The sequence below is a fragment of the Ruegeria sp. CDSB022 genome (genome assembly GCF_059611145.1).
In genome coordinates this window covers 280,954-337,137 of sequence record NZ_JBXWOZ010000002.1, presented here as the reverse complement: position 1 = coordinate 337,137, position 56,184 = coordinate 280,954, and the positions used below count along the sequence as shown (strand labels likewise).

Annotated in this window: 55 protein-coding genes, 1 tRNA gene, 1 other RNA gene and 1 pseudogene (2 of these 58 cut by a window edge); 26 read left to right on the top strand and 32 right to left on the bottom strand. The window is 57.6% G+C overall.

Annotation, left to right across the window (positions count from 1 at the left end; all coding sequences use genetic code 11):
• The 7 genes from AC2FIZ_RS07080 to AC2FIZ_RS07050 all read right to left on the bottom strand — a co-directional run.
• Positions 1-1,023: the 5' portion of a PhoX family protein gene (locus AC2FIZ_RS07080; RefSeq protein ID WP_281972694.1), read on the bottom strand. It extends 867 nt beyond the left edge of the window; 1,023 of the gene's 1,890 nt are visible here — the first part of the coding sequence; the start codon lies at positions 1,021-1,023; its stop codon lies beyond the left edge, outside the window.
• 206 nt (positions 1,024-1,229) lie between these two features.
• The gene (locus AC2FIZ_RS07075) at positions 1,230-2,225 is read right to left on the bottom strand and encodes an ABC transporter ATP-binding protein (protein WP_281972695.1); all 996 of its coding nucleotides are present in this window, start codon (positions 2,223-2,225) and stop codon (positions 1,230-1,232) included.
• A complete protein-coding gene (locus AC2FIZ_RS07070; RefSeq protein ID WP_281972696.1) occupies positions 2,222-3,256 on the bottom strand; it encodes a Gfo/Idh/MocA family protein in 1,035 nt (344 codons plus the stop codon). The genes AC2FIZ_RS07075 and AC2FIZ_RS07070 overlap by 4 nt, the downstream gene beginning before the upstream one ends.
• Entirely contained in the window at positions 3,253-4,092 is an 840-nt protein-coding gene (locus AC2FIZ_RS07065) for a carbohydrate ABC transporter permease (protein ID WP_271949335.1), read from the bottom strand. Before AC2FIZ_RS07065 ends, AC2FIZ_RS07070 begins: the two co-directional genes overlap by 4 nt.
• Before the next feature lie 10 nt (positions 4,093-4,102).
• Complete coding sequence (locus AC2FIZ_RS07060; RefSeq protein ID WP_142636674.1) at positions 4,103-5,017, bottom strand: carbohydrate ABC transporter permease; 915 nt, start codon at positions 5,015-5,017, stop codon at positions 4,103-4,105.
• Positions 5,018-5,082: 65 nt separating this feature from the next.
• Positions 5,083-6,336, bottom strand: coding sequence for an ABC transporter substrate-binding protein (locus AC2FIZ_RS07055; protein ID WP_281994953.1), 1,254 nt, complete (start codon positions 6,334-6,336; stop codon positions 5,083-5,085).
• A gap of 24 nt (positions 6,337-6,360) precedes the next feature.
• Positions 6,361-7,245 carry an N-acetylmuramic acid 6-phosphate etherase gene (locus tag AC2FIZ_RS07050; RefSeq protein WP_496790809.1) on the bottom strand — a complete coding sequence of 295 codons (885 nt, stop codon included), beginning with the start codon at positions 7,243-7,245 and terminating at the stop codon, positions 6,361-6,363.
• A gap of 171 nt (positions 7,246-7,416) precedes the next feature.
• Between AC2FIZ_RS07050 and AC2FIZ_RS07045 the strand changes: the two genes are divergently transcribed.
• The 8 genes from AC2FIZ_RS07045 to AC2FIZ_RS07010 all read left to right on the top strand — a co-directional run bounded on the left by AC2FIZ_RS07045 (position 7,417) and on the right by AC2FIZ_RS07010 (position 16,348).
• Positions 7,417-8,292, top strand: coding sequence for a glucosamine kinase nucleotide-binding domain-containing protein (locus AC2FIZ_RS07045; RefSeq protein ID WP_496790807.1), 876 nt, complete (start codon positions 7,417-7,419; stop codon positions 8,290-8,292).
• Positions 8,279-9,028: a GntR family transcriptional regulator gene (locus AC2FIZ_RS07040; protein ID WP_496689637.1), complete on the top strand. Its 750-nt coding sequence runs from the start codon at positions 8,279-8,281 to the stop codon at positions 9,026-9,028. Before AC2FIZ_RS07045 ends, AC2FIZ_RS07040 begins: the two co-directional genes overlap by 14 nt.
• 19 nt (positions 9,029-9,047) lie before the next feature.
• Complete coding sequence (locus tag AC2FIZ_RS07035) at positions 9,048-10,076, top strand: SIS domain-containing protein (protein WP_271949347.1); 1,029 nt, start codon at positions 9,048-9,050, stop codon at positions 10,074-10,076.
• On the top strand, positions 10,073-11,209 hold the full coding sequence (gene nagA / locus AC2FIZ_RS07030; protein ID WP_281994951.1) for an N-acetylglucosamine-6-phosphate deacetylase: 1,137 nt from the start codon (positions 10,073-10,075) through the stop codon (positions 11,207-11,209). The genes AC2FIZ_RS07035 and nagA overlap by 4 nt, the downstream gene beginning before the upstream one ends.
• A gap of 138 nt (positions 11,210-11,347) precedes the next feature.
• A tRNA-Gly gene (locus AC2FIZ_RS07025) sits at positions 11,348-11,422 on the top strand.
• Positions 11,423-11,549: 127 nt separating this feature from the next.
• A complete protein-coding gene (locus AC2FIZ_RS07020) occupies positions 11,550-13,370 on the top strand; it encodes an ABC transporter transmembrane domain-containing protein (RefSeq protein ID WP_271949350.1) in 1,821 nt (606 codons plus the stop codon).
• 151 nt (positions 13,371-13,521) lie between these two features.
• Positions 13,522-15,411, top strand: a complete 1,890-nt coding sequence (locus tag AC2FIZ_RS07015) for an acyl-CoA synthetase (RefSeq protein ID WP_281994950.1) — start codon at positions 13,522-13,524, stop codon at positions 15,409-15,411.
• A 13-nt stretch (positions 15,412-15,424) separates the two neighbouring features.
• On the top strand, positions 15,425-16,348 hold the full coding sequence (locus AC2FIZ_RS07010; protein WP_282027562.1) for an alpha/beta hydrolase: 924 nt from the start codon (positions 15,425-15,427) through the stop codon (positions 16,346-16,348).
• 4 nt (positions 16,349-16,352) lie between these two features.
• Here AC2FIZ_RS07010 and AC2FIZ_RS07005 read toward each other — a convergent pair whose 3' ends face one another.
• The 16 genes and pseudogenes from AC2FIZ_RS07005 to AC2FIZ_RS06930 all read right to left on the bottom strand — a co-directional run.
• Complete coding sequence (locus AC2FIZ_RS07005) at positions 16,353-17,189, bottom strand: alkaline phosphatase family protein (protein WP_496790806.1); 837 nt, start codon at positions 17,187-17,189, stop codon at positions 16,353-16,355.
• A gap of 143 nt (positions 17,190-17,332) precedes the next feature.
• A complete protein-coding gene (locus AC2FIZ_RS07000; RefSeq protein WP_142636696.1) occupies positions 17,333-18,970 on the bottom strand; it encodes an ABC transporter ATP-binding protein in 1,638 nt (545 codons plus the stop codon).
• A complete protein-coding gene (locus tag AC2FIZ_RS06995) occupies positions 18,967-19,782 on the bottom strand; it encodes an ABC transporter permease (protein WP_142636698.1) in 816 nt (271 codons plus the stop codon). Before AC2FIZ_RS06995 ends, AC2FIZ_RS07000 begins: the two co-directional genes overlap by 4 nt.
• A complete protein-coding gene (locus AC2FIZ_RS06990) occupies positions 19,782-20,738 on the bottom strand; it encodes an ABC transporter permease (protein WP_142636701.1) in 957 nt (318 codons plus the stop codon). The genes AC2FIZ_RS06995 and AC2FIZ_RS06990 overlap by 1 nt, the downstream gene beginning before the upstream one ends.
• Positions 20,739-20,753: 15 nt before the next feature.
• Complete coding sequence (locus tag AC2FIZ_RS06985) at positions 20,754-22,337, bottom strand: ABC transporter substrate-binding protein (RefSeq protein WP_142636703.1); 1,584 nt, start codon at positions 22,335-22,337, stop codon at positions 20,754-20,756.
• Between the two features lie 125 nt (positions 22,338-22,462).
• Positions 22,463-24,454: a CocE/NonD family hydrolase gene (locus AC2FIZ_RS06980; RefSeq protein WP_496790805.1), complete on the bottom strand. Its 1,992-nt coding sequence runs from the start codon at positions 24,452-24,454 to the stop codon at positions 22,463-22,465.
• 51 nt (positions 24,455-24,505) lie between these two features.
• Positions 24,506-25,609, bottom strand: coding sequence for a glycerate kinase type-2 family protein (locus tag AC2FIZ_RS06975; RefSeq protein ID WP_281994946.1), 1,104 nt, complete (start codon positions 25,607-25,609; stop codon positions 24,506-24,508).
• Positions 25,609-26,046: a D-aminoacyl-tRNA deacylase gene (gene dtd, locus AC2FIZ_RS06970; protein WP_271949362.1), complete on the bottom strand. Its 438-nt coding sequence runs from the start codon at positions 26,044-26,046 to the stop codon at positions 25,609-25,611. Before dtd ends, AC2FIZ_RS06975 begins: the two co-directional genes overlap by 1 nt.
• Before the next feature lie 20 nt (positions 26,047-26,066).
• Positions 26,067-26,735, bottom strand: a complete 669-nt coding sequence (locus AC2FIZ_RS06965) for a nitroreductase (RefSeq protein WP_271949366.1) — start codon at positions 26,733-26,735, stop codon at positions 26,067-26,069.
• Positions 26,736-26,820: 85 nt separating this feature from the next.
• A complete protein-coding gene (locus tag AC2FIZ_RS06960) occupies positions 26,821-27,930 on the bottom strand; it encodes a TFIIB-type zinc finger domain-containing protein (protein WP_281972708.1) in 1,110 nt (369 codons plus the stop codon).
• 18 nt (positions 27,931-27,948) lie between these two features.
• Positions 27,949-28,440 carry a cytochrome b gene (locus AC2FIZ_RS06955; RefSeq protein WP_281994944.1) on the bottom strand — a complete coding sequence of 164 codons (492 nt, stop codon included), beginning with the start codon at positions 28,438-28,440 and terminating at the stop codon, positions 27,949-27,951.
• A 65-nt stretch (positions 28,441-28,505) separates the two neighbouring features.
• A complete protein-coding gene (locus AC2FIZ_RS06950; protein WP_281994943.1) occupies positions 28,506-29,654 on the bottom strand; it encodes an SPFH domain-containing protein in 1,149 nt (382 codons plus the stop codon).
• A gap of 22 nt (positions 29,655-29,676) precedes the next feature.
• Complete coding sequence (locus AC2FIZ_RS06945; protein WP_496790803.1) at positions 29,677-30,681, bottom strand: DUF2927 domain-containing protein; 1,005 nt, start codon at positions 30,679-30,681, stop codon at positions 29,677-29,679.
• Positions 30,650-31,840, bottom strand: coding sequence for a toxic anion resistance protein (locus tag AC2FIZ_RS06940; RefSeq protein ID WP_281994942.1), 1,191 nt, complete (start codon positions 31,838-31,840; stop codon positions 30,650-30,652). Before AC2FIZ_RS06940 ends, AC2FIZ_RS06945 begins: the two co-directional genes overlap by 32 nt.
• 31 nt (positions 31,841-31,871) lie before the next feature.
• Positions 31,872-32,786, bottom strand: coding sequence for a 5-bromo-4-chloroindolyl phosphate hydrolysis family protein (locus tag AC2FIZ_RS06935; RefSeq protein WP_281972709.1), 915 nt, complete (start codon positions 32,784-32,786; stop codon positions 31,872-31,874).
• Between the two features lie 177 nt (positions 32,787-32,963).
• Positions 32,964-33,770, bottom strand: a pseudogene (locus AC2FIZ_RS06930) (pseudouridine synthase); the annotation flags it as partial.
• Between the two features lie 61 nt (positions 33,771-33,831).
• Here AC2FIZ_RS06930 and AC2FIZ_RS06925 point away from each other — a divergent pair.
• Positions 33,832-34,287, top strand: coding sequence for a nucleoside deaminase (locus AC2FIZ_RS06925; RefSeq protein ID WP_282027560.1), 456 nt, complete (start codon positions 33,832-33,834; stop codon positions 34,285-34,287).
• 25 nt (positions 34,288-34,312) lie between these two features.
• Here AC2FIZ_RS06925 and AC2FIZ_RS06920 read toward each other — a convergent pair whose 3' ends face one another.
• Positions 34,313-35,290, bottom strand: a complete 978-nt coding sequence (locus tag AC2FIZ_RS06920; RefSeq protein WP_271949383.1) for a nuclear transport factor 2 family protein — start codon at positions 35,288-35,290, stop codon at positions 34,313-34,315.
• A 7-nt stretch (positions 35,291-35,297) separates the two neighbouring features.
• Complete coding sequence (locus AC2FIZ_RS06915; protein ID WP_142636728.1) at positions 35,298-35,990, bottom strand: metal-dependent hydrolase; 693 nt, start codon at positions 35,988-35,990, stop codon at positions 35,298-35,300.
• Between the two features lie 58 nt (positions 35,991-36,048).
• Here AC2FIZ_RS06915 and AC2FIZ_RS06910 point away from each other — a divergent pair, with 58 nt between their 5' ends.
• The gene (locus AC2FIZ_RS06910; RefSeq protein ID WP_281994939.1) at positions 36,049-36,705 is read left to right on the top strand and encodes a ceramidase domain-containing protein; all 657 of its coding nucleotides are present in this window, start codon (positions 36,049-36,051) and stop codon (positions 36,703-36,705) included.
• Here AC2FIZ_RS06910 and AC2FIZ_RS06905 read toward each other — a convergent pair.
• On the bottom strand, positions 36,696-37,259 hold the full coding sequence (locus AC2FIZ_RS06905) for a DUF4202 domain-containing protein (protein ID WP_281972715.1): 564 nt from the start codon (positions 37,257-37,259) through the stop codon (positions 36,696-36,698). The genes AC2FIZ_RS06910 and AC2FIZ_RS06905 overlap by 10 nt on opposite strands.
• A 135-nt stretch (positions 37,260-37,394) precedes the next feature.
• Positions 37,395-37,553 carry a hypothetical protein gene (locus AC2FIZ_RS06900; RefSeq protein WP_185956681.1) on the bottom strand — a complete coding sequence of 53 codons (159 nt, stop codon included), beginning with the start codon at positions 37,551-37,553 and terminating at the stop codon, positions 37,395-37,397.
• Between the two features lie 227 nt (positions 37,554-37,780).
• Here AC2FIZ_RS06900 and gatC point away from each other — a divergent pair, with 227 nt between their 5' ends.
• The 7 genes from gatC to AC2FIZ_RS06865 all read left to right on the top strand — a co-directional run bounded on the left by gatC (position 37,781) and on the right by AC2FIZ_RS06865 (position 42,681).
• On the top strand, positions 37,781-38,068 hold the full coding sequence (gene gatC / locus AC2FIZ_RS06895) for an Asp-tRNA(Asn)/Glu-tRNA(Gln) amidotransferase subunit GatC (protein WP_039536649.1): 288 nt from the start codon (positions 37,781-37,783) through the stop codon (positions 38,066-38,068).
• 3 nt (positions 38,069-38,071) lie between these two features.
• A complete protein-coding gene (gatA, locus tag AC2FIZ_RS06890; protein WP_281972716.1) occupies positions 38,072-39,559 on the top strand; it encodes an Asp-tRNA(Asn)/Glu-tRNA(Gln) amidotransferase subunit GatA in 1,488 nt (495 codons plus the stop codon).
• A 39-nt stretch (positions 39,560-39,598) separates the two neighbouring features.
• Positions 39,599-40,291: a hypothetical protein gene (locus AC2FIZ_RS06885; protein ID WP_281972717.1), complete on the top strand. Its 693-nt coding sequence runs from the start codon at positions 39,599-39,601 to the stop codon at positions 40,289-40,291.
• Positions 40,242-40,958 (top strand): N-acetylmuramoyl-L-alanine amidase, encoded by a 717-nt coding sequence (locus AC2FIZ_RS06880; RefSeq protein WP_281972835.1) that lies wholly within the window; start codon positions 40,242-40,244, stop codon positions 40,956-40,958. Before AC2FIZ_RS06885 ends, AC2FIZ_RS06880 begins: the two co-directional genes overlap by 50 nt.
• A 123-nt stretch (positions 40,959-41,081) precedes the next feature.
• Positions 41,082-41,497, top strand: an RNA gene (rnpB, locus tag AC2FIZ_RS06875) — RNase P RNA component class A.
• Between the two features lie 281 nt (positions 41,498-41,778).
• The gene (rpmG, locus tag AC2FIZ_RS06870) at positions 41,779-41,946 is read left to right on the top strand and encodes a 50S ribosomal protein L33 (protein WP_007799108.1); all 168 of its coding nucleotides are present in this window, start codon (positions 41,779-41,781) and stop codon (positions 41,944-41,946) included.
• A gap of 228 nt (positions 41,947-42,174) precedes the next feature.
• Positions 42,175-42,681, top strand: a complete 507-nt coding sequence (locus AC2FIZ_RS06865; protein ID WP_185956682.1) for a hypothetical protein — start codon at positions 42,175-42,177, stop codon at positions 42,679-42,681.
• 166 nt (positions 42,682-42,847) lie between these two features.
• Here AC2FIZ_RS06865 and AC2FIZ_RS06860 read toward each other — a convergent pair whose 3' ends face one another.
• Positions 42,848-43,627: a Bax inhibitor-1/YccA family protein gene (locus AC2FIZ_RS06860; RefSeq protein WP_142636741.1), complete on the bottom strand. Its 780-nt coding sequence runs from the start codon at positions 43,625-43,627 to the stop codon at positions 42,848-42,850.
• 181 nt (positions 43,628-43,808) lie between these two features.
• Positions 43,809-44,018 carry a DUF1127 domain-containing protein gene (locus AC2FIZ_RS06855; RefSeq protein ID WP_142636743.1) on the bottom strand — a complete coding sequence of 70 codons (210 nt, stop codon included), beginning with the start codon at positions 44,016-44,018 and terminating at the stop codon, positions 43,809-43,811.
• A 125-nt stretch (positions 44,019-44,143) separates the two neighbouring features.
• Here AC2FIZ_RS06855 and AC2FIZ_RS06850 point away from each other — a divergent pair, with 125 nt between their 5' ends.
• Positions 44,144-45,025 carry a LysR family transcriptional regulator gene (locus AC2FIZ_RS06850; RefSeq protein WP_142636745.1) on the top strand — a complete coding sequence of 294 codons (882 nt, stop codon included), beginning with the start codon at positions 44,144-44,146 and terminating at the stop codon, positions 45,023-45,025.
• Between the two features lie 7 nt (positions 45,026-45,032).
• Here AC2FIZ_RS06850 and AC2FIZ_RS06845 read toward each other — a convergent pair whose 3' ends face one another.
• A complete protein-coding gene (locus AC2FIZ_RS06845; protein WP_496790802.1) occupies positions 45,033-45,989 on the bottom strand; it encodes an NADPH:quinone oxidoreductase family protein in 957 nt (318 codons plus the stop codon).
• A gap of 339 nt (positions 45,990-46,328) precedes the next feature.
• Between AC2FIZ_RS06845 and AC2FIZ_RS06840 the strand changes: the two genes are divergently transcribed.
• From AC2FIZ_RS06840 to AC2FIZ_RS06830, 3 genes are all read left to right on the top strand, one after another.
• Positions 46,329-46,700: a helix-turn-helix domain-containing protein gene (locus tag AC2FIZ_RS06840; protein WP_142636749.1), complete on the top strand. Its 372-nt coding sequence runs from the start codon at positions 46,329-46,331 to the stop codon at positions 46,698-46,700.
• Between the two features lie 44 nt (positions 46,701-46,744).
• Positions 46,745-47,536 (top strand): histidinol-phosphatase, encoded by a 792-nt coding sequence (gene hisN / locus AC2FIZ_RS06835; protein WP_496790800.1) that lies wholly within the window; start codon positions 46,745-46,747, stop codon positions 47,534-47,536.
• A gap of 114 nt (positions 47,537-47,650) precedes the next feature.
• Positions 47,651-48,985 (top strand): 8-oxoguanine deaminase, encoded by a 1,335-nt coding sequence (locus AC2FIZ_RS06830; RefSeq protein ID WP_496728960.1) that lies wholly within the window; start codon positions 47,651-47,653, stop codon positions 48,983-48,985.
• Here AC2FIZ_RS06830 and guaD read toward each other — a convergent pair.
• Positions 48,982-50,271, bottom strand: coding sequence for a guanine deaminase (guaD, locus tag AC2FIZ_RS06825; RefSeq protein WP_282027586.1), 1,290 nt, complete (start codon positions 50,269-50,271; stop codon positions 48,982-48,984). The two genes, AC2FIZ_RS06830 and guaD, sit on opposite strands and share 4 nt — an antisense overlap.
• 140 nt (positions 50,272-50,411) lie before the next feature.
• Here guaD and mgtE point away from each other — a divergent pair, with 140 nt between their 5' ends.
• Together mgtE and AC2FIZ_RS06815 are read left to right on the top strand one after the other, a co-directional pair.
• Positions 50,412-51,806 carry a magnesium transporter gene (gene mgtE, locus AC2FIZ_RS06820; RefSeq protein ID WP_281994935.1) on the top strand — a complete coding sequence of 465 codons (1,395 nt, stop codon included), beginning with the start codon at positions 50,412-50,414 and terminating at the stop codon, positions 51,804-51,806.
• Positions 51,803-52,360 carry a 5-formyltetrahydrofolate cyclo-ligase gene (locus tag AC2FIZ_RS06815; RefSeq protein ID WP_281994934.1) on the top strand — a complete coding sequence of 186 codons (558 nt, stop codon included), beginning with the start codon at positions 51,803-51,805 and terminating at the stop codon, positions 52,358-52,360. The genes mgtE and AC2FIZ_RS06815 overlap by 4 nt, the downstream gene beginning before the upstream one ends.
• A gap of 8 nt (positions 52,361-52,368) precedes the next feature.
• Here the strand turns inward: AC2FIZ_RS06815 and AC2FIZ_RS06810 are convergent, their stop codons facing one another.
• Positions 52,369-52,602 (bottom strand): putative hemolysin, encoded by a 234-nt coding sequence (locus AC2FIZ_RS06810; RefSeq protein ID WP_142636759.1) that lies wholly within the window; start codon positions 52,600-52,602, stop codon positions 52,369-52,371.
• Positions 52,603-52,689: 87 nt separating this feature from the next.
• Here AC2FIZ_RS06810 and AC2FIZ_RS06805 point away from each other — a divergent pair, with 87 nt between their 5' ends.
• The 3 genes from AC2FIZ_RS06805 to AC2FIZ_RS06795 form a co-directional block, all read left to right on the top strand.
• Entirely contained in the window at positions 52,690-53,505 is an 816-nt protein-coding gene (locus AC2FIZ_RS06805; RefSeq protein ID WP_142636761.1) for a TIGR00282 family metallophosphoesterase, read from the top strand.
• A 90-nt stretch (positions 53,506-53,595) separates the two neighbouring features.
• Entirely contained in the window at positions 53,596-55,374 is a 1,779-nt protein-coding gene (locus AC2FIZ_RS06800) for an SLC13 family permease (protein ID WP_281994932.1), read from the top strand.
• 96 nt (positions 55,375-55,470) lie between these two features.
• Positions 55,471-56,184 carry the 5' portion of a YbaY family lipoprotein gene (locus AC2FIZ_RS06795; protein WP_281994931.1) on the top strand. 33 nt of this gene lie beyond the right edge of the window, so the window shows 714 of its 747 coding nt (coding positions 1-714); its start codon is at positions 55,471-55,473; its stop codon lies beyond the right edge, outside the window.

Sequence of the window (56,184 nt, the reverse complement as noted above, 5' to 3'; positions counted from 1 at the left end):
AGTCACCTCGGCATTCTCATGCTTGAAACGGCCAAGACCGGTGTGTTTGACCGGGGTGCTGTCCGGTTTGGTCGGGTCGATTTCGACGATCCAGCCCACCCGGTGCGGCTCGTTTGGGTTTTTGGAGGTGTCGAACCGCGGATCGAACAGTTCGTAGCCATTCCAGCTTTCGGCTTTGACGCCATAGCGCTTGAAGCCGTCCGCGACCTTTTGATAGTAGCTGGCGTTTTTGTCGCTGGACCCGAAATAGCCGTTAAAGTTCTCTTCGCAGGTCAGATACGTGCCCCAGGGCGTCTTGCCTGCACCACAGTTGTTCATGGTGCCCAGCGAGGTTGTGCCGGTCGGGTCGGCCTCGGTCTTCAGCAGGTCGTGGCCGGCAGCGGGGCCGACGATGTTCATCTCAGTGTTGTGGTGGATGCGCCGGTTGAACGGGCTGTCCTTGACTACCGACCAACCTTCGGGGCCTTCGGTGATTTCCATTACGGTCACGCCTTGCAGGTTCTGCAGTTTGCGCACGTCGTCAGCACTGGCCGGAACACCTTCCTGCGCGGCTGGCAGGTTGATTTTACCGTTCGGATATTCGTGATTGATCGCAATCAGCTCATGACCCTGGAAGGTAAAGGTCTCCATGCCGTCGGTATTCTCGCCAAAGATGCGGTCCGAGTTCTCGACCGGGCCGCCCTCGGCGAGGTCATAGCCATCGGCATCCGAAAACAGCGGATCGCCCCAGCGCATCAAGATCTTCCACTCAAACCCTTCAGGCACATGGACGGTGCCATCAGTTTGTGCGGCAATCGGGGTGAAAGCGAACCGGGATGCTGCTTGTGCCTGCGCCGAGGTCGAGCCAAGCAGGCCGGTTCCCAACGCAGCCGCGCCAGAGCCGAAGGCCACGACGCCGGACAGAAATCCACGGCGGGAAATGGCGCTTTCGACGACACGGTCAAAGTCGTTTTCTTCAGGGCGGGGGAAATGCAGCTCGTCCCAGTCGTCGGCGGAAAGTGTGGTAGGGTCAACGTCTTTCATGGATTGCTCCTGGCTGTCGGTGAAAAGTCGATGAAACGCATTTAGGGGGCATTTGTGACAGGGTAATAACAGCACCATTAACGATGGCGCCGGGATACTCAGGAAACAGATAAACTTTGGATGCGTTAGGATACGCCGATTGGATCAGTCCGTCAAAACGGGCTGATGACATCTTGTTTTTATTGGTTTTTTGCCAGGAAAAGCGGTCAGGTAAGGCGCTCACCGTCCGCAGTGAACCGATAGGCCTTGTCCGGAGAATAGGCGAAACGCAATTCCTGCCCTTCGGATATCGCATGCTGGCCAAACAGCCGGGCGGTTATGGCGTGTTCATTGATCTGCGCGATGACATTTGTGTCTCCGCCCAACTTTTCGACATGGCTGACACGCGCGGTGAGTGGTCCGTCATCTGCAACAAACAGGTCCTCGGGCCGGATGCCAATCGTGTTCTGACCGCTTTCGTTCAGCAACCCCTGCGGCAGGAAATTCATTGACGGAGAGCCGAGGAACCCTGCTACGAACTGGTTCGCGGGATTGTTATACAGTTCCATCGGGCTGCCGATCTGTTCTACCCGGCCGTCACGCAGAACAACGATCTTGTCGGCCAGGGTCATGGCTTCGGTCTGGTCGTGGGTAACATAGATCATCGAGGCGTCCAGTGCTCGGTGCAGGTTGGCGATCTCGATTCGCGTATTCATGCGAAGCGCGGCATCCAGATTGGACAGTGGCTCATCAAACAGGAACAGTTTGGGTTCGCGCACGATGGCGCGGCCAATGGCAACCCGCTGACGCTGACCGCCTGACAGTTCGGACGGGAAGCGGTCCAGATAGGGTTCCAGGTTCAGCATCCGGCTGGCTTTGGCCACGCGGCCTTCGATTTCCGATTTGGGCTGCTTTTCCTGCTTCAGTGCAAGGGTCATATTGCCCCGAACGCTGAGGTGGGGATAGAGCGCATAGCTTTGGAATACCATCGCAATGCCGCGCTTGGATGGCGGCACCAGATTGACCTGCTGCCCGCCAATGTTGATCTCACCGGACGATGCATCCTCGAGCCCCGCTATCACCCGCAACAGGGTGGATTTGCCACAGCCCGAAGGGCCGACAAAGACGACAAACTCGCCGTCTTCGACTTCAAGCGTGATGTCTTTTAGGACATGCACATTGCCGAAGGATTTATTGATTTTGTTCAGCGTCAGGGCGGTCATGTCGCTTGCTCCTCAAAGGAAACGGGCTGGCCAGTGCGGATGCTTTCATCTGCGGCCAGGCAAATGGCAAGGGATTGGACAGCGTCATTCATATGACGCGTCAGGTCTATGTCTTTGGCGATGGCGCGCAGCATATAGCCCTGTTCGGCATCGCAGAGTTCCTGGTGACCGGGTTCACCGGGCATGTCGATTGTGTGATCGCCTTGCGGTGTGTGGACTAGCAGACCGCCAACCTTTGTGTGGCCGTCGATATCCGCCGAGGCGCCCTTGTTCCCGTCGGTGATCGAGACCGAACCGTTGGGCGACACTATATCTTTCACGAAGAACGCGGTTTCCGACATCATCGGGCCCCAGCCGGCCTCATACCAGCCGACCGAGCCGTCATTGAAAACCACCTGAAACTGCCCGTAATTGTACATGTCGGGCGCGATCTCATCGGATAGGCGCAGACCCATTCCGTGGACACGGACGGGCCGGGCATCGGTGATCTGGCACATCACATCGACATAGTGAACGCCGCAATCCACGATGGGCGAGGTGGTCTGCATCAACGCTTTATGCGTCTCCCATTCCGCGCCGCTGGATTGCTGGTTCAGGTTCAGTCGGAATACATAAGGCCCACCCAGGTTGCGGGCCTCGGCAATCAGCCGCACCCACGAGGGGTGGTGGCGCAGGATGTAGCCAACAACCAGCTTGCGGTTCAGCCGGGTGGCGGTTTCGACCACGCGGCGCGCATCAGCGACATTGGTGGCCAGCGGTTTCTCTACAAAGACATGCGCCCCGGCTTCCATCGCCGCACAGGCATAATCCGCATGGCTGTCGGAATAGGTGGCGATCACGACCAGATCCGGGTTTGTTTCGGCCAGCGCGGTTTCGAAATCGGAATAGGCCGGGTATTCGGCAAGATCAGGGTACTCAACGTGCCCCGAGCGGTTCACCAACGCCACGATCTGGGCGTCGGGGTGATGGTGATGGGCCAGCGCGTGGCTGAACCCCATATTGCCAAGACCTGCGATCAGAACACGTGTCATTTGACAGCCCCTGACGTGATGCCGCGGATCAGCTGGCGTGAGAATATGACATAGAGAACCAGGACCGGCAGGATTGCCATCGACAAGGCTGACAGGACCGCGTTCCAGTCGGTGACAAATTGACCGATAAAGACCTGGCTGCCCAGCGTCAGGGTCTTGGTCTCCTCAGCCGGGGCCAGGATCAGCGGGAACCACAGATCGTTCCAGATCGGGATCATGTTGAACACGGCCACCGTCGCCATCGCTGGCCGAACCAGCGGCAGAACCAACCGAAAGAAGATCGTGTATTCCGACAGCCCGTCGATGCGCCCGGCGTTTTTCAGGTCATCACTGACCTGCCGCATGAATTCAGACAGGATAAACACCGCCAGCGGCAAACCCTGTGCCGTATAGACCAGGATCAGCGCCCAAAGTGAGTTCACCAACCCGGTCGCCACCATCATCTCAAGGATTGCGACGGTGCCGATGCGGATCGGGATCATGATCCCCAGTGCCAGATATAGGCCCATCAGCAGGTTGCCTTTGAACTGGTACTCGGACAGCGCATAAGCCGCCATGGCACCGAACAGCAGGATAAAGAACAGGGACGCCACGGTGACGATCATCGAGTTCTGAAAGTAGAGGAAGAAATCCCCCTGCTTCATCACCGTCTCATAGCCGATCAGCGAAAAACTGTCTGCGTTGGGCAGGGCCAGCGGTTCGCGAAAGATCGATCGGCGGGTTTTGAAGCTGTTGATCAGGATCACAAAGACCGGGAACAGAGCGATCAGTGTATACAGGATCAGCCCAGCGTGCATCGCTACGGTGTTGAGGGGGTTATGGCGTGCTTTGTTCATCACTTGGCCCTCACAGTTGATACCGGCGCATCCGGGTCTGGATGCCGAACAGATAGATACAGACGCCCACCAGGATGATTGCGAACATGGCCCCGGCGATGGCCGATCCCATATGCGGGTCGCCTAGTTGCAACTGGAAGCCGAAGAATGTGCGATACATGAAAGTACCTAGAATATCGGTTGAGAAATCCGGCCCCGCCAGCGCGCCTTGTGAGGCATAGATCAGGTCGAATGCGTTGAAATTGCCCACAAAGGTCAGGATCGAGATGATCCCGATCGACGGCAGGATCAGCGGTAGTTTGATCTTCCAGAAGGCCGAGGCCCCGGTGATGCCGTCGATCTCTCCGGCCTCAAGGATTTCTTCGGGGATGGTCAGCAGGGCGGCATAGATCAGCATCATCGGGATGCCTACGAACTGCCAGACCGAGATCAGCGCCAGCGTGGTCAGTGCGTATTCCTCTTTGCCCAACCACGGTGCAAAGAGGGACTTAAGCCCAACAGCATCCAGCATCGAAGGCGCAATGCCCCAGATCGGCGACAGGATCAGTTTCCAGGCAAAGCCCACGATCACAAAGCTGAGGATCGTAGGAATAAAGATCGCCGAGCGATACAGGGCGGCAAACCGTAGGCGAGGGTGGCTGAGAAGGGCGGCCAGCGCGATGCCGATCGGGTTCTGAACCAACATATGGATCAGGAAGAACCAAAAATTATTACCCAGAGCATTCCAGAATTGATCCGACCAGTTGGGATCGAAAAACAGGGTCCGGAAATTCTGCAATCCGACAAACACGCGAGCCTGATCAACCTCTGTATACAGTGCAAGGCGCAGTGTGTTGAACAGCGGGAAAATCATCACAGCGGTATAGACGAGTACGGCAGGTGCCAGAAATACAACGATATGCCAGCGGATGCGGGGGCGGGTCATGGGATTGCTTTCAATGGGGTGTCGGAGTTACCCGGGCGGTCGGCACCGCCCGGGTATAGATCAGCTTATTGATGCGGAGCGTACCAGGAGGCCAGGCCTTCCTGCAGTTCGACACCCAGTTCCTCGGGGGATTTTGCACCTTTGATGGCAGCAACAGAAGCGCCCCAGGTATCGTTTTCAAGGTTCGGCGTGCCACGCGACAGGATTTGATAGGTCGAGCGGATGGTCGATTCACACTCTTCGCGCCAGCCTACGATTTCCTTGGCCAGCGGGTCCTGCAGCTCGACCGGAGTGTTCGAGAGCGGGAAGAAGCCAGGCAGGGCGTTGCCGAAGATTTCGGCGAATTCCGGGCTTGCGACCCAGGCCAGGAACGTCTCGGCAGCTTCGGGATTCGCGGTGGCCGCATTCATACCAATGCCAATGTCGGTGTGGTCCGAGATATAGCAGGTATCGCCCGCATTCTGGACTGGCGGCTTAAAGGCGCCCATTTCGAAATCGGCCTGCGCATTGAAGCCCGAAATTTCCCAGGATCCCGCAGGGTAGACGGCTGCGCGACCCAGGGTAAAGATGTTCTGGCTGTCGGGATAAGTCTGCGCCTCATATCCGTCACCCAGATAAGCGCCCCAACGGGCCAGGGTGGCATAGGGGGCGGTCCAGGCTTCATCGGTCAGCTTTTGCTCGCCCGCGATCAGCGCTTGGCGGCCCTCTTCGCCTTTCCAATAGTTCGGACCGATGTTGTTATAGCCCATAGTGGCGGCTTCCCACTGGTCGTTGGTGCCCATCGCCATCGGGATATAAGTGCCGTCTTCCTTGATCTTGTCGAGGGCGGCAAAGAACTCGTCCTCGGTTGTGGGAACTTCGATACCCAGCTCGGCAAACGCGTCCTTGTTATAGATGAACCCGTGGATCACCGACGCCATCGGAACGCAGAAACTGGCCGAGCCGTCATCCGTTTGCCAGGCCGACTTGGCGACATCCGAGAAGTTGTTCATCGCTTCGACACCGGACAGGTCGCTCAGATGACCGGCCTCATACAGGGCCAGCGATGCGTCGAACGGGCGACAGGTGATCAGGTCACCCGCCGAACCCGCATCCAGTTTCGAATTCAGTACGGCGTTGTATTCCGCTGGGGCCGAGGGTGTGAATTGCACTTTGATGCCGGGGTGTTTGGCCTCAAACGCAGGGATGATCTGGTCCTGCCATAGGGTCAGGTCGTCATTTCGCCAGCTTTCGATGGTCAGGGTCACATCTTCCGCATAGGCAGCCGACGCCATCAGCGTCGTGCCCAGCAGAGCAAGTTTCAAGCTATTCTTGGTCATCCATATTCTCCCGATTGATGGTTATTATTCTATGGCCAGTGCGGCCGTTAGGATTCCGTCTGATGTTCGTAGGCGTTCGGTGGCTTCGGATGCCGAAACACCTTTAGCGGCGACAAGCACGGCGGGCTTCACATCACCGCGTGTTGCTTCCAGTGCGCGCTTTGCTGCGTCTGTGTCCACGTCGGCAATGCGGGTTACGATTCCGGCCGCGCGGGCGCGCAGTTTGTCATTGTCCGCGCGCAGGTTGACCATCATGCCGCCATGTACGTGGCCAAGGTCCAGCGCCATCAGCGACGACAGCATATTCAAAGCGATCTTTTGCGCCGTTCCCGCGCCCATCCGCGTTGATCCCGAAATCAGTTCGGGCGGGGTGGCTAGCAGGATCGGGATGTTGGTCTGTGTCAGCAGGGGACTGTTGGCGTTATTGGCGATGCCGATCAAGGTCGCGCCTTTTGCACGGGCGATGCCTGCGGCTGTCATCGTGTAGGGGGTCGACCCGCTTGCGGATACGGCGATCACCGTGTCCCGGGCTGACAAACTGTTCAGCGCTTCACGCAGGTCACCGTCGGCGTCTTCGGAATCACCCGGCATCTCGACACCCGTCGGAAGACCACCAGCCATATGGATTCGCAACTGGTCTGGCGTGATCGAGAATGTTCCGCCCAGCTCTTGCGCGTCAGCCGCCGCCATCAAACCGGACGAGCCTGCCGCAACATAGTGCAACATGCCGCCCGACCGGAGCGTCCTGGCCATCGCAGCGGCGCCCAATGCAATAGCCTGTGTGGCCGAGCGCACCGCCGCTGCCGCAGCGATCTGCCCCTCGGCCAGCAACAGCGCCGACCCTGTCAGGTCTTCGCGGCTCAGGCTGGTGGCGTCGCGGTGCAGTTGTTCGGTTGACGGCAGCGTCAAGAGAATCCCCTCCCAGGTTTCCCGATTACAATACCTATTTAATACCACCTGTCCAACATTTTCTTTTCAGTGAAGGTTTTGTGCTGTTCTTATAGGAAAAACTGCAATATTTGCGAGCATCGCCAAAATCTAGGCTTTTCTAAATCAAATAGGTATTGTATTGGTATTGTCATGATTGAGTCCCTGCATAATGCTGTATTGGCCGTTGATGGCGGTGGAACGCGCTGTCGTGTGGCCTGTGAGGTTGCTGGAATCGCTCACAGCGTTGAAGTTGGCGCTGCAAACGTCTCGACTGATTTTCAGGCTGGCGTTTCACAGATAAAGCTGGGGTTGGACCAGCTGTCTGGCAAGCTTGGCATCGGGGTTGAGGGCTTGTTGGCAAGTCCTGCCTATGTTGGTTTAGCTGGGATCACGGATCAGGCGATCTCAACTCGTTTGAGGGATGCGCTTGGTCTAAAGCACGCCCGGATAGAGGATGATCGTCCCGCTGCCTTGCGCGGGGCACTGGGTGCGCAGGACGGGCTGATTGCCCATTGTGGTACAGGCTCATTTCTGGCCAGACAAACTGGTAGAGACATGCGCTTTGCCGGTGGCTGGGGCTCGGTCTTGGGGGATGAAGCCTCGGCCCAGTGGGTTGGAAGGATGGCATTGTCCTTGGCATTGCGTGCGTCTGATGGAACGCAGACCCGTTCGGACCTTTTGACCACTTTGCTGTCCGAACATGACGGACCTGCCGGGATCGTTCGTTTTGCAGGGGCTGCAGACCCTGCGCAGTTTGGAGCGATTGCACCAAAAGTGACCATGGCTGCCCAAGATGACGACGTGGTTGCGCAACAAATCATGCGGGCAGGTGCTGCCTATCTGGCGGATACCGCCACGCATTTGGGGTGGAGCCCGGGAGCCGCGCTGTGTCTGACGGGCGGTATTGGTGGTCAATACGCGTCGTATCTGCCCGAAAACATGCAATCCGACCTGCGCGCGCCGTTAGGAGAACCGCTCGACGGGGCGCTCGCCTTGGCAAAGGAGGTCGAACATGAGCATTGCTGATTTTCTGCGTTCGGATTCCTGGCTGACCGCTGATAATGGGCCGCGATATGTCCAACTACGGCGAAGGCTGCAGGAGGGCATTGATACGGGTGTTCTGCCCCCCAAATCGTCGCTTCCGTCCGAGAGAGAACTTGTCGAGATCACGGACCTTTCGCGCGTCACCGTGAGAAAGGCGATTCAAGAGCTTGTCCAAGAGGGCGTGATCGAACAGCGCCAGGGCTCGGGCTCGTTCATCCGCGAGCGCATCCCACGGGTCGAACAATCGCTGACACATCTGACTTCGTTCACCGAAGACATGTCCAGCCGTGGAATGAAAACCGCGTCGAAATGGCTGGAGCGGGGGGTCTTTGCGCCGACCCAAGAAGAGATTGCCGCCTTGAGCTTGTCCGAGGGTGAGCAAATCTCTCGTATCTACCGATTGCGCGAAGCCGATGGCCGTCCATTGGCGCTGGAAAAAGCGGCGTTACCTTTGGATATCCTGCCGAACCCGATCGAGGTGACCACCTCTCTGTACGAGGTCTTGAATCGGCTGGGCCGCCGTCCTGTTCGGGCGGTTCAGAAGATCTCGGCCCTGAATTTGGCCGCGCGTGAGGCTGAACTTCTTGATGTTCCCGAGGGAGCCGCCGGGCTGAATATTGAACGTGTTTCTTTTCTCAGAAACGGACGCGTCGCCGAACTGACACGCTCGCTTTATCGCGGCGATGCGTATGATTTTGTCGCTGAATTGCGGTTGTAACCTGAAAGGACGGAACTAGATGTCCGTAGAACTCTCGAAGATGCGTCAGGAAATTCTGGAAATTCCTGATGCCGTAGACCGATTGCTAAGCAATGGGGCTGACAATATCCGCCACGCTGCCCAGTTGGCGCGCGACGCAGACCCGCGTTTTCTGGTCTCGGTGGCGCGAGGATCTTCGGATCACGCCTGCACCTATCTGAAATATGCATGCGAACTATTGCTGAACCTTCCTGTTGCCTCGGTCGGGCCCTCGGTCAACTCGATCTATGGTGCCGAGCTTCGGGCGCAGGGTGCGTTGAGCATATCGGTGTCGCAATCTGGTCAAAGCCCGGACATCGTTGGCATGACGCGCGCGCTGAAACGATCTGGTGCCGTGACGGTCGCCATTACGAACAATACGGAATCCCACCTGGCAGATGCCACGGACGCCGTCCTGCCTCTTCATGCGGGACCGGAATTGAGTGTGGCAGCAACCAAGACCTTTGTGACGTCTCTGGTGGCGGGGCTGTGGTTGCTGGCGGAAATCGCGGATGAGGCAGAGCTGAAGCAGGCCATATGGTCACTGCCCGGGTATCTTGGGAAGGCTGCCCAATGCGACTGGACCCCGGCCGCCAATGCGATTTCCGGCCGGTCCCTGTTTACCTTGGGTCGCGGTCCATCGCTGGCGATCTCGAATGAAGCGGCGCTGAAAATCAAAGAGACCTGCCAGATCCACGCCGAGAGCTATTCGACTGCAGAAGTTCTGCACGGGCCGGTCTCAATCGTTGAAGAAGGGTTTCCAACCATTGTGTTCGCTGCCAGTGATGCCGCTGAACAAACAACGGCAGAAGCGGCTGATGCGTTGGCGGCAAAAGGGGCTACCGTTTTTGCCACAACATCGGCGGTGAAACGGGCGCAGCCTCTGCCGGTCGTCAGAACGGACCATTGGCTGACCGATCCCATCAGCGCCATCACATCGTTCTACAGCATGGTTGAATCGGTCGCCTGCAATCGCGGAATTGACCCTGATGCCCCGCGTCACCTTAAGAAAGTTACGGAAACTGTATGACCTCTGAGACGGTTGTATTCAGAAACGGCGCCTATTTCGACGGCACACACCTGCTGGAGGGGCAGGCGGTTGTGTTTCGCCAAGGTAATTTGTCCGAGATCACCCCGGCAGACGGAACCAAAATCGCCGGGCAGCAGGTCGATCTGAACGGTGATATTCTCTGCCCCGGATTTGTGGACCTACAGGTCAATGGCGGCGGAAGTGTCATGTTCAACGATGACCCTTCTGTCGAGACTATCCAGCGCATTTCTCAAGCGCATAGAAAGCTTGGCGTCGCATCCTTTTTGCCCACCCTGATTACCGACACTGCGGCCAAGACCCAGCAGGCAATAGAGGCCGCGATCAAGGCTGTGGATGTCGGTGTTCTCGGTGTCGCTGGACTGCATCTGGAGGGACCGCATCTTTCGTTGGCGCGAAAAGGGGCGCATGACGCCGCGCTGATCCGCCCGATGGATGAAGAGGATCTGACCACCCTGATAGCCGCGGCCAGCCGATTGCCTTGCCTTAAAGTAACCCTGGCGCCAGAAGCTGTGTCTGAGCGACAGGTTACCTCTTTGGCTGAGGCCGGAATTCTGGTGTCTCTGGGTCATAGCGATGCGGATTTTGCGACCTGTCAACGTTATGCTGCGGCGGGCGCCCGCTGTGTCACACATCTGTTCAACGCCATGAGCCAGCTTGGAAACCGCGAGCCTGGTCTTGTGGGGGCGGCGCTGGCTAATGCGGGTTTGTCTGCGGGTCTGATTGCCGACAGTATACACGTACACCCTGAGGTCATGCGGGCGGCATGGGCGGCAAAGACCGGCCCGGCCCGGATATTTCTGGTCAGCGATGCCATGGCTGTTGCCGGAACAGAGGATGCCGAATTCAACCTTGAAGGGCGCCGTATTACCAGAACGGATGGCCGCCTGACGCTTGAAAATGGAACGCTGGCAGGGGCTGACCTGGATCTGACGACGGCTGTTCGCATCCTTGTCAAAAATGTCGGTGTCCCGCTGAAGGATGCGCTGAGCGCCGCAACGACCTATCCTGCGAAGTTGATTGGCTTGGCCGAATCTTCCAGTAAGAATCTGGCATCCATGATCCGTATTTCGGCGGATCTTGAAACTTGCGAATGGGCGAATGCCGCGCGTTGAATAAGCCGCGCGCTGCCGAAACGACCCCGGGATTACCGATGCGCCGGGGTCCGTCCCCGGGTGTCATATGATTTTGAATTTCGCGTGCGAACTGTGCTTGACGACACCTTGGGCATGGCATAAACCAGCCACCGCTGAGCGGGCGTCGTATACTGGCTATTACCTCAGCCTTCCAAGCTGATGAAGCGGGTTCGATTCCCGCCGCCCGCTCCAAATCAGCCCCAAAAGTCTGCGTCAAATAGCCTTTCGTTTGGGCCATTCGGCTGCACCGCTTGACCCGGCGGGTTGTAGACGCCAAGAAGCGGGATACCGGAATTCGAACACGATGTAAGGGCCTGACATGGCAAAACCCGTCTCAGCCAGTCCAGCAGCAAAACCCGCACCCGGTGCGGCTGAGGAACGGGCCAGGTCCAGGAAGATCGGTGTTCTGGCTTCGCTCTGGCCATTCATGAAGCCTTATCGATTGCAAATGATTGGGGCCTCTTTGGCCTTGGTTCTGACCGCCAGCATGACGCTGACATTGCCTTTGGCTGTCCGCCGTGTGGTCGACAACTTTCGGATCGAAGACGGAGAGCTACTGGATTGGTACTTTCTGGCGGCGCTGGGCATCGCCGCGATTCTGGCCGTCGGAACAGGTATCCGCTACGCGCTTGTTACGCGCCTGGGCGAACGCGTTGTCGCCGATATCCGCAAAGCCGTTTTTGATCGCGTCATCGGGATGAGCCCCGAATTCTATGAACGTATCATGACGGGTGAGGTGCTGAGCCGGATCACGACCGACACCACGCTGATTCAATCCGTGCTGGGCTCGTCAGTCTCGATCGCTCTACGCAATATGTTGATGTTTCTGGGCGGGCTTGTGCTGATGCTGCTGACCTCGGCCAAGCTGACCGGGATGGTCTTGCTGCTGATTCCGCTGGTTGTAGTTCCGATACTGGTATTGGGGCGGCGCCTGCGGGTTATTAGCCGGGAAAACCAAGACTGGATCGCAGCCTCATCGGGCAACGCCGGTGAAGCGCTGAGCGCAGTTCAAACCGTTCAGGCCTTTACCCATGAGCAGGCCAGCCGAAATCAGTTCGGTGAGATGACCGAAACGTCCTATACTGTCTCGCTGCGCCGAATTCAGACCCGGGCCGTGCTGACCGTCATCGTTATATTCCTGGTGTTTTCCGGAATCGTGGGCGTGTTGTGGATGGGGGCGAATGATGTCCGCAACGGTGTCATGACCGAGGGCGTTCTGATCCAGTTCGTGATCTATTCGATCATCATGGCCGGTTCGGTTGCGGCCCTGTCCGAAATCTGGAGCGAATTGCAGCGTGCGGCCGGTGCGACCGAGCGGTTGGTCGAGCTGTTGAATGCTCAGGACACCGTGAACGATCCCGGCCAGGCGCAAGCTTTCCCCGCGCCCGTGCGCGGCGAGATTCGGTTCGACGATGTGACTTTCCGCTACCCGGCGCGTCCGGATGTCGTGGCGTTGAATGAACTGTCGCTGACAGTCAACCCCGGGGAAACCGTCGCATTTGTCGGCCCCTCGGGGGCCGGAAAAACAACCGTGATCCAGATGATTCAGCGATTCTATGATCCTGACTCGGGACGCGTTTGTTTGGATGGTATTGACCTGCGAGATTTGGATCGTTCCAATTTCCGCCGTCATATGGCACTTGTGCCTCAGGATCCCACGATATTCGCAGCATCGGCGCGCGAAAATATCCGATTTGGGCGGCTCGATGCGACGGATGCCGAGGTTGAAGACGCAGCCCGCGCAGCTGCGGCCCACGAATTCATCTCGACGCTGCCCGAAGGCTATGACAGCTTTGTAGGAGAGCGAGGCGTCATGCTGTCCGGGGGACAAAAACAGCGGATCGCCATCGCCCGCGCCATTTTGCGCGATGCTCCGATCCTGTTGTTGGATGAGGCGACATCGGCATTGGACGCTGAAAGCGAGCGCGCTGTGCAAGGGGCTGTCGACAGGTTGCGTGCAGGGCGGACGACGCTGATTGTTGCGCACAGATTGGCAACCGTGAAAAAAGCCGACCGCATCATCGTCCTGGAGAACGGGCAGATCGTTGCGCAGGGAACGCATGACGATCTGGTATCGCAGGATGGGCTGTACGCGCGTTTGGCACGGTTGCAATTTACCGATGGTGTTGCAGCAGAGTAACCTGATGGCGAGATATTTTGTTTTGCGCCCCAGCGTCATTCTACATTCTGGGTTGTTCTGCCGTTAAGCCCTTACTTGCACATGAGCGGGTTTTACTTTCATCCTAGATGAGAGCCTGCGCGTGACGCAGTAAAAGTACAGGGAGGAACTAATGGCATTCGCGGGATTAGACGATAAGGCAAGAATAGAAAATGAAATGCCGTGGGAGGATCGAGACGTACCGGTAACCTTTCATCAGTTACTTTCTCGAACGGCGGGCAAGTTCCCCGACCACAAGGCCATTAGCTTTCAGCTGTTTTCCGGCCCAACCGATAAGGCCGAGACACTGACGTGGTCTGATCTGCTGGGTAAGGTCAATCAGGCCGCCAATCTTTTCAGATCTCTGGGTATCGGTGAAAACGATGTGGTGGCCTATGTGCTGCCCAACTGCAACGAAACTCTGGTGACCCTCATGGGAGGGGCCGTCGCAGGGATCGTGAACCCGATCAACCCGTTGTTGGAGCCCGAGCAAATCGCAGCAATTTTGCGCGAGACGAAAGCCAAGGTTGTTGTGACGCTAAAGTCATTTCCCAAAGCCGATGTTGCACAGAAGGTGGAAGAGGCCGTACGCCACGCGCCCGGTGTGAACACAATTCTGGAAATCGACCTGAATCGCTATCTGACGCCTCCGAAATCGTGGATCGTGCCCCTTGTGCGTCCCAAAATGGGCGACAAGGCTAAATTGGCTCATGCGGACTATTTGAATTTCAGCAAAGAGCTGGCGAAACAGCCCGAGACACTGACATTCGAAGACAGTAAATCAGACCGTGTTGCGTGCTATTTCCATACTGGTGGTACAACCGGCATGCCCAAGGTTGCACAACACAAATATTCCGGCCTGATCTATAATGGCTGGTGTGGTGGCACCTTGTTGTTCGACGAAAACGATGTGGTCATGTGCCCACTGCCCATGTTCCACGTCTTTGCTGTGCATGTGATCGTCATGGCTGCAGTGAGTTCGGGTGCGCATGTGGTCTTCCCGACGCCTCAAGGATATCGCGGGGATGGCGTTTTCGACAATTTCTGGAAACTGATCGAGCGTTGGAAAGTCAGCTTTATCATCACGGTTCCGACAGCGATCTCTGCCAAAATGCAGCGCCCTGTCGACGCCGATATCTCGTCAGTGAAAACGGCCTTCTCGGGCTCGGCTCCTTTGCCGGTTGAACTGTTCCGTCGCTTTGAAGAGGCCACCGGCGTCACTATAGTCGAAGGCTATGGCCTGACCGAAGCCACCTGCCTAGTGTCGTGCAACCCGGTGGATGGCGAAAAGAAGATCGGTTCGATTGGCGTTCCGTTCCCTTATACGGATGTGAAAATCCTTCAGGATGGGCCCGACGGTCCGACCGAATGTGGCACTGATCAGATTGGTGAGATCTGTATCTCGAACCCCGGCGTATTTGCGGGCAACACGTATACAGAGGTCGAAAAGAACGTGGGCCTGTTCCACTATGACAAATATCTGCGCACCGGTGATTTGGGCCGGTTTGACGATGATGGCTATTTGTGGATCACCGGTCGTGCCAAGGATTTGATCATTCGCGGCGGGCACAATATCGACCCGGCCGAGATCGAAGAGGCGCTGTTGGGGCATGAGGCCGTGGCATTTGCCGGTGCGATCGGTCAACCAGACGCCCATGCGGGCGAAGTGCCCTGTGCCTTTGTCGAATTGGTCTCTGGGGCCAGTGTGACAGAGCAGGAGCTGATGGAATACTGCAGAGTTCACGTTCACGAGCGTGCCGCGCAACCTAAGCACATGACTATTCTGGACGAACTGCCCAAAACGGCAGTGGGCAAAGTCTTTAAGCCCGAGCTACGTAAGCAGGCGATCACACGCATCTACAATGGTGCGCTTGAAGACGCAGGCGTTGCTGCGCGTGTGGTTTCGGTTCTGGATGATAAAAAGCGCGGACTTGTCGCGCAGCTTGACGCCAACGGTTCCTCGGACGACGATGTCAGCAAAGTGCTGGGATCGTTCACCCGGCCATGGGAGTGGGCTGCCTGATCGCGGAGGGGCTATGGACTATGAACGTCTGATTGATGAAGAAACCTGGGCGTTCATAAGACGAACGGCTGAAAGCTATCCTGATGACGCGGTCGAATTGTCGATCGAAGATCAGCGCGGCGTCTATGACGTAATGTGCAAGGATTTTCGCCAGCCTCGCCCAATGGGTGTTGAAACAGAAGACAGGCGCGCCGCTGGCGTGCCTGTTCGCATTTACACCGCAGGCAATCCAAGCCGGACGGTGATCTATTTCCACGGAGGCGGGTTTGTCGTCGGCGGACTGGACAGTCACGACGATGTCTGTGCCGAACTTTGTGCACAAACTGGGTATCGGGTGATTGCCGTGGATTACCGCCTGAGCCCCGAACATATTCATCCTGCCCAGTTTCACGATAGTTGGGCGGCAACCAACTGGGCGGTGCAAGAGTTCCAGGACCCTTTCGTTCTGGCGGGCGACAGCGCTGGTGGAAATCTGGCCGCCGCAGTTTCACAGCACGGACGGACGCAGTTTGACAATCTTCTTGGTCAGGTCCTCATCTATCCAGGCTTGGGCGGAGATTCGTCCCGTGGTTCCTATAAGGAACATGCCCATGCGCCTTTGCTGACGCTGGAGGATGTAAGTTTTTACGAGAAGGTGCGCTGTGGTGGAGATGTGCCGGAAAACGACCCGACATTCGCTCCATTGCATGACACGGATTTCTCGGGGCTGCCCCCAACCGTGGTGGTAACTGCAGATTGTGATCCCTTACGTGATGATGGTGCGATCTATTGCGAGCAGATCAGGGCTGCAGGTGGGCAGGCTCATTGCATCAATGAACCCGGCCTTGTGCACGGCTATCTGCGGGCGCGCACCATGGTCAAACGTGCGGCGGACAGCTTCGAGAGGATCTCGGTGGCGATAGAGGCGTTGGGCCAGCAGATCTGGCCCTACGACTGATCCCCTACTTCAAGAAGGGCTGACCGTTCATGGTTTCGGCAATCGGGGCACCCAAACGGTCCAGAATCGTGGGCGCCAGCTGTAGCTGGTCGATCACAGCATTCGCATCGGGGCCTTCGGCGTCACCGAAGTAATACAGCGCGGTTTCCTGCTGCAATGCGCCACGCCCACCGTGATGGCCACGATCGTCCTGGCCGTGATCTGCGGTGACGATGACGTCGTAACCCAACTGCCGCCAGCGCGGGATAAACGGGGCCAGCATTTCGTCCATCACGAAACAGGCATGGTCCATCTCTTCACATTCATGAAAGAACCTATGACCCATGCTGTCCAAAGTGCTGGTATGCAGCAATCCATAGTCCAAGCCATGGCGTAGGCAGAGATTGGTCAGCGTTGCGAACAGATCGACGTCACAGGGCGTCATCTGGTTGGCTTTGCCATAGCCTGTCATCGTGTGGAACCGACCATGATTGATCGTTTTGCTGTTGGGCTCGTCATATTCAACATCGCGGACATAGTCGAATGGATGGCGATTAAAGAATTGCGACCAGAAGCTGTGGGCCACAGCCCCAGTCACGCCGCCGGCTTCGCGCACTTGGCTGAAGATGTCCTTCTGACTCAGGCGGAACACGTTGCCATTGCCGGTACAGCCATGCTCCTGCGGTGTTACACCGGTATGGATCGAGGCATAGCAGCTTGCCGAGATTGACGGTAGCACAGCGCGCTTCTTCCAAACGCGCGCCTCGCCGGTGTCGACCCAGCCTTCCAGATTGCCGAACAAACGACGGAAATTGCGCCATGGAACACCGTCCAGAATGATGAGGAGAAGTTTGCGGTCCATGCTCTGACCCTTTTTCAGATTGCTTCAGCCGACCCTAAAAGATTCGGTGCGGTCTGGCTGCCTGATCCCGCCCCGAATGGCAAAATCCCGACACCTTGATCGAATGGCGCCGGGATTTCATAAACTTACGGGAAGGGCCGGGGTCAGTTCCCGGCGCTTTCCATTTTGCGGTGGGCGACGACCTCTTCCAGCCAGCCCAGATGCATTTCGGGGACAGAGCTGAGCAGTAGGTCGGTATAGTCATCAAACGGTGGGCTCAGCACCTGCGATTTGGGGCCGTAGCGGACGACTCGGCCCTGATACATCACCGCAATACTGTCGCTGATAGCGCGCACCGTTGCCAGATCGTGGGTGATGAACAGATAGGCCACATCCTCGATCTTTTGCAGGTCCAGCAGCAGTTTGAGGATACCATCCGCCACCAGAGGATCGAGCGCCGATGTCACCTCGTCACAGATGATCATCTTGGGCTTGGCCGCCAGTGAGCGTGCAATACAGACACGCTGTTTCTGGCCGCCAGACAGTTCCGCCGGGTAGCGATCCATGTACTTTTCGCCCAGTTCGATCTCATCCAACAGTTCGACGATCCGCTTGCGTTTTTCGGCACCGCGCATGTTGAAGTAGAACTCCAGCGGGCGCCCGATGATCGTGCCGACGGTCTGACGCGGGTTCATCGCCACGTCTGCCATCTGATAGATCATCTGCAACTCACGCAGGTCTTCACGGCTGCGGCCCTTCAGGTCGCCACTTAGCTTGCGTCCGGCGAAATTGATCTCGCCATCGCGCGGCGGAAGCAGCCCGGTGATCACCCGTGCCAGCGTGGACTTGCCAGAACCGGATTCGCCCACAACTGCCAGCGTCTGCCCCGGATGAAGCTCGACATTGACGTTGTGCAGGACGTCGAAATTTAGCCCCTTATAGCGCGCAGTGATCCCGTCTACTGTCAGCACTGGTTCGGATGTCGGCTTCTTTTCTTCATGTTCGATGGAGCGGACCGAGACCAGCGCCTTGGTATACTCTTCCTGCGGGTTGTTGATGATCTGATCGGTATTGCCGTACTCGACCGTGTTACCCATGCGCAGAACCATGATGTCGTCGCTGACTTGCGCAACGACTGCCAGATCGTGGGTGATATAGAGCGCGGCAACGCCGGTATCACGAATGGCTTCCTTAATGGCCATCAGAACATCGATCTGGGTGGTTACATCCAGCGCAGTTGTCGGTTCGTCGAACACCACCAGATCAGGCTCAGGACAAAGCGCCAGCGCTGTCATACACCGCTGTAGCTGACCGCCCGAAACTTGGTGCGGATAGCGATCACCAATATTGTCCGGATCGGGAAGCCCCAGCTTGGCGAACAGTTCCCGCGCGCGGGCCTCGGCCTCTTTACGCGAGAACTTCTTGTGCTCCACCGCGGCTTCGATCACCTGATCCATGATCTTCTTGGCTGGGTTGAACGATGCTGCGGCGGATTGCGAAACATATGCTACTTCGCCTCCGCGCAGATTACGGATATCGCTATGCGGGGTTTTCAGGATATCGCGCCCGTTAACCCAAACTTCTCCGCCGGTGAGTTCAACACCACCACGGCCATAGGCCATTGAGGCCAGACCAATGGTGGATTTACCGGCCCCGGATTCACCGATCAAACCCAGCACCTTGCCGCGTTCAAGGTCAAAGCTGACCCCGTGCACGATTTCGATATCATGGGGTTTTTCTCCCGGCGGGTAAACGGTCGCGCCGATTTTGAGGTCGCGGACCTTGAGAAGGGTATCACTCATCCCCGGCCTCCTTTCAGCGATGTGGTACGGTTCAGGACCCAGTCAGCAACAAGGTTGACCGAGATGGCGAGGGTCGCGATGGCAACAGCCGGATATAGCGCCGCGCCGATGCCATAGACGATACCGTCTTTGTTTTCCTTCACGATTCCACCCCAATCCGCCAGCGGCGGTTGGACGCCCAGACCCAGGAACGAGAGGGTCGAGATAAACAGAACCATAAAGATGAACCGCAATCCGAACTCGGCCACCAGAGGCGACAGAGCATTGGGCAGGATTTCCCGGAAGATGATCCAGATACGACCCTCACCGCGCAGCTTGGCAGCCTCAACATAGTCCATCACATTGATATCCACAGCGACTGATCGCGACAGGCGATAGGGGCGTGTGGCATCCAGCAGGCCCATCACCAGGATCAGGATCGGGACAGTCACCGGGACAATCGCCAGAATGACCAGCGCCAGGATCAGTGTCGGGATCGACATGACCAGGTCAACCGCTCGGCTGAGGACCTGATCGGCCCAGCCACCAAGAACAGCGGCCAGCAAGCCCAGCGTGGTGCCGGTGGCAAAGCTGAGGATTGTGGCAGCAGCAGCGATAAAGATGGTCGTGCGCCCGCCATAGATCATGCGAGTTAGCAGATCGCGCCCGATATTGTCCGTACCCAACAGGTGTTTGGCACTGGACGGTTCCCAGACATCACCGACCACCTCAGCCATGCCGTAAGGAGCGATCAGGGGTGCCGCGAGCGCCACGAAAAAGTACAGCCCGGTGAAAAACAGACCGATCATGGCCGAAATAGGAAGATTCTTCATCATTTCGGGTGCCTCAGTCTTGGATTGGCAAGGATGGACACGATATCGGCAACCATGTTCAGCCCGATATAGACCGCAGCGAAGACAACGCCGCAGGCCAGAACCACAGGCACGTCACGCTTGGTCACCGAGTCCACAAGATATTGCCCCATGCCAGGGTAAACGAACACCACTTCGACCACGACGACGCCCACGACCAGATAGGCCAGGTTCAGCATAACAACGTTGACAATGGGCGAAATCGCGTTGGGGAAGGCATGTCGCGCGATGACCTGAAAACTGGACAAACCTTTCAGCTCAGCCGTTTCGATATAGGCCGACTGCATCAGGTTTAGGATTGCGGCGCGGGTCATCCGCATCATCTGTGCCAATACCACCAGCGTCAGCACAAAGGCCGGCAAGGCGATTGCATAGAGCTTTTCGCCGAAGGACATCGAATCGTTGATCATCGCAAGCGAGGAAAACCAGCCCAGTTTTACGGAAACGAAATAGATAATCACGTAGCCGATCAGGAATTCGGGGATCGAAACCGTGGTCAAGGTCACAGCCGAGATCAATTTGTCCGGCATACGGTTGCGATAGCGGACGGCCAACAAGCCAAGGAAGATAGCGAGTGGTACGGAGACGACGGCGGCGGCACAAGCCAGGAACAGCGTGTTGCCCAGGCGCTTGCCGATGCTTTCAGCGATATCCAGTTTGTTGGTCATCGATTGGCCCAGATCGCCTTGAACGATCCCGCCCAGCCATTCGGCGTATCGGGTCAGGGCAGGGCGGTTCAGCCCCATTTCCTCACGTAAGTTAGCAAGAGCCTCAGGAGTTGCGGACTGTCCCAGGACGGCTTGCGCGGCGTCTCCGGGCAGGGCTTCGGTCAGGCCAAAAATCAGGGCCGAAGCGCCAAACAGCAATAGGAGTCCCAGCGCAAGGCGCTGGGAAACCAATTTGATGATAGGATGCATGATCCGTGGTCCTTATCAGGAGAACCACATCTTGCGGGACATGTTGCCGTTCATCATCTCTTGGGTCGGGTCGCTTTCCCAACCTTCCAGCTGATTGCTGACACCTTCGACGAAATCATTGAACATCGGGCAGATTACGCCGCCTTCGTCGCGGACCATCATGCCCATCTGTTTGTAGATGTCCTTGCGCTTGTCATTGTCCAGCTCGGCGCGGGCTGCAAACAGCATCTCGTCAAAGGCCGGAACCTTGAACCGCGTGTCGTTCCAGTCTGCGGTCGACAGATACGCGGTCGAATACATCTGGTCCTGCACCGGACGGCCACCCCAGTACGAGGCGCAGAACGGCTGTACGTTCCAAACCTCGGACCAGTAACCATCGTTGGGTTCACGCTTGATTTCCAGCGGGATACCAGCCTGAGCCGCGGTCTGCTGGAACAGGGCGGCCGCGTCCACTGCACCAGGGAAGGCGCCATCAGCGACCTGCAGAATGATTGGCGAGCCGTCATGACCCGACTTCTTGTAATGCTCAGCTGCTTTTTCGATGCTGAATTCACGCTGCGGGATCGAACCGTCAAACAGCGGGTAGGCCGCGTTGATCGGCATGTCATTCCCAATCGAGCCATAGCCACGCAGAACTTTGTCGACCAGATCCTGACGGTTAATCGCGTGTTTCAGGGCCAAACGCAGTTCATTGTTATCAAACGGTGCCGTGTCGCAATGCATGATAAACACATAGTGGCCACGGCCTGCGGTTGAATGCACAGTCAGGTTCGGTGCGCGACCCAGCAGATCAGCAATCTTGGGCTCAACCCGGTTGATCGCGTGGACCTGACCGGATTGCAGCGCGGCGGTCCGGGCGGTTGCGTCATTGATAACAACCACTTCGACGCTGTCGAAATTGCCGTAATCGCTCCAGTGGTTGGCGAATTTCTTGAACACGTGGCGCACGCCGGGTTCGTTGACTTCCACTTGGTAAGGGCCGGTGCCAACCCCTGCGCCCGGATCTTCCATGCCGCCATCCGGCTGGATGATCAGATGATAGTCCGCCATCAGATAGGGCAGGTCGGCATTTGGTTCATTCAGCGTAACCTGGAAATTGTCGCCATCAGCCTTCATCGATTCGATGCCGCGCATGATGCCCAGAGCACCGGACTGGGAATCCTCGTTCGAGTGACGCTCCATGGTTTTCAGCACGTCTTCGCTGGTCATGGTCTTGCCGTTGTGGAATTCCACGCCCTGACGCAGTTTGAAGGTCCAGACCCTGGCATCCGCGCTGCCTTCGACGCTTTCTGCAAGGCGCGGTTCGATCGATCCATCGGGCGCAACCTCGACCAGTTGGTCGCCGAACTGCTTGCCGTTCTGGAACGGAACCGAGCTGGCATAGGTGGCCGGGTCAAGCGAGTTGGTGGATTCCCCGCCCTGCAGGCCAAATTTCAGATCACCGCCCTTTTTCGGGCCAGCCGCGCGTGCAGCATCGGCAAACATTGTGCTGGCCATCGCAGCAGACACACCAAGTGCTGCAGCTTTCCCCATAAATTCGCGGCGGGTCAGCTTGCCAGCTGTAACCTGCTTGGCCATGTGAGTGATTTGTTCGTTCATTCAGATATCTCCCAGTGATTTATCTCGTCAGCCCCTGACGGGTTTTTTTATTGACGCGCCAGTCAAGTTAGGCGCAATTCGGTTGGTCGAGCAAGAAAAAAGTCCGGCTCAGACCTGCTTGAATTTCACATATGATTACGCGGTACGGTATCCTCCTTAGTCTTTGAAAATACCAAACTGCCGTTTTCAAATGCCTTGAGTTCAGCACAGAGGTAGAAGTTTCCGGCGTCTGACCACATTTCGCAAGATGTTTCTGTACGCAGCTCTGTGCCGTCACGGATTATCTCTTGTGTCCAATGGCAATATCCGCGTGCAGATAACGGATCATCAGGGCGAATCGACCAACGTTCAAAGGCTGTTCCGCCATGTGTCAGGCCGTGGTGGTTGTCTGTAACAAGGCCAAAGTCATCTTCTATAATCAGATGAGTTTCCCCCGAATTCATGTCAGTTTCGACCTGTCGAGAGTTCCGGCTGTCTCGGACAGTCGTGATGTCGTGTGCGGCCTCGGCATCCGGGGGAGGGAATACATATGCCTCGCTAGCCGCGTGACGGATGGGCAGCTTGATTTGGCCTTCGGTCAGATGCAGTTCTGCAGACTCGGGCGAAGGCCAGATCAGCGGCCAATAGGCGCTGGATACCGCAATCCGCAAGTGGTGTCCCTTTGGCACCCGATAAGCGATATGGTCCAGATCCAGCGTGACCTCGTAAACCTTGCCAGGGACCAATTCGGTCGGTTGCGAATGGGTATCGCGATGGCACAGGTTAAGGACACCGTATGTTATGCGTGTTGTTGCCCCATCGGGATGGACGTGATTCAAGCGCACGGCCATCTGGGCATGGGGACGGTCGGCACTGATGTGCAGGCATATTTGCGGCGCGCCCACGATGTTCAAATCATTGGCCAGTGGGGCGCTGTCGAAGCAGGCCGAAAATGCATCATCCACACGCTGATCGCCCGGCATATCCGGCCCCAACCAGATGGCGCAGTATTCTCCACCTTCCATCCCGCAGGTCTGGGGGGATCGGATGCACATGTCCAGCGGTCCGGGTTGGTCCAGCCCAGCATTAGAGATATTCAGAGTTTGAATAGGAAGATGCGAGGTCGCGCCTTTATCCTCGGTTATCCAGCAACCGGGCCGTTCCTTGTACCAGCGCTGGGGGCGTACCCCATCCATAAGATAGGCGCGATAGTCGGGTTCCTGGTCGACGCCAGTATCCTGGCCTTTCAACCAATGGTCCCACCAACGCAGGGCTTCTTGCAGAAATCCGATTCGGGGCTCCGGAACAGCAAAATGCGGATACTTGTGAACCCAAGGTCCGACGATCCCCTTGACCGGAGAATCAAGCTGTTCAACCAATAAAGGCACCGTATTCTTATAGGCATCGCCCCAGCCGCCAACAGCCAAAGTCGCCGCCCGGATAGCGCTGAAATCCTCGCAGACTGACCCGTGACGCCAATAGGCATCCCGAGTCTGATGGCGCAACCAGACAGAGGGCAGAAAGGGCTCGTTCTCAAGGCGGTCCAGCCACAGCTCGCGCCAGTTCGGACGCAGGGCCGGATCGGGAGCGCGCGATGAATAAGACCACATGGTCGCGCCCCAGCCGAGATTTTCGTTCAGCAGGCAGCCACCCTTGTAGTGGATGTCGTCCGCATACCGGTCGGCGGTCGAGCACAGCGTGATAATCGCCTTCAGCGCCTCTGGCTGTAGTGCCGCCACCTGCAAAGCATTGAAACCGCCCCAACTGATCCCCATCATTCCTACAGAACCAGAGCACCACGGTTGCTGCGCCAGCCACTCGATAGTTGCAACTGCATCGTCCAGTTCCTGCTGGGTATACTCATCCTCCATCAGCCCTTCGCTGTCACCATTGCCGCGCATGTCCACGCGGATGCAGGCATAACCGCGCTTGGCAAACCAAGGATGGGTCAGGGCGTCTCGTGTCGCAGTGCCGTCGCGCTTGCGATAGGGCAGGAACTCCAGAATGGCAGGTACAGGGTGGCTTTCTGCATGCGACGGCTTCCATATCCGGGCTGAAAGCCGGCACCCATCCGGCATGTGAATGCCGACATCTGGCAGGTCTTCGATGTCGAGTAGCGAATTGTCGGCTGGATTCATTCGGTCAGTCTCGGGGCCAAAAGGGATTTGGTGCAGGTGAAAATCGTCAAATCAGCCTCGGATTGCGACAATAAGGTCCATTACGTTGGTTCCGGTCGGTCCGGTGACGAAAAGAGCATTTGCGCGTTCCAGATAGCTGCTGCTGTCAGCATCCCGCAGCGCCTTTTCCGCACCATCGCCCCAGGTGGTCCCGTCAACAATCGCCCCCGCGGCCTGGGTTGGCCCGTCGGTGCCGTCGGTGCCCCCGACAAGCAGCGTCAGCCCAGCAATACCCGCGATTTCTCTGGCCAACGCTAAAGCGAGGGCCTGATTGCGCCCACCCTTGCCTGGATTTCTGGGCAGCACGACAGTTGGCTCTCCACCGAAAACCATGACGCCCTCGGGCATATCGCGCAGCCGTGGCCCCAAACGGGCTGCTATGCTTTTCAGGTCATCGTGCAGGCATTCCTCATTCGCTAGAACGGGTGCGCCCTCGGCCATGGCCTGTCGGACGGCGGCAGCACGGGCATGCTTGTTCGATGCAATGATGTGCGCAACTCCCTGAAAATCGCGCGGCTCAGGAAGTGCGCCAATGCCCGATCCGATAACGTTCAGGTCATCGCCGGGCACATCGGAAATCGCCAGAACAGTCGCCTTCGCTCCTTTGAACTGGGCCAACAGGCCAGACCCTTTGATTTGGGACAGTTTGCGCCGTTCGGCGTTCATTTCAGAGATATTCAACCCTTCCGACAGCAGTTTTCGGTTTAACTGCTCCAGATTCGCCAGCGTTTTGCCGGGTACAAGGTCCTCAGCCAAAGACGAGGCCCCGCCCGAAGCCAGCAGCAGCAAATGCGAAGATGATCCCATCGACTGGACCATCTCACGCAGTGCGCGGCCCGCTTGCAGACTGCGGATATCAGGAACGGGATGAGAGGCCTCGATCACCCTGACATGGTCAGGCAGGGCGTCCCCGTGGCCATCCTTGGTGACAACTAGCGCGGGGAGGGGGCCGAAATGGTCCAGCGCTGCGCGGGTCATCGCCGCCGCAGCTTTGCCGACAGCCAGAATTTGGTTGGGTTGCTCTACATCGTTCAAGGCGGATAACGTCGCCGCATATCCACCAACCGCGTCAACCCCGGCCTGCCATATTCGGGTTGCCTTTTGCCTTTGCTCCATCAGCTTTCGACCCAGATCGTGACCGGGCCGTCATTGACCAGTTCGACGGCCATATCCGCCCCGAATTGACCGGTTTCGACAGGGACGCCAAGACCACTTAGCCGATGCGCGAAAACCTCATACAAGCGTTTTCCAACCTCTGGCGGTGCCGCTTCAGAAAACCCCGGGCGGTTCCCGCGCGAGGTATCAGCGGCAAGTGTGAACTGGCTGATTACTAGGGCCGAGCCGCCCGTATCCAGAACCGACCTGTTCATCTTGCCGGCCTCATCCTTGAATATCCGCAGCTTTGAGACCTTGGCAGCAAGCTGTTCGGCCTTTTGGTCGTCATCCCCCTGCATCGCGCAAACCAGTATCAGCAGGCCCGGACCGGTTTGTCCGATCACCGTACCCTCGACCGAGACTTTTGCCAGCGAGACCCTCTGCAACAGCGCACGCATTTGGTTCCTCCATTTGATGGTCAGTCGACCCACTCGACAAACGCGTCGGGCGCGGCGCGACTGGTTCTAAACCTGTTGGCCGGGTGGTCTTTGTCTGCATAGCCGAAAGAGATCGCACATAGGATCAGACGGTCATCCGGGATGTTGAAATATCGGTGCAGAAAAGGGCCATAGCTGGCCACTGCGGCCTGCGGAATTGTCGCTATGCCCAGAGCCTGCGCCGCTAGGGTGAAGGCCGTAACAAAGCCACCACAATCCATCGCGCCATAAGCGCCGAGTTCCGTTGGGCTGGATATGATTGCACAATGGGGCGCTCCGAAAAGGGCGAAATTCTCCATCATCTGCCGGGTGGACCCGGCGCGATCTCCGCGTTCAACGCCAACGGCTTCGTAAAGGGCCCAGCCGCATTCACGGCGGCGTTCCTGGTAGATGCCCGAATAGGAGGCAGGAAAGGGCAGGTCCGGGGATGGCGTGTCCGCGGTTACCTCATCCTGCAGAGCCTTCCGAAACTTATCGGTCTCTGGCCCGCTGGTGATGGTCACGTTCCAGGGCTGCGCATTGCACCAGCTTGGAACGCGGGCTGCGCTGGTCAGGATCTGATTAATCTGATCCTTTGGCACCGGGTCAGACAGGAAGGCGCGGCAGGAATGCCGTTGATCCAGTAGACTGTTCAGAGCGGATAGTGTCACACAGGCCTCCCCATCGGCGTTGACAGGGCGCAGGATGAGGTCAGACTGGCGGATGTTCAAGTGCTGATGCGGTTAGCCGGTCACGTCATTGCTGACCGGTTGCCACCATGTAACCAACACCGGCAGCTACCAAAAGGCCAAGGCACACGGCGACAGAGATCTTGAGCGCTGACCAGGGACGTTCCCCCTGAACGCGCCCGGTGCGGCCGTTTACTACAAACCTGTACGTCTGCCCCCGATATTTGTAGGCGGCCATCCAGATCGGCAGGAGGACATGCTTGAAGGTCACATCCCGCACATCGGTCTCAACCGCATGAACGCGCTGCCGATCGCCACCAATATCAAAGCGTACATCCCGTTCTATCACGCGGGACATATGTGTGCGGGCTTCGGTGTAGCCGTCATTCAATTCGACTGTATAGGCCTCGGCCCGAAAACCGGCGAGGTACTCAGGCTGATACGGTTCCAACGCGGGTAAATCCCAGGGTTCCAGCGCGTCGGTGTACTTCTTGGGCAAAGACTGGGATGCCAAAACCAGAACGTCATCAAAGAACCGTGCGACCCGGCCCGATTTCGGGGACCATCTCACCTTGGCGACCCTTTGCTGTACACGCTTGCCATCGCGCATGACGCTGCGTGTTTCATAGTAAACTATGCCGCGCTCGCCCCGATATGTGGATTTCGTATCCGCATCGAAGGTCCAGTATGGAACATAGATACCCTGCATCTTGCGCCCTTTGCGGGCATAATCCTTCAACCCGTTTGGGGCGAACCATAACCGTCCCAGCCAGTCTCCCATCGCCTTATGCGCAGTGCGTTCATCCAGCGCAAAGGGCAGCACGCCGCGGGGTTTGATGTGACGGCTGATGCCGGTATCCGTCACTACTGGGGTTGCGCAAAAGGGGCATTCGGCTGCGTGCGTGGCCGGGTCAAATTCAACTTGAGCCGCACAGTTGGGGCAGGTCAGAACACGCGTTTCCTCGATCTCATCGTCAGGCAGCTGATCCGAAAGCGCACTGTTGAAATCCAGCTCTTTCAGGCTGGAACCGCCCCACGGTCCGGCGCCAATTGCCTCTGAGTGACCGCAATGGTCACAGGTGAGCGTACCGTCACCGGGATTGAACCGATAATCCGCCCCGCATTGATCGCAGGGAAAGCGGTGTTCGTCTACAATGTTAGGGTCGGTAGGGGCCATTGAAGTCTCGAATTTGCGTTATCGGCCAGAGGACAGGCGCATCCGGTTCAGCACCCCGTCCCGTTTGATGAAATGATGCCAGATGGCAAAGGCAGCGTGACCTAATGCGACGAACAACAGGGCATTGCCCACGGTTTCGTGGACCTCACCAGCAACATGGATACCCCCGAACCAGGCCAACATGCCGAAGATTGGCACCGCGACCATCAGCGCATAAAGCAAGAGATGTCCCAACTTTGCTGCGGTCGCCATCAGGGCCGAGCTCTCCTCAACCGGGGCAGGCGCGCCCTGTCGCCACCGAAGAAGGATGCGGACCAGGATCAGCGCAAAGACGATGCAGCCAAGCCAGACATGAGGGGTGGCCCCTTCTGTCCAGACCGTGTTGCCCTCGAGCCGGGCGTGCAGGGCCCGTCCCATGCCATCGCTGCTGATCCATTCGCCGATGATGATCACAGCGATCAGCCAGTGCAATACGATTTGGGGCTTTGAGTAGCGGTCCAAAGTAGACATTCGTTTGCTCTTTCAGAGAGGTTGCGGATACGCGTTAAACGTTGCTGCCTAAGCTTTCCGTCACTTCAGGCTCCGGGCGGGGGCGGCGGCAAGATCGTGAACAACTGCGCCAGTTCCTGTACCTCACCCGCCTTTTTCCAGCCGTCCTGACCGGCGGTCCAGACATGGGTGTCTCGTGTGATCTCTCCGTCTGTCGCCATGCGGCCCATCTTGGCCTTGGAAAATGGCCCGCTGGTTTGCCCGTCAACGGCGATATGCCAGACATGTTCCACTGGCGGTGGCGGCGGAGGCGCCGTATGCGCCGCAGGTTGCTGGGCAGCGGGGGCGGAACCGCCCCACGGACCGCTCGGCTGACCCGCTGCCATGTTCGACATCTGCTGTGCCATGGCCATGCCCATTCCCATGCCAAGGCCAGCGCCCATGCCACCGCCCTGACCGGGATTGTTGGCCGCGGCTGTCATCGCCTCAGCGGCTGAATACTGGGTGAATTTACCCAGATCACCAGCCAGCCCCATCGATGTCCGCTTGTCCAGCGCCGCTTCAACTGCGGGTGGCAGTGAGATGTTCTCGATGTAAAATTCAGGCATCTCCAGCCCGTACCCGTCCAAGACCGGGGTCACTTCTGCCGCGATCAACTTGCCCAGATCGGCGGTATTGGCGGCCATGTCCAGAACCGGAATGCCTGATCCTGCGATGACCCGGCTGAATTCCTGAACGATGATATTGCGCACCTGAAAGCTGATCTCGTCCATCGTGAACTCACCATCGGTGCCGACGATTTCGATCATGAATTTTGCTGGGTCTTTGACCCGGGTTGTATAAGTACCGAAAGCGCGAATGCGGGTCGGTCCGAATTCCGGATCGCGCAGCATGATCGGGTTCTTGGTGCCCCATTTCAGGTCATTGAAGCGAGTCGTGTTGACGAAATAAATCTCGGATTTGAACGGAGACTGAAAGCCATGGTCCCAATGCTGCAGTGTCGTCAGGATCGGCATATTGTTGGTCTCAAGCATATAGAGACCGGGAGTGAAAACATCCGCCAGCTGCCCCTCATGCACGAAAACGGCCGCCTGGCCTTCGCGCACGGTCAGTTTGGCGCCGTATTTGATCGCATGGCCCTCGCGTTCGAACCGCCAGACCATCGTATCGCGGGTGTCGTCGACCCAGTGGATGACGTCGATGAACTCGCCGGTCAGAAAATCGAAAATACCCATTTGGGGTCTCCTTATCTTGGGCTCACAGCTGCTGGCCCATCAGTTCGCGCGCAATGATCCGCACCACGGGACGCGCGTCTTCGACAGCCACGCCAGGCTCAAGACGCGGGTCATAGAGCATTGTCAGTAATTTCTCGTCATGGCTGGTCAGCAGCGCAAATTCATCGTCATCATTAAAGATGGATGGTCGCGCAGCGTTGCTGTCATTGGAGAGTCCCAGCCCCTGCGCCATTTCTTCGTGGATGCAACTGCGCCGCAGCATATCAGGCAATTCAGCACGGATCAGCACCACCGCCCGAACAAACCGGTGCAGGGACCGGTTGGTCGGAGACGCGATGACAAAACAGTCAATATTTGAACGCGGGTTTGCAACCAGGTCAAGCAATGGCTGATCGATACCCGGCACAAGCTGTTTCAGGCGGGAGACCACGTATGCACTGTCATCCTTTCCCGCGAAAAAGACATGGAAATTTGCCTTGCGGGTAACGACAGACATCGGATGACCGGTCACTTTGGACAGCCGCGCGGTAAAGGTCTCGACCTGTTTGGCATCCTTTGCCCGCATTTCGGGGGACACGGACGGGGCGAATTCTGTCTGAACACGGATGGGGGCGGACCATCGGCTAAGCTGGCCCTCGGTCGAGTATGTGGTCGCGGTGACGGCGTGATCTGGATACTCGTTGAAAAAGGCAATCGTCTCGAAATTGCGCTCCAGATCGCTGGCATCATAGGGTGTGTCCGGCCCGCCGCCATCGCTGCGCAGCATACCACGCGTCAGCAGGTCACGTTCTACCCGCTGATAGAACCGCGCAAGATCCTGACTGGCCGCAGATGGAGGTACAAAGGCATTAGGGGCAGGCGCTGGGGGGGCTACGGGGCGCGGTTGAGGGGCAACCGAAGACGTCAGGGCCTCGTCGCAGTTGGCCAGCGCCAGCAATGCGACCAGACCCAATACAGGCTTCAGATATCCCTGTGACCGCACCTTCAATCCACCATTAGCCCGGAACAGCTGTTCCGGCGTTGTCACCGATACCGTCCTTGCGCGCTTTGGCTGCGGCCAAAGTGTCGCGCAGTTCGGTTTCCATCTTCTGCAGCTCTTGCTCGGCAGCGGCGCGTTTGGCCTTGCCTTCATCCGCAATCTCCAGGCTTTCATTGATGGTTCCGATCAGATCGGCATTGGCCTGTTTTACGGCCTCGATATCAAAGACACCGCGCTCCATTTCCTGACGGATCACCTTGTTCGACTCGCGCAGGTTGGCGGCATTCGCAGTCAGAAGGTCGTTGGTTAGGTCATTCGCATCGCGCACGGCGGCGGCGGCCTCGGCGCTGCGCTGAATGGTGACGGCTTGAGCCAGCTGGGTTTCCCAGAGCGGCACGGTGTTCACTAGGGTCGAGTTGATCTTGGTCACCAGGGATTTGTCATTTTCCTGAACCAGACGGATCGAGGGCAGCGACTGCATGGTGACCTGTCGCGTCAGCTTCAGATCATGCACCCGGCGTTCCAGATCATCGCGCGCAGCACGCAAATCGCGCAGCTCCTGCGCTTTCATCACCTGATCCTCTTCGGGCGCGGCCTGAACCTCGGCCTCTTTCTGAGGAATGTCCCGGCTGTCCAGTTCGTTCAACTTCTCTTCGCCGGCTGCGATGTAAAGCGCCAGCTCATCATAAAAGCCCAAGGTTTTTTCATACAGGATGTCCAGGGACTTGATGTCCTTCAACAGCGTATGTTCATGCGAAAGCAAGTCATCCGTGATCCGGTCGATCTGGCCTTGAACCTGTTCGTATTGGGCGGTGAACTTGGCGAACGGGGCGGCCTTGCCCAACAGTTTTTCCCACCAGCTACGCTCGCGCCGCACGTCGAGTTCGCTGACCGAGAATCCACGGATCGTGGTCACGATATTACGCAGGCTGTCACCTGCCGGACCGACATCCTTGTTGCGGACATCCGCCAGCATCGCCTGGCTGATTTCCTGCAACTCGGCCTGCGCACCCGAGCCGAAGGACACGATGGAATTCGTGTTCCCCATGTCGATCTCGCCCATGCGTTTACGAATTTCAGCACCTACAGGCTCGTCGGCCTCTTTCAGAAGGACAACTTCCGCCGTGGGGTCGGGCAGGGCTACGGCGGTCACTTCCTGTACCAGCGTTTCGGCTTCGACTGCCTTGTTCTTTACTTCCTCGGACATGGGGTAATCCTCTCTGTATACTTTGGGCCGGTCAGTCCAACCGAACGCCTTCGCGCTGCAACCGTTCGCGCAGCACGTCAATTTCAACCGTCAGATCGCTGCGGTCATCCAATAGCATCTTACGGGTCCTGGCAGAGAAATTCTGTTCCAGGTCATCCAGTAGAGACGAGTAATTCTGCAGCGACTGTGCATCACGTGTTCTGGCATAAACATCCGAGAATTTGACCGTCGCGTCACGGGCACCCTGCAGATAGACGGTCAGGTATTTTCTTGCTCCGGCCAGATCGCGCGGGTCTTCTTCGACGGTGCGAAACAAATCGCGGGCAGTTTCCTGAAATCGCTCGACCCGCGCTTCGATCCGGCGGTCCCCAGCACGTTTGATGGCGTCGGTCATTTCGGTCAGATGCGCCTCAGCGTCTTCGACTACCCGTGCGACACGGTCCTGCTGAAAGGTATCGATGCCTTCCATGCCTTTGTCTGACATAGGGTCCAGGCCGAAGGAAACGGAATGCAACACAGCAGCGGCGGTGCCGAATAAAACTGGGGCGATGAGGCTGGCGTCAGACACGGTTGCCGCATCGAGAAACTCGGATCGGTATGAGGCCAATCCAGCCCCAAGGCCGGTCAGAACGCTGGAAAATATCTTGCGGGGAATTGCAGGGCGCCGGGCTGTGCGCCGCGCGTTATAGGCCGCTTCGGCCCGCAACCCTTCGCGCAGCAGAAAGGCCGCCCCGGTCAGCAAACCAGCGGCAACAAGTCCAATGGTCATCCCGATTGCACCGTCGTTCAGCGACAGAAACACCAATGGAACAGCCGGGATAAACAGTATATTAGCTCGCGCGCCAGCCGGTTCTACGCGCGCGCCATCAAACTGACCGCGCGCCGGTTGATCTGTCGACGAATCTGAGTCGTGTGGGCTGTATTTGCCGCCAAAGCGTTTGGCCATGTGCTTACAGCCCTCCCAGTAACCCGGTGCAGACGCCGAACAACAGAACCAATAAGGCCACGTAGGCCAGTTTTTGTACTCCGGACCCGGACATGATGCTCCCTGAGTTTCTCTTTGCGGAAAACTTAGGGGATGCGCGGCCCCGGCGCTAGGGGGAAGGTTACCTAACCCTTATCATTTGCGAGATTTCTTGCCGATCGGAGGCAGTTTGCGCTGTGGTCGTGCAGGGCGTTTGGCCGGAGCCTCGGGCTCAGCCTCAAGACCAAGCTGATCACGCATGACCCGGCGGCGAATTTCCTCGACCTCTCCGGGTTTCAGTTTGCCCAACTGAAACGGGCCGTACGAGACGCGCAGCAACCGGTTCACGGCAAAGCCGATATCCTCGATCGCGCGGCGGATTTCGCGATTTTTACCTTCGCGCAGGCCAATGGTCAGCCAGGCGTTTGCGCCCTGTTGCCGATCGAGTGTTACTTCCATCGGTTGGAACCGTTCACCCTCGATCACCAGCCCCTTTCGGAGCGGCGCGAAATCCTCGTCTTTTGGACGCCCGTTTACACGGACGCGGTATCTGCGCAGCCATCCGGTGGCAGGCAGTTCCAGCTTGCGCTTGATGCCGCCATCATTTGTCAGCAACAGCAACCCTTCCGAGTTCAGGTCAAGCCGCCCGACGCTCATGACGCGGGGCATGTCCTCGGGCAACTTGTCGAAGATCGTCGCGCGGCCTTTTTCGTCCTTCGTCGTCGTAACCAGACCGGGTGGCTTGTGGTACAGCCAAAGACGTGACGGTTCCGGCTCGGACACCGGCTTGCCGTCGACGGTGATCTTGTCTTTGGCGGTAACGTTCAGCGCGGGGCTGTCGATGGTCTTGCCGTTCACAACCACACGACCTGCTTCGATCATGCGTTCCGCTTCCCGGCGCGAGGCGACGCCAGCGCGGGCAAGGACTTTGGCGATCCGGTCGCCTGGAGGAGGGGTATTAGTCATTTGCAGCCCATAGCGCATCCCGCCGCCTTGCGAAAGGCAGGTTTCTGATGCAGTCAGAGGCATGGAGTTCAGATCGTATATGGATATCGCGCTTGAGCAGGCGCGCGAAGCCGGTGAACGCGGCGAAGTTCCGGTAGGGGCTGCTATCGTGCTGGGCGACCGGGTTGTCGCCGTGGCAGGCAATCAGACACGCGAGTTGAACGACCCAACCGCACATGCCGAGATACTGGCCGTGCGCGCCGCCTGTGCTGCGACCGGATCGGAACGCCTGATTGACCACGACATCTATGTCACACTAGAACCCTGCGCGATGTGCGCCGCGGCTTTGGCCGCCACTCGTGTTCGGCGGATCTATTACGGGGCCTCTGATCCCAAATCGGGTGGGGTAGCCCATGGGGCGCGGGTGTTTTCCCATCCACAGTCGCACCATAAACCCGAAGTGTTTGACGGTATTGCCGCCAAAGATTGCGAAGCCCTGCTGCGCGAATTCTTCGCCGAAAAGAGGGCCAGTAAATAATCTGGGTTGGGACCGGCCTGCGGTGCTAGGGTTCGGCCCAGTCCACGCGATAGACCGTCTGTGGCCCACCGAACCCCTTTAGTTGAGCCGAAATCGGAGCGCTGAACTGCAGCCCGGCGGTCGCGCCCAGCAGCAATCGGGTAACGTCGGTGACAAGAATTTCATTCGCGCCACAAAGGCCAGTCACCCGTGCGGCCTTATTGACCACCGATCCAAAGAAATCCTCGTCCCGCTGAATGACATCGCCGGTATGAATGCCAACCCGAAGACCCAAGGGTATATCCGACTGTAGGGCCGCATTTTCCCTTTGGAATTCGGTCGCCGCTTGGATCGCGTCGTGGACAGAGGAGAAGATCGACATCGTGCCATCCCCAAGTGATTTGACCAGTCGGCCGCCATGGGTGTGAATTAGATTTTCAGCCAGATCGAAATGGCTGGATATGAGCGCGGTCCATTTGTGATCTCCGACCTGACGCGTGATTTCAGAAGAACCTGCGATATCAGTAAACATGACCGAAGCCGCGCCCTCTTGTTGATCCTGAGTGAATTCCTGCCGAGCTGCCGCGATCAATGCGTTCAGCGCTTCATGCTCGATCCCGATTTTCTCCATGTTCGAAGTCGGGTTGGAGACATGCATCTGGATCATCTTCCAGACACCGTTTTCCAGATGCAATACAAAGGTGAACCTATGGAGTGTGGCTTTGCCGTTTGATGTGAATGCAAGTGTTGCTTCGCAATGGGCCCATCCTATGTCACCGCATTCAAACGCCTCGAGCGAATGTTCGTCCCAGCTGAAATCCGGAATTTCGCGGGTGTGGTCGGCAAAGCCCTGGCGGAACACCTGTCCGGACCAGCTTTCGCCATCTGCCGACCCCTGATACCGCAGATGTTCAGATGACGAGAGCAGGTTCATCAGCGCGGCGCGATCCTTGAGGCGAACCGCATCATTCCAGCGCCGTATGACAGCGACCAGTTCTGGGGAGGGTGTTACCGCGTTACTCATCAAGCGGCTACAGCTTGATGGCTTGCATCAGCTGCGGTTCGATCACCTCGACACCCGGCAAACCGTCCGCCAGCACCTGCGCGGATTGCTCCAGAATCGGGAAGGTCTTGTAATGGCAGGGAATCACGGTTTTGAAATTGAAATAGCGCTTTGCAGCATAGGCGGCGCCTTTCATGTCCATGGTAAAGTGGCCCCCTGCGGACAGGATACCTATATCGGGTTTATAGTAATCCCCCATCCAGTCCATATCGGCCATGATATCGGTGTCGCCCGAAACATAGAGCATGTGCCCCTCGGATGAGATCATGAAACCGACCTCGCTGCCGCCGGTGCGCAGCCCGTCTGGGGTCGAAAATGTCGAGCTGTGCGAGGCGGGTACCATCGAGACCATAACACCGTTCAGGTTGACCGTGCCACCTTTGTTGAAGCCGACTGTTTCCAGACCCTCGGCTTCGCTCCAGTACCCCATTAGGTCATACTGACCGACCACGGGGACGTTCAGATGTTTGGCCAATGAGACAACGTCAACAACATGATCGAAATGCGTGTGTGTCAGCAGGATATGTGTCGCGCCTTCCAAAGCAGCGTCATGCTGATCTTCAGGCAAAACGGGGTTGCCGGTCAGCCAAGGGTCGATCAGCAGAACCTGTCCTGCTGTTTCAATGCGAAAGCTGCCATGCCCAAGCCAGATGATATTCATGAAAAGCACTCCCAAATGAACTGTTGGCAGCAGACTAGCATCGGGTATGTAAAATTTCATGGATTGGTTTCGGGAAATTGACAGTTATTGCGAGCGCTTATCGCCTGCCTATTGGGCAGAGCCGATAAATGCGGTTACGAATGCCGCCTTTTTGATTGCGGCTTTCATTATGTGGCGGCGGGTGCGCGGGCCGGGGATGCCATTGGCAATAATGCTTGTGGTTATCCTGGTCGGCATCGGAATTGGCAGTTATTTGTTTCACACCCATGCACAGGTCTGGTCCGCGTTGGCGGATACAGCACCCATCCTGCTTTTTATCCTGACCTATATTTTTGCAATGAATCGCGACGTCTGGCAGTTGCGGCCGCTTTACGCGTGGATCGGCGCGGCCCTGTTTGTGCCATATGCCGCTTTGACGATTCCGGTGTTCCAACTGATTCCGGGTCTGGGCGGATCGGCCGCCTATGCTCCGGTGCCGCTATTGATCCTGATTTACGCAATCCTGTTGTCGAAACGCCGGCCTGATACCGCCCGCGGGCTGGCGACCGGCGCAGTGATCCTGATCGTGTCGATTACCTTTCGCGCTTTGGACGCACCGATTTGCATGCAGTTCCCGACTGGTACGCATTTTCTGTGGCACATCCTGAACGCCACGATGTTGGGCTGGATGATCGAAGTCTACCGCAGGCACCTAAGCCGTGCGTCTCAGGCCTGAAACGCAGCAGCCAGTTCTGCCGGCAGGTCAAATTCGGCCAGAACCCTGGTGCGTGCATCGGATGACATCTTACGCGCGGTTTTCTCGACAATGCTGAGGATTTTTTCCTGCGAGTGCTTTGCGGCGAAGGGAGCGAAATACCATTTGAGGAACACAAAACAGGCCACATCTTCCAGCGCCTGCACCTCGTTGTCACGTTTGATACCCTGCTTGCGCACCATGCGTCCGGCGTCTTGGATTTCGTTCTCTTCAAATCCGCACTGCTTCATCAAGGTCATGACGGTTTGCGCATGGTGTTCGCCCTGCGCCTTGCGCCAAGCCAGATACCCGGCGCGCCCTTCGGGATATTCACTTCGGGCCAGCTTCCAGCGTTCAACATGTTGCCCGCGTGCGGCGATCTCAAGCGAGTTCGATGCATCGGGAAAAAGCCTGGCCAGTTCAGCGCTCATGCGTTGTCCGTAAAGCAACGCTGCGGGTTGGCCGTTCTCTAAGGTTGGATCTTGGGTGTTGGCTGCGTCGATTGCGTCCAGGACTGCCTGTTTTCGCGCGCTCATTCTATGCTCCGTGGGCTTGCCGGAAATCCGGCGGTGTGTTCGGACGCATCGTAGCGAGTCGGCAAATCAAACGCAGCAGTCAAATGCGAAATTCCGGGTCGGAGAGGGGGATCCGACCCGGACGAAGTTGTGGCGTCAGTTACCCAGCTTCGTTTTGTCCTGTGTAACTGGTTCGGAAACCTGATCGGGGAAAGACAGGTCGCGGGTTAGCGAACCCATGGTGGGTCCGAATGCCTGAGCTTGCGTAGCAAGAACAGTAGTGGCCAACACAAATGCGGTCATGAGCGTTTTCATCATCTTACTCCAGTTAGTGGCTGTGCCATGCTGTAAGAAGTGAACGGCGCAGTTCACTTTTTCAAGGCGGATTCTGAACTAATTGGTTTACTTTTGTGCATAGGCGCTATGCATTTTTGTATGGCTAAGCCGCCTCCTTGCATAGAAGGGGCAGAACAACCGCCTGCTACCCTTGCGACCGAGGCATCAGACAGGTAAATGCCCCCTGACGCATATGAGGTTTTCCGATGTCGATTGACCAAAGCACCGCCGCAAAGGTGGCCAAACTGGCCCGGATCAAGGTCGAGGATGACGCGCTGCCTGCGCTGGCATCCGAGTTCAACACCATTCTTGGGTTCATCGAACAGTTGAATGAAGTGGATGTCGACGGTGTAGAGCCGATGGTTTCGGTCGAACCGATGCGCCTGAAGCGCCGCGAGGATGTGGTCACCGACGGCAACCAGCAGGACAAGGTTCTGGCCAATGCCCCCGACGCACGCGAAGGTTTTTTCGCAGTCCCCAAAGTGGTGGAGTAAGACATGAGCGATCTGAACAAACTTGGCCTGGCCGAAGCCCGCGACGCCCTGCGTGCCGGTGATGTCACCTCGGTCGAGCTGACCGAAGCCTGCTTGACCGCCATTGATGCAGCAGATGCGCTGAACGCTTTTGTTCATAAAACCCCCGAGATCGCGATTGAACGTGCCAAGGCAGCGGACGCGCGCATCAAAGCGGGTGATGCGCCGTCGATGTGTGGCCTGCCGATCGGCATCAAGGACCTATTCTGCACCAAGGGCGTGCTCTCGCAGGCAGCCTCAAAGATTCTTGAAGGCTTCAAACCTGAATACGAATCTACCGTTTCGCAGCAACTGGCCGACGCGGGTGCCGTGATGCTGGGCAAGCTGAACATGGACGAGTTTGCCATGGGCAGCAGCAACGAAACTTCGGTCTATGGCAATGCGGTCAGCCCGTGGCGCCGTGGCAATGACGACGCACAGCTGACACCGGGCGGGTCCTCCGGCGGATCGGCTTCGGCGGTGTCAGCTGATCTGTGTCTGGCCGCCACTGGCACCGATACTGGCGGCTCGATCCGTCAACCAGCGGCTTTTGTCGGGATTACTGGCATCAAGCCGACCTATGGCCGGTGTTCGCGCTGGGGCATCGTGGCCTTTGCATCCTCACTGGATCAGGCCGGGCCGATGACCAAGAATGTCCGCGACGCGGCGATCATGCTGGAAACCATGTGCGGTCATGACCCCAAGGATTCCACCAGCGCCGAGTTGGCCGTCCCGAATTTCGAGGCCATGCTGACCGGCGACATCAAGGGCAAGAAGATCGGTATCCCCAAGGAATACCGGATGGACGGCATGCCCGCCGAGATCGAAAAACTCTGGGCAGATGGCGCGGCGATGCTGAAGGTCGCAGGGGCCGAGATCGTCGACATTTCGCTGCCGCATACCAAATACGCGCTGCCCGCCTATTACGTGATTGCGCCTGCCGAGGCGTCCTCGAACCTGGCGCGCTATGATGGTGTCCGCTATGGCCGCCGCGCGCAGTTGGGGCAGGGCGACGGCATCACCGAGATGTACGAAAAGACCCGCGCCGAGGGCTTTGGTCACGAGGTGCAGCGCCGGGTGATGGTCGGGACATATGTTCTGTCGGCGGGTTTCTATGACGCCTATTACAACCGCGCCCGCAAGGTCCGCACGTTGATCAAGAAAGATTTCGAGGACGTTTTCGCCGCCGGTGTTGACGCCATCCTGACCCCGGCCACGCCTTCGGCGTCGTTCGGTCTGGGTGAAATGACCGAGGCGGATCCGGTTCAGATGTATCTGAACGACGTCTTTACCGTGACGGTCAACCTTGCTGGTTTGCCGGGCATATCGGTTCCTGCAGGTCTTGATTCTCAGGGTTTGCCGCTTGGTCTGCAGCTGATTGGCCGTCCATGGGACGAAGGCGATTTGCTGAACACGGCCTATGCGCTGGAAAGCGCTGCGGGCTTTGTGGCCAAGCCGGGGAAATGGTGGTAATCCTCTGATCAACAAGACAACGTAGAACGGAGCAGCTGGATGCGCTTTTCGATTCTGATCCCCGCAATCGGGTTGATGGCCGCCTGTAACACGGTGGCCCCGGTTCAGGGTACAGGGTTCAACACCCCGACTTATCAGGCGCAAAGAGAAGCTGAGCTGGCAGGGCAGGGCGGCACTGGAAGCCCTCTGCCGGAACCCTATGAGGTCTCGCAGCAACCCTTGGGCTCGCCCACATCCGGCGTGGATGGCGCTGACCTGGCCACCGCCACTGCTGCAGCGCTTGCAAGCACCTCGACGCAGGCGGCCGCCGCTTCAGCATCGGTGCCGACTGCGAGCAACAGCGGCATCTCTGACGAACAGGATTTTGCTGCGGTTTCTGAACGTCGCAGTATCGAAACCGATGCTGCTCGAATCGAACAGAACAGCCAAACCTATGAGGTTGTCGCCCCAACCGCGGTTCCGCAACGCGGAGCGGATGGTCAGCCAAACATCGTCCAATACGCGCTGAGCACATCCAATCCGGTCGGTGCCCAGCTTTACAGCCGTGCAGGGTTCAACCTGCAGGCCAAGGCACAGCGGAATTGCGCGAAATTCCCATCGGCGGACCAGGCGCAGATCGAGTTCCTGTCAAATGGCGGTCCCCAGAAGGACCGCAAGGGGCTGGACCCTGATGGCGACGGATATGCTTGCGGCTGGGATCCCAGCCCGTTCCGCAGTGCCGTCAACAACTGATCCTCAGCCCATCTGGCACCCATCCCCCAATTTCGGAGACCGCCGAGATGGGTTGGTGCCGTCATTGATCGTTTTGCACTACACCGCAATGGACAGCGCGCAGGCTGCGCTGGATCGCTTGTGTGACCCGGCCTTCGAAGTCTCTGCGCATTACCTGATCGGTTCCGATGGCACGCTTTGGCAAATGGTGCGCGAAGAGGACCGGGCCTGGCACGCCGGGGCAGGGGAGTGGCGCGGGCGAACCGATATCAACTCGCGTTCAATTGGGATAGAACTGGACAATCTTGGCACCCATCCTTTTCCTGAACCTCAGATGACCACGCTTGAGTGGCTTCTGGCCCGTATCATGGCCCGATGGGCGATTGCACCGGACGGGGTTATCGGCCATTCCGACATGGCTCCGGGGCGCAAGGTCGACCCCGGCCCTCGCTTTCCCTGGCAACGGCTCGAACATCTCAATCTTGCTGGCCAACGTGGCCAGGATGATGGCCCGCAAGAGGCCTCGATGCCGCTGTTCCGTGCGTTGGCGCAACAGATGGGCTTTTCGCCCGAAACGGACGACGACACACTGCTTGCCACCGTGCGTCTCAGATACCGCCCTTGGGCCAAAGGCCCGTTGGAACCTGCGGATTTCACCTCGCTCGGCCATGCGGCGCTCTGGACCTGATCGGCTTTTCATCTGACCAAAAATATCTCGGGGCTGAATTGACCGCAGGCCAAGAAGGGGCTGCCCCTTAACGCCCTATCGGCCCTTGACGCGGCCTGACACTGCGCATACCCACGTCTCCGCGCGGAGGGCCGGATGGCTGCTGGGGCGTAAGCCCGAGAGGAAAGTCCGGACTCCACAAGACAACGGTGCCGGGTAACGCCCGGGCGGGGCAACCCGACGGAAAGCGCCACAGAAATCAGACCGCCACGACGTGTCGAAGGTTCGCCTCCGGCAAAACGTGGTAAGGGTGAAACGGTGGGGTAAGAGCCCACCGCGCCCCTGGCAACAGGGGTGGCACGGCAAGCCCCACTGGGAGCAATGCCAAATAGGGTCCCCACGCGGGCAGGTCGGCGTCCGCCGATACCGCCGCTAAGTGCGTCTTGGCCGAGAGGGACCGGGTTGGCAGCTTGAGCCGTGCAGCAATGCACGGCCTAGAGGAATGGTCATCGAAGGGGGCAACCCTGGAACAAGATCCGGCTTACAGGCCCTCCGCGCGTTAATATTGCTAAGACGAATCGCGTTGTTCCACAGGTGGGTCACGGCTGGAGTCATCCTTTGATACAGGTCTTGCTGTGGCTGCTGAGCTGGCATCCCTTGTGGCCGAAATGGCCGCGTTAAGGTCTGCGATAAGCTGGGGGCAGGGACGATCTTGTGTTTTGATGAAATCTGCGCCGATCTACCCGAATTCAGGTTGACTCGGCTGCATGACCGGGTAAAAGCGCACGCTCATAGGAATTCAACCGAAAGGCCCCTGCCTTTTCGGACGCAGGAGATAACCATGGCGAAGCCGACGACAATCAAGATCCGTCTGAACTCGACCGCGGGCACGGGCCACTTCTATGTGACCAAAAAGAACGCGCGCACCATGACCGAGAAAATGACCGTTCGTAAATACGACCCGGTCGTTCGGAAGCATGTCGAGTACAAGGAAGGCAAGATCAAGTAATCTGCCGTCCTGCTTGGACAGAATGACAAGGGTCCTGTTTCGACAGGGCCTTTTTCGTTTGCGCGACGATGTTTCATACCTGAATCTATCGGCTCAAGGCAGCCGGAGCGCGCTTGGAGGCCGTTGCAGCTAAGCATCAGCAGCCGAGGCATTCGTTTGCCCGCTGGGTTGCTTTTTGGAATGTATTGCAACTACGCTTGAGCTAACCGTTCCAAAATGTTGGCCGTCATGAAAAAAATCTTGTTATCCACAGCAACTATTCTGGCTCTCGCAGCCTGTGAAGACCCCTATAACCGCGAGGGTGTTGGCTTTACGGGCATTGATGGTGAGCCGCGGAGCATCAGCGAAGTGCCGGGTGCGGCGGCGTTTGTTCCAGAGTCCACCAATGTTCCGGCAGAGTTGGCAGAGCTGCCCCCGGTCCGAGTTTCAACGGACGAGACCGATCCGGGTAAAATTGCACGTGTTGCAATAGAAAATGGCGCGCGCAGCGATACCAGCGCAGTAGTCGTTTCTGGCTCAGATACAAACCTGTTCCTGAGCACTGTTGAAGTGAACGGAACGCTTTTCGGCGTCGTGCGTACCGAAAATAGCCGCACCAGGGTTCCGAATACGATTGGTGCAAACTTTGGTACTGGCGCCGAACAATTCACTGGCTGCTTGCCTGTCGGCGACGTTTATCGCAAAGGTTCAGAAAAGCGCAGTTCCGGATTTGCTGTTCAGTTGAACTGCAGCTAAAGTTCCGTTCGCTTTCAATTCCAAGGCCTCGTCATCAGGACGGGGCCTTTCTTTTTGGGAGCACGTGGCGAGGAGCTGACCGCAGGGCGACCTGCTGCAGGCCGCAAAAGAAAAGGGCGGGTCGTTTCGGACCCGCCCTGTTTATTTGCTGCTGTAATGCGGTGTGCTACTCTTGTTGCCCCATGAACATCAGCAAGAACTGGAACATGTTCAGGAACGAGATATAGAGGCTCAGCGCGCCGTCTATAGCCGCTTTGTTCAGCCATTCCTGGTCACCATGTGTTGCATGCGCAACGTAGGTGTTTTTGATGTCCTGTGTGTAGAACGCCGTCAGGCCAGCAAAGATAATCACTCCGATTGCCGAGATCGCGAACATCATCGCAGGCGATTGCAGGAACATATTTATGACCATCGCCACCAGCAGGCCGATCACACCCATAATCAAGAATGTGCCCATGCCGCTTAGATTGCGCTTGGTGGTGTAGCCAAACAGGCTCAGACCAGCAAAGGCAATCGAGGTCACAATGAACGTCTGCGCGATCGAGTAAGGAGTGTAGATCATGAACACCGAGCTCATCGAAACGCCCATAACGGCCGCGAATACGAAGAAACCCAGTTGCACCGCCGCAGCCGACCCGCGCCGCATCAGCGCGCCCCAGCCAAAGATCAGGAATGCCAGCGGTGAGAACATCACTATCCATTTCAGCGGCGACAGGAACAGGGTGCCGCCCAGGCTGGTCAGATAACGATCAGCGCCGATCTGAGCAACTGCGTTGCTTGGATCTGAGGTCACGGCAAGACCAGCAATAGCCCAGGCCGCGAGTGCCGTAATCAGCATGCCCACGGACATTGTGCCGTAGACTTTGTTCATATGGGCGCGCAGGCCCTCGTCAATCTGGGCAGCGCGCGTACCGGTCGCCGTCCGGATCGTGTCAAATTGTGCCATTAAAAGGTCTCCCTCCACATATTCTTTTTGCGTCCCGATGTCAGGCCGCGCTCCTCGCAAATATCGTCAAGTGCGGGCTGTGTTTCAAGGGTTTAACGTGGGAAACAGGCTAAAACACGCAACAAAAATGGCGGCTTCGAGGTGTCAGCCGCCATTCAGTGGTAAAAGTAGTGGATTAGGTTCATTTTTGCCAGAATTCCGGAGCATCCCATATGCGGCGTTTTGCTTCGGCTTCGGCTTCTTCACGGGTAATGCCGATATCGAGAAGGGCGCGGTCGTCCAATCTGGCGAGCTGACAGCGTTGGCGCCGTAGCGATAGCGCATCCAGAACAGAAGTGAGCTTAAAGCGCTGCCGTGGCTTGCAATATGTTGAAGCTGTGATTTGCGTCATAGCCTTGTCCTTTCGGTTTTGCTGATGTGTTGTGCCTATTGCATCAACTTCCTTGATTTATATGGAGGGCTGTGACACATTTTGAAAATGAATATTATTGAACACATCCATAAGGAATCGTGAAGATGCGAAATCTGGACATCACCACTCTCCGCTCCTTTGTGGCAGTTGCCGATCAGGGTGGCGTGACGCGGGCAGCCGGTTTCCTGCACCTGACACAATCTGCCGTATCGATGCAGCTAAAGCGGTTGGAGGAGCTTTTAGGTCTGGAGCTGCTGGACCGAAGTGGCAGAACCATCGCGCTGACAGCGTCGGGAGAACAGCTTTTGGCCTATGCCAGACGCATGATCTCGTTGAATGACGAGGTGATGTCCAAGCTGACGGATCAGGCCTATGAGGGCGAGGTCGTTCTTGGTGTGCCGCATGATATCGTCTATCCGGCGATTCCCCGGGTGCTGCAGCGATTCAACGCGGATTTCCCACGCGTCCGTGTGCAGCTTATCTCCTCCTATTCGCTGCAACTGAAGGATATGTTTAAGCGCGGAGACTGCGATTTGATCCTAACGACCGAGGCGACAGTGGGGCAGGGGGCCGAGACGATTGCCGAGCTTCCTTTGCGCTGGATTGGTGCGCCGGGCGGGTCTGCCTGGCGAAAACGCCCCATTCCGCTAGCGCTTGGGCGTCGGTGTCTGTTCAGGCCGCAGGTCATTGCTGCGCTGGATGCGGCTGGAATTCCCTGGGAGCTTTCGGTGGAAACCGAAAACGACCGTACTATCGAGGCAACGGTCAGCGCCGATTTGGCGGTTCATGCCATGCTCGAAGGGACAGAGGCCGCACATCTTGCCCAGATCGATTCGGGTGGCGTCCTGCCCGAGCTTCCTGCGCATATGATAAATCTGTATGGCGGCGAAACTGGCCGCGGGGCCGTGGTTGAGGCGTTGGCGACGCTGGTGCGCCAGAACTTTCGTTTGCTTGGGGGGGTGCCGCTCAAAGCCGTTGTCGGTTGATCATCCCTTAAGGGGTTATGACAACTTTCCCGGTGGCCGTCCTGTCGCGCAGCATGGCCAGTCCGCGTTCGGCTTCGGACAGGGGCAGGACATGGCTGATATGCGGTTTGATGCGGCCCTCGCTATGCCAGCGAAACAGCGTTTCAAAGCTGTCCGTCACAATCTGAGGTCGAAACTTCAAGTAGCCGCCGATGTAGAGCCCGATGACTGTCAGGTTCTTGACCAGTAGGTGGTTGGCCGGAATTTGCGGCACCTCACCGCCCGCAAAGCCAATGGGCAGGATGCGACCTTCGGGGTTGGTCGCGCGAAAGGCGGCTTTAAACACATCGCCGCCGATCGCGTCATATACGACATCCGCGCCTCCTAATGCCTGGACACGGGCGCGCAGATCTTCGGATGCGTCGATCAGATGATCGGCCCCGGCCCTCTGTGCCACCTTGAGTTTCTCACTGTCGCGCGCCTGCGCAATAACCGTGGCGCCCATAAGCTTGCCGATCTCTACCGCCGTCAGGCCGACGCCACCTGCCGCACCGGTCACCAAAAGGGTTTCGCCGGGCCTGAGCCGCGCACGATGATCCAAGGCAATATGACTGGTGCCATATGTGATCTGAATTGCGGCGGCGTCTTCAAAGCTCATAGAGTCAGGGATTGCGATTGCACGATCGGCGTCGAACACTCCGAATTCAGCGAGGCCACCCTGGCCGGAATAGACAGCGACACGGTCACCCGGGTTCAGGTGGCGTACATTGTTTCCAATTTCGCGAACAATCCCTGCGACTTCCATGCCCAAGGAAAAGGGCGCCACCGGGGTGTCCTGATACGTCCCCTTCTGCATAAGGAGATCCGCAAAATTCAAACCGCAGGCTTTGATTTGAATGCAGACCTGGCTGTCGCCGGGTTCTGGCAGGTCAATATTGCAAAGCTGGGCCTTGGCCCCGTTGGTCTGGATATGAAACGCCAGCATGATTTGGCTCCGTCTTTTCGGGCATAGGTCAGTGCTGTCGTGGTCTTGTCAATCTGTTACCCTGCTGAAGACCCCGTTAATCCGGTGTTGATCAGGTGGTTGTTTCCAGATCGGAATCAACGTGTGCGCGGTATTCACAACACAACTATAAACCATTGTTTGTGGAATCAGATTCAACCTTCTTGAAAAAAGCGCCAAAAAACGTAATAGTGCGCTATGGTGCTGATTTGGGGGGCATGTTCCAAATTAGGGAGTGGTTAAGTCGGGCTCGCTAATGTTGCGGTAACAAAGCATGTTGCGCACCCGTCTCAGTTGTGTGTGTAAGGGAGGATAGTACCAATGACCCATCACGTCGATGTCCATGTGGGCAAACGCGTCAGGCATCGCCGCTGGCTGATTGGCATGACCCAACAGCAGTTGGCACAGCAAGTTGGTATCAAGTTTCAGCAAATCCAGAAATATGAAACCGGTGCCAATCGAATCAGCGCGTCTCGTCTTTGGGACATTGCCGAGGCATTGGATGTTCCGGTCAGTTTCTTCTTTGAAGGCCTGGAAGAGGTCGAGAAAGGAAGCTCGGATAAGAAATCGGTTCCTGCAGACCTTATGGGCGACAAAGAAGCCCTGGATCTCGTCCGCTCTTACTATGCCATACCGGAAAACCAGCGTCGCCGCTTGTTCGAGCTTGCGCGCGTTCTGAGTGATGTTGCCTGATTTCGCGGGTTGACTCTGATCCTGACGGAACGCACGGGTAGCGTATGGATAAGGTGTCGCTGAGTGATCTTGAAGTAGCTGAAGAAATGGCCGACGCAGCGCGTTCGGCCATTCTTCCTTTTTTCAGGCAGTCTAATCTTGAGACTTCAAGTAAGCTGGATCAGGGATTTGATCCGGTCACTGTCGCCGACCGCGCAGCCGAAAAAGCCATGCGCGCGGTTTTAGCCCGACATCGGCCCCAAGATGGAATATTTGGCGAGGAATATGGGCAGCACGAGGGGCAAAGTGGCCGCACCTGGGTTCTGGATCCGATCGACGGCACCCGAGGGTTTATCAGCGGGACACCGACATGGGGGGTTCTGATTGCGCTTAGCACGCAGGACGGGCCAACCATGGGGATCATCGACCAGCCGTATATCGGGGAACGCTTCATCGGCTCGGCGGATATCGCGCGAAGCCATGGTCCTACGGGCGATATGTCCCTGAAGACCCGTTCAACACCTTCTCTGGACCAGGCGATTCTGTTCACGACCTTCCCCGAGGTCGGCGCGTCGGAAGATCGTGCCGGGTTTGAGGCTGTGTCACAGCACGTACGCCTGACCCGCTATGGAATGGATTGCTATGCTTATGCTCTGCTTGCAGCGGGTCAGGTGGATTTGGTGATCGAAGCAGGTCTGAACGCCTATGACATTCAGGCGCCAATCGCCGTGATTCATGCGGCTGGCGGTATCGTCACAGACTGGCAAGGCGGCCCCGCCCATAATGGCGGTCGGGCTCTGGCGGCGGCAAACCCGGATATTCACGCAGCTGCGCTGGAAATTCTGCGCAACTTCTGAAAATTGTTGCGGCGACCCGGCGAGCGGATTAACCTTGAGCCGGCTGGTTCTTGTGCCCGTTTTCCGCCAGCTTTTGCACTCCATGCATGAAACGGGCGATGCAAGGAGAGCAAGATGACTGATATCCTCATCATAAATGCAGACACGATCCTGACCATGGATGACCAGCGCCGAGAACTTTCTGGCGCGGATATTCTGATCCGAGATGGACAGATTGAACAGATCGGCCATGGGTTGCAGGCGAGCGCTGAGATCCATGATGCAAGCGGATGTGTGGTTACGCCCGGCCTCGTGAACACGCACCACCATCTGTACCAGACCCTGACCCGCGCCGTTCCTGGCGGACAGGATGCGCTTTTGTTCGGATGGCTGAAAACGCTCTATCCGATCTGGTCGCGATTTGGCCCCGAAGAGATGTTCGTATCCGCCCAGATCGGTTTAGCCGAGCTGGCGTTGACGGGATGCACGCTCAGTTCCGACCACTTGTATCTATATCCGAACGGTGCGCGTCTGGATGACACCATTGCTGCGGCTGCCGAGGTTGGCCTGCGGTTCCACCCAACACGTGGCGCTATGAGTATTGGTGAAAGCGATGGTGGCTTGCCGCCGGATTCACTGGTCGAGGCCGAAGCAGCTATTCTCGAAGACATGATGCGTGTGGTCGACGCCTTTCATGACCCGTCAGAGGGTGCAATGTGTCGGGTCGGGCTGGCACCTTGCTCGCCGTTCTCTGTCAGTCGCGACTTGATGCGAGACACGGCCAATCTGGCCCGTGACAAAGGCGTCATGCTGCATACCCATCTGGCCGAGAATGACGAGGATATCGCCTATTCGCAGGAACAATTCGGCTGCCGCCCCGGTCAATATGCCGAGGATTTGGGCTGGACCGGCTCAGATGTCTGGCACGCCCATTGCGTGAAACTGGACGGGGCAGAGATTGATCTGTTTGCACGGTCCCGCACAGGCGTGGCGCACTGTCCCTGTTCGAACTGCCGGTTGGGCTCGGGGATTGCCCCTGTACGGTCGATGCGAGATCGCGGCGTGCCTGTGGGTCTGGGCGTCGATGGGTCGGCCAGTAATGACAGCGGCAATCTGATCCTCGAGGCGCGGCAGGCTATGTTGTTGCAGCGCGTCGCAAGCGGTGCCGATGCCATGTCCTCTCGCGAGGCGCTTGAAATTGCCACGCGGGGTGGGGCGGATGTCTTGAACCGACCTGATTGCGGCCGTCTGGCTATCGGTAAGCGTGCCGATATAGCCATTTGGGATACGCGCGGCATCGAAAGCGCGGGCAGTTGGGATCCGGCAGCCCTGTTGCTTGCCGGTCCGACGAGGGTAAAGCACCTGTTTGTCGAAGGCCGTCAGATCGTGCGGGACGGGCAGATCGCAACGCTGGATCTGCCCCGGGTGATTGAACGGCAGAACCGATTGGCCCTTGCCTTGCAATCCTAGGTCCTGACAGGTTGACCTGCGATCCAAACCTCGGCAATCGCCCTGTCATCGCCCATCATGATGGTGGGAAAGATGGCCTCCCACAAATCATCGGCGCAGGCCTCGCGTTGCGCGATGGCCGGGGTTGAGGCGAGATCGAGCACGATCAGGTCGGCCTCCATTCCCGGGGCGATATTGCCGATGCTGTCATCCAGCCTCAGCGTTCGGGCCGACCCTACGGTGCCCAGCCACAGCAGTTGCGCGGCGTGCAGCGGGGTTCCGCGCAGCTGTCCGATCTCATAGGCCGATGCCATCGTGCGCAGCATCGAGAAACTTGAACCGCCACCAGTATCCGTTGCCAGACCAACCCGGTGTCCGTCGCGCATCAACCCTGCCATGTCGAACAGTCCTGACCCGATAAAGGTGTTTGAGGTCGGACAATGGATCAACGCAGCGTCGACCTCACGCAGCCGGTCGCGTTCACGTGCCTCAAGGTGGATGACGTGGCCATACAGGCCGTTGGGGCCCAGCAGGCCGAACTTTTCATAGGTGTCCAGATAATCGCGGGCGTCGGGAAACAGCTCGCGTACCCAGGCAATTTCATCAGTCTGTTCGCTGAGATGGGTTTGCATCAGGCAATGGGGATGCTCTGCCCATAATGCGCCCATGGCCTCTAACTGCTCGGGTGTGGAGGTAGGTGAGAAACGCGGCGTTATGGCATAGGACAGGCGATCGATCCCGTGCCATTTCTCAAGCAGAGTCTGGGATTGGTCATAGGCAGTTTGCACGGTATCTCTCAGACCATCGGGTGCGTTGCGATCCATGCAGGTTTTGCCCGCAACCACCCGTTGACCGCGTTGTTTGGCCGCAAGGAAAAAGGCATCAACACTCTCGGGATGGATGGTGCAATAGCTGCACATCGTGGTGGTGCCATGTGCCGCTGTCAGGTCCAGATACCGGTTGGCAATCTCAGAGGCATAGGCTGCATCGCCGAATTTCATCTCTTCGGGGAAGGTATAGGTGTTCAGCCAGTCGATCAGGCGTTTGCCCCAACTGGCGATCATGGCGGTCTGCGGATAATGCACATGCGCATCAACAAATCCTGCAAGGATCACGTGCTGACCATGATCCACGACTTTTGCCTCGGGGTGGGCATTGTGCAGACTGTCGGCATCCGATACGCTGGAAATCCGACCGTTTTCGATCAGAACCGCTTCGCTGATTTTGACAGCCTCGGTCGGTTCGCCCTCGAACGGGGTGCCAGTGAAACTCAGGACACGCCCTTTCAGCAGCGTTTTTTGCGCCATACTCATTCATCTCCGCCTGTCTGGGACTGCGAAACAGCATAGGGGCAGGAAAGTTGTCGGTAAATCGGCGCATTGTCATTGTTTTCCGGTAGCTGCTTCTTCTATTTAGGGGCCAATGGGCGAACAGAGCGGGGGCAGATATGACAACAGGTATTAACGAACCCGTAAGTGAGCCGACTTCTGATGATGACGCTTATGCACTGGATCGTCGAACGGTAGCATCCATTCTGTATGCAGTTGATGTTGATGACCGCGACAAGCTGGTCGAATTGATGGACCCGCTGCACGCTGCCGACATCGCCGACCTTCTGGAACAGATCAACCCTTATGACCGCGCCCGGTTGATCCGTCTGTATGACAAAGAGTTCGACGGCGATATTCTGTCTGAACTGGACGAAGGTGTCAGGGAAGAAGTTATTGAAGTCCTGCGTCCCGATGTTCTGGCGGATGCTGTACGCGACATGGAAAGCGATGATGTCGTCGATCTGCTGGAAGATCTTGAAGAGCCGCAGCAAGAAGCCATCCTGAGTGCGCTGGAGGATTCCGAACGGATCGCGGCCGAACAGGCGTTATCCTACCCGGAAAACTCGGCCGGACGGCTTATGCAACGCGAAGTCGTCATGGCGCCCGAGCATTGGACAGTTGGGCAGGCCATTGACTTTATGCGTGCCAATGACGGACTGCCAGAACAATTCTACCATTTGGTTCTTGTTGATCCGCGGTTGAAGCCAACAGCACAGGTAACACTAGGCAAACTCATGGCCACCCGGCGCGAGGTGCCTCTGCACGAAATTGCCGAAGAAGAGTTCTATACCATTCCCGTCGATCAGGATGAAGAGGACGTGGCCTATGCGTTCAATCAGTACCACCTGATCTCGGCCCCAGTGGTGGATGGTGACGGACGGCTTGTTGGTGTGATCACCATTGATGACGCGATGGTGGTGCTGGATGAGGAATACGAAGAGGATATGCTGCGCCTAGCCGGTGTCAGCAACGAAAGCTCGCTGTCCGACAGTGTGGCCGCGACCAGCAGGCGACGCCTGCCGTGGTTGGCGGTCAACCTGTGTACTTCGATCTGCGCCTCGCTGGTGATTTCCCAATTCGAGGCGGCGATTGATCAGTTGGTGGCGTTGGCCATTCTGATGCCGATTGTGGCCTCGATGGGGGGCAATGCGGGGACACAATCGCTGACTGTCGCAGTGCGAGCCCTGGCAACGCGCGACCTGACCGGTGCGAACGTGATGCGGGTGATCCGACGGGAACTGCTGGTGGGCATGTTGAACGGGCTGTGTTTTGCCACCGTTCTGGGCGTGGTGGGAATGTATTGGTTCGGCTTGCCGTTGCTGGGTGTCGTGATTGGCTCCGCTCTGGTCGTGAACATGGTGATCGCAGGCTTTGCAGGTACGGTAGTACCGGTCGTGCTAGACCGGATGGGTATTGACCCGGCGCTGGCGTCAGGAACCTTTGTGACGACAACGACGGATGTCATGGGATTCTTTATCTTTCTTGGGCTTGCCAGCGTGGTGCTATTGTGACCGATCTGACCGAAATCAAAGCTGCCGCGCGCAAGGCGGCCTTTGCCCGGCGCAAATCTGCGTTTGATGCAAATCCGCCCGGTGCCGCCGGGCGACTGTCTGAAATTCTGGCCGGGCACCGCGGAGTACCCCTGTCGGGTTATATGCCCATCCGGACCGAGAGTGACCCGCTGCCCGCCATGGCCGAGGCGTCCGCTTACGGCCCGGTGGGCGTACCGGTTATTCAGGCGGCCGGACAGCCGCTGAAATTCTCTCGTTGGACGCCCGAAGGCAGGCTGAAGGATGGCCCGTTTGGCGCCAAAGTGCCCGAGGTCGATGACTATTTCGATCCCGAAATTCTGATCGTTCCGCTGGTGGCATTCGATGCAAATGGGGGGCGTCTGGGTTATGGGGGCGGGTTCTATGACCGGACATTGGAAGGGCTGCGCGTGAAACGCCCGACTCTGGCCATCGGTTTTGCCTTCGATGCGCAAGAAGCAGACGGGCTGCCGCTGGAATCGACGGATCAGCCGCTTGATATGGTAGTAACCGAAAGCCGAGTGTTGACCTTTTAACGAAGGTATCAGCCCTGGTTTTTAGCGCGAAAATATTCCCAGGCATTTTTTTCGGTGCCATCAGGCAATATGCACACGCCGGTCTGGCCATTCTCTCCGTCCCGAATTTCATACCGCCCACCGCTGTCGATGCAATAGATGGCCGAGGGGTTTGGCAGCTGTGGGTTTGAGTTGACCGCTTGCTCTTCCGAGCAGGCAGCAAGGGTGGCACAGACACCAAAGGTCAGACCGATCCGAAACATAAAGAATCTCCTAAATAAAGAGTTTTGCCGTTCATTGGGTCAGCTTAACGGCTTGTACTTGCGAATTGCCACACTTAGACGGTTTCTATGAGGATACTTTTTCTGGGTGACGTTATGGGCCGCGCTGGACGCGCGGCCGTTCAGCAACATCTGCCACGTCTGCGCGACGAATGGCGGCTGGATTTCGTGGTGATCAATGGTGAGAATGCCTCGAACGGAATGGGTTTGACCGGGGATCATGCCAAGCTGCTGTTAGATGCAGGGGCGGATTGTCTGACGCTGGGCGACCACGCTTTCGACCAGAAGGACATGTTGCAATTCATTGAGAGCGAACCGCGCATTGTGCGCCCCGTTAACTTTGCTAAGGGTGCTCCGGGGCGCGGGCATCGTCTCTATACCGCCCCTGGCGGGCGCAAGGTTCTGGTTGTACAGGTGCTGGGGCAGGTCTTTATGAAGCGGCCCTTCGATGATCCATTCTCGGCCATCGAGCCAATTCTGAAGTCACACCCGCGCGGCGGTCAGGCCCAGGCGATCATCGTTGACATGCATTGCGAAGCCACATCCGAGAAGATGGCGATGGGGCATTACTGCGACAAGCGCGCCAGCCTGGTGGTCGGGACGCATACGCATGTTCCGACCGCGGATGCTCAGATCCTTCCGGGGGGAACAGCCTATCTGACTGATGCCGGGATGTGCGGGGATTACGATTCTGTCATTGGTATGGAAAAGCTAGAACCGATGCGTCGGTTCATCACCGGGATGCCCAAGGCGCGGTTTACGCCTGCAAATGGCGAAGCAACGCTAAGCGGTGTGTTCGTGGAAACCGATGATCGCAATGGTCAGGCAAAATCCGTGCAAATGGTGCGCGTTGGGGGTCGCTTGCAACAAGCCGGGCCGCAATAGCGCGACGTTGGGCTTGCCCTGCTGCCCGCAATACGGGAAACTGCCCGACGGGCGCGCAAGCTGGGCCAGGGTTCGGACTGAATACCACGAATGCAATTTCTTCAACTGACAGAAACGGGCAGCGCGATCGTGGCGCTATTGGTTGTCGCAGGCATGTTTGTCATGTTCCTGCGCGAGGCTTACCCGACCGAGGTTGTCGCCATCGCGGGCGTTGCCCTGATGCTGGTGACCGGTATCCTGCCCTATCAAAGCGCGTTGGCAGTTCTGTCCAATCCTGCGCCATGGACGATTGCGGCGATGTTCATCGTCATGGGGGCTCTGGTCAGAACCGGAGCATTGGATTCCTTTACCGTAACTGCGCAGAAACAGGCACAGGTTAACCCGCGTATCGCGATTGCCATGCTGATGGGGTTTGTGGTTCTGGCCTCGGCGGTGGTGTCAAACACACCCGTGGTCGTCGTGATGATCCCGGTATTTGTACAGATTGCCCGCACGTTGAACGTGCCGGCCTCGAAATTGCTGATCCCGCTCAGCTATGCTGCCATCATGGGGGGGACGCTGACACTGATCGGCACCTCGACCAACCTGCTTGTGGATGGTGTCGCGCGATCTCAGGGTCTGGCTGCATTCACGATTTTCGAAGTCACGCCCTTGGGCATCGCAGTGGTGATCTACGGCATGATCTATCTGCGCTTTGTTGCGCCGCGCCTGCTGCCTGAACGCGATAGCATGGCCTCGCTTCTCAGTGACCGGTCCAAGATGAAATTCTTCACCGAGGCCGTCATCCCGCCCGACAGCAACCTGATCGGGCGCGAGGTGACAGGGGTGCAACTGTTCAAACGCCCCGGCGTCCGTCTGATCGACGTGGTCCGCGGGGACGAGTCTTTGCGGCGCAACCTCAAAGGGGTGACACTTGAGGTTGGGGATCGCGTGGTCCTGCGGACCGAGATGACCGAGTTGCTGAGCCTGCAAAGCAACAAAGAGTTAAAGCGTGTTGATCAGGTTTCTGCGGTCGAGACCAAAACGGTCGAAGTGCTGATCACACCGGGGTGCCGTATGGTTGGGCGAACGCTGGGCGTGATGCGCCTGCGCCGCCGCTATGGTGTCTACGTTCTGGCGGTACATCGGCGGAACCAGAATATCGGTCGTCAACTAGACGACCTCGTGGTGCGAGTCGGGGATACTCTGCTGTTGGAGGGATCACCTGCCGATATCCAGAAGCTTGCCGCTGATATGGATATGGTCGACGTGACACAGCCCTCGGCGCGGGCGTTCCGCCGCAATCACGCTCCGGTGGCGATTGGGGCATTGATCGGGATCGTTGTATTGGCCGCATTGGGTGTGGCGCCAATTCTGTTGCTCTCCATTCTTGCGGTCGCTCTGGTTCTGGTCACCCGCTGCATAGACGCGGATGAGGCGTTTTCCTTTATCGAGGGCCGACTTCTGGCATTGATATTCTCGATGCTGGCCATCGGGGCCGCGCTTGATAAGTCCGGGGCGGTTTCCCTGATCGTCGATGCAATTGCGCCCGGGCTCAGCACGCTGCCTCCGTTCCTGATCGTTTGGGCCATCTATGTTTTGACCTCGGTGCTTACCGAACTCGTCTCCAACAACGCCGTTGCGGTAGTGGTCACGCCGATCGCAATCGGGTTGGCGCAGGCCGTCGGCGTAGACCCAAGGCCGCTGGTAGTTGCGGTGATGTTGGCGGCATCTGCATCCTTTGCGACACCAATCGGATATCAGACCAACATGATGGTCTATGGTCCGGGGGGATATCGGTTTGTCGATTTCATGAAGGTTGGCATCCCCTTGAACCTGACGGTAGGGCTGCTTGCTTCGTTGCTTATTCCGTTGATCTGGCCGCTGTAATTCCGGCGCGAACCCGCCGGTTTTGCACTGACGGTCTTGTAAAGGCTGATCCAGACACAATCTTTTCCTCTAGAACTTGGACGAAAGGACGGGATTATGCCTTTTCCAAAATTTGGTCAGTTGATCGTAATGGGTGCGATTATGGTGGCGCTGATTGGCAGCGATGTATCGGCTGGTTCGGTGACCGGTACCGCCTCCTATCGCGAACGGATTGCCGTGCCTGAAGACGCGACGCTTTATATCGAGCTGCAGAATATATCGCTTGCGGATGCGCCAGCGGTAACGCTGGCTGCGCAGCGCTACGTGCTGAGCGGGGTGCCTGCCGAGTTTGAATTGACCTATGATGATGCTCTGATCCGTGACGGGATGACCTATGCGGTGCGGGGGGCAATATATCGTGGGTCACAACTGCTGTTTACGACCGACACTGTGTATCCGGTCCTGACCAATGGTGCGCCGGATACGGCCGACCTTTTGTTGGTCAAGACGGGCGGCCCCACGTCGGCGGGGCTGGAAAACACAAGCTGGACGGCGATTGGTGTGAATGGGGCCGTGCTGAACAGCGAACGCGCACCGCAACTTGATTTTGCGCAAGGCGGTGCCTTTAGCGGCTCAGGCGGTTGCAACCGTTTCACAGGGCAGGCCGAAATTTCCGGAAATTCGCTTACGTTTCCAGACAATATTGCGGCCACTTTGATGGCCTGCCCGCCCGAGATGGAGCAGGTCGAGGATCAGTTCTTTGCCGCCCTGCAAAACGTGGTGTCCTATGCGGTGGCGGGCGATAGCCTTGCGCTGCTGGACAGCGCAGGC

Coding starts and splice junctions, on each gene's coding strand:
- AC2FIZ_RS07075 (WP_281972695.1), bottom strand. CDS start 2,225: ATGACCGCCCTGACGCTGAACAAAATCAATAAATCCTTCGGCAATGTG.
- AC2FIZ_RS07070 (WP_281972696.1), bottom strand. CDS start 3,256: ATGACACGTGTTCTGATCGCAGGTCTTGGCAATATGGGGTTCAGCCAC.
- AC2FIZ_RS07065 (WP_271949335.1), bottom strand. CDS start 4,092: ATGAACAAAGCACGCCATAACCCCCTCAACACCGTAGCGATGCACGCT.
- AC2FIZ_RS07060 (WP_142636674.1), bottom strand. CDS start 5,017: ATGACCCGCCCCCGCATCCGCTGGCATATCGTTGTATTTCTGGCACCT.
- AC2FIZ_RS07055 (WP_281994953.1), bottom strand. CDS start 6,336: ATGACCAAGAATAGCTTGAAACTTGCTCTGCTGGGCACGACGCTGATG.
- AC2FIZ_RS07045 (WP_496790807.1), top strand. CDS start 7,417: ATGATTGAGTCCCTGCATAATGCTGTATTGGCCGTTGATGGCGGTGGA.
- AC2FIZ_RS07040 (WP_496689637.1), top strand. CDS start 8,279: ATGAGCATTGCTGATTTTCTGCGTTCGGATTCCTGGCTGACCGCTGAT.
- AC2FIZ_RS07035 (WP_271949347.1), top strand. CDS start 9,048: ATGTCCGTAGAACTCTCGAAGATGCGTCAGGAAATTCTGGAAATTCCT.
- nagA (WP_281994951.1), top strand. CDS start 10,073: ATGACCTCTGAGACGGTTGTATTCAGAAACGGCGCCTATTTCGACGGC.
- AC2FIZ_RS07020 (WP_271949350.1), top strand. CDS start 11,550: ATGGCAAAACCCGTCTCAGCCAGTCCAGCAGCAAAACCCGCACCCGGT.
- AC2FIZ_RS07015 (WP_281994950.1), top strand. CDS start 13,522: ATGGCATTCGCGGGATTAGACGATAAGGCAAGAATAGAAAATGAAATG.
- AC2FIZ_RS07010 (WP_282027562.1), top strand. CDS start 15,425: ATGGACTATGAACGTCTGATTGATGAAGAAACCTGGGCGTTCATAAGA.
- AC2FIZ_RS07005 (WP_496790806.1), bottom strand. CDS start 17,189: ATGGACCGCAAACTTCTCCTCATCATTCTGGACGGTGTTCCATGGCGC.
- AC2FIZ_RS07000 (WP_142636696.1), bottom strand. CDS start 18,970: ATGAGTGATACCCTTCTCAAGGTCCGCGACCTCAAAATCGGCGCGACC.
- AC2FIZ_RS06995 (WP_142636698.1), bottom strand. CDS start 19,782: ATGAAGAATCTTCCTATTTCGGCCATGATCGGTCTGTTTTTCACCGGG.
- AC2FIZ_RS06990 (WP_142636701.1), bottom strand. CDS start 20,738: ATGCATCCTATCATCAAATTGGTTTCCCAGCGCCTTGCGCTGGGACTC.
- AC2FIZ_RS06985 (WP_142636703.1), bottom strand. CDS start 22,337: ATGAACGAACAAATCACTCACATGGCCAAGCAGGTTACAGCTGGCAAG.
- AC2FIZ_RS06980 (WP_496790805.1), bottom strand. CDS start 24,454: ATGAATCCAGCCGACAATTCGCTACTCGACATCGAAGACCTGCCAGAT.
- AC2FIZ_RS06975 (WP_281994946.1), bottom strand. CDS start 25,609: ATGGAGCAAAGGCAAAAGGCAACCCGAATATGGCAGGCCGGGGTTGAC.
- dtd (WP_271949362.1), bottom strand. CDS start 26,046: ATGCGTGCGCTGTTGCAGAGGGTCTCGCTGGCAAAAGTCTCGGTCGAG.
- AC2FIZ_RS06960 (WP_281972708.1), bottom strand. CDS start 27,930: ATGGCCCCTACCGACCCTAACATTGTAGACGAACACCGCTTTCCCTGC.
- AC2FIZ_RS06955 (WP_281994944.1), bottom strand. CDS start 28,440: ATGTCTACTTTGGACCGCTACTCAAAGCCCCAAATCGTATTGCACTGG.
- AC2FIZ_RS06950 (WP_281994943.1), bottom strand. CDS start 29,654: ATGGGTATTTTCGATTTTCTGACCGGCGAGTTCATCGACGTCATCCAC.
- AC2FIZ_RS06940 (WP_281994942.1), bottom strand. CDS start 31,840: ATGTCCGAGGAAGTAAAGAACAAGGCAGTCGAAGCCGAAACGCTGGTA.
- AC2FIZ_RS06935 (WP_281972709.1), bottom strand. CDS start 32,786: ATGGCCAAACGCTTTGGCGGCAAATACAGCCCACACGACTCAGATTCG.
- AC2FIZ_RS06925 (WP_282027560.1), top strand. CDS start 33,832: ATGGAGTTCAGATCGTATATGGATATCGCGCTTGAGCAGGCGCGCGAA.
- AC2FIZ_RS06920 (WP_271949383.1), bottom strand. CDS start 35,290: ATGAGTAACGCGGTAACACCCTCCCCAGAACTGGTCGCTGTCATACGG.
- AC2FIZ_RS06915 (WP_142636728.1), bottom strand. CDS start 35,990: ATGAATATCATCTGGCTTGGGCATGGCAGCTTTCGCATTGAAACAGCA.
- AC2FIZ_RS06910 (WP_281994939.1), top strand. CDS start 36,049: ATGGATTGGTTTCGGGAAATTGACAGTTATTGCGAGCGCTTATCGCCT.
- AC2FIZ_RS06905 (WP_281972715.1), bottom strand. CDS start 37,259: ATGAGCGCGCGAAAACAGGCAGTCCTGGACGCAATCGACGCAGCCAAC.
- AC2FIZ_RS06900 (WP_185956681.1), bottom strand. CDS start 37,553: ATGAAAACGCTCATGACCGCATTTGTGTTGGCCACTACTGTTCTTGCT.
- gatC (WP_039536649.1), top strand. CDS start 37,781: ATGTCGATTGACCAAAGCACCGCCGCAAAGGTGGCCAAACTGGCCCGG.
- gatA (WP_281972716.1), top strand. CDS start 38,072: ATGAGCGATCTGAACAAACTTGGCCTGGCCGAAGCCCGCGACGCCCTG.
- AC2FIZ_RS06885 (WP_281972717.1), top strand. CDS start 39,599: ATGCGCTTTTCGATTCTGATCCCCGCAATCGGGTTGATGGCCGCCTGT.
- AC2FIZ_RS06880 (WP_281972835.1), top strand. CDS start 40,242: ATGCTTGCGGCTGGGATCCCAGCCCGTTCCGCAGTGCCGTCAACAACT.
- rpmG (WP_007799108.1), top strand. CDS start 41,779: ATGGCGAAGCCGACGACAATCAAGATCCGTCTGAACTCGACCGCGGGC.
- AC2FIZ_RS06865 (WP_185956682.1), top strand. CDS start 42,175: ATGAAAAAAATCTTGTTATCCACAGCAACTATTCTGGCTCTCGCAGCC.
- AC2FIZ_RS06860 (WP_142636741.1), bottom strand. CDS start 43,627: ATGGCACAATTTGACACGATCCGGACGGCGACCGGTACGCGCGCTGCC.
- AC2FIZ_RS06855 (WP_142636743.1), bottom strand. CDS start 44,018: ATGACGCAAATCACAGCTTCAACATATTGCAAGCCACGGCAGCGCTTT.
- AC2FIZ_RS06850 (WP_142636745.1), top strand. CDS start 44,144: ATGCGAAATCTGGACATCACCACTCTCCGCTCCTTTGTGGCAGTTGCC.
- AC2FIZ_RS06845 (WP_496790802.1), bottom strand. CDS start 45,989: ATGCTGGCGTTTCATATCCAGACCAACGGGGCCAAGGCCCAGCTTTGC.
- AC2FIZ_RS06840 (WP_142636749.1), top strand. CDS start 46,329: ATGACCCATCACGTCGATGTCCATGTGGGCAAACGCGTCAGGCATCGC.
- hisN (WP_496790800.1), top strand. CDS start 46,745: ATGGATAAGGTGTCGCTGAGTGATCTTGAAGTAGCTGAAGAAATGGCC.
- AC2FIZ_RS06830 (WP_496728960.1), top strand. CDS start 47,651: ATGACTGATATCCTCATCATAAATGCAGACACGATCCTGACCATGGAT.
- guaD (WP_282027586.1), bottom strand. CDS start 50,271: ATGGCGCAAAAAACGCTGCTGAAAGGGCGTGTCCTGAGTTTCACTGGC.
- mgtE (WP_281994935.1), top strand. CDS start 50,412: ATGACAACAGGTATTAACGAACCCGTAAGTGAGCCGACTTCTGATGAT.
- AC2FIZ_RS06810 (WP_142636759.1), bottom strand. CDS start 52,602: ATGTTTCGGATCGGTCTGACCTTTGGTGTCTGTGCCACCCTTGCTGCC.
- AC2FIZ_RS06805 (WP_142636761.1), top strand. CDS start 52,690: ATGAGGATACTTTTTCTGGGTGACGTTATGGGCCGCGCTGGACGCGCG.
- AC2FIZ_RS06800 (WP_281994932.1), top strand. CDS start 53,596: ATGCAATTTCTTCAACTGACAGAAACGGGCAGCGCGATCGTGGCGCTA.